Here is a 57,671-nt window from a genome sequence, read left to right as displayed (position 1 = left end):
CGGCACGCTGCTCGCCACGTCGCCGACCATCGAGGTCGTCGACGGCGAGCTGCGGGCCGGCCGCGCGCACATCCCGCTCGAGCTGGTGGGCGACGCGGTCGCCTTCACCGGCGAGCGGGCGTTCGCTCAGCGCGGACCGCGGTTGGACGCCAGGGCGTTCCTCGTCATCCGCGGCTGGGTGCGCGACGTCGTCCGGGTCCCGATCGAGGACCCCGCCGACCCGACGCCGTACTGGCTGCTGTCGAGCAGGCGCCCCAACGACGTCGTCGCCGCGATCCGGGAGGGATCACGGCGACGGGGCGCTGGTCTTTCGGAGCCGGGAGAGGCCTAGGCGGCGCACTCCAGGCAGATCGGGCCGAGCTTCTCCTCGTGGTCGATCTGCGAGCGGTGCTTCACCAGGAAGCAGCTGACGCACGTGAACTCGTCCGCCTGCGGCGGAAGGACCACGACGTCCAGATCGAGGTCGGACAGATCGGCACCGGGCAGTTCGAATCCGCCCGGGTTGTCGGCGTCATCGACGTCGACGACACCGGACATCTTGTCGGGGACTCGCTCCTTCAGGGCCTCGATCGACTCGGAGTCGTCATCGGTCTTGCGGGGGGCGTCGTAGTCCGTAGCCATTCCCATCCACTTCTTAAATTCAGTCGTTCAACAAATCGGCGGGGACAGTGTGCATCAAGAAGTATCGATGCGCAAACCGCTTCGAACGCGTCTTGACAGCCGCTGCCGCGCCCTCCTCCGCACCAACTTTCGACCCGCCCGCGGTATTCCCGGGGAACGGCCCGTCGGCGTGCGATCCTGAGCCGGTTCGCGGCAGGCACGGGCTCGTCCGCGGCCAGAAGGAGGTCCAGCACGATGATGGAACTGAAGGTGATCGGCGTCGAGAGCGGATCGCTCGTCCTCGTCTCGGACGGCGGTGAGCGGTTCTCCGTCCGCATCGACGAGACGCTGCAGAGCCAGCTGCGCCCGCGCGTGCACTCGCTGCCCCCGCGGGAGAAGCGCGTGTCGCCCCGCGAGATCCAGTCGCACATCCGCTCGGGCCTCTCCGCCGAGGAGGTCGCCGAGCTCACCGGCGCCGACCTCGACTACGTCGCGCGCTTCGAGGGCCCGGTCACGGCCGAGCGCGAGCACATCGTCGCCTCCGCCCTGGCGGTCCGCGTCTACACCAGCGCCGACCCCGACCCGCTCGAGGAGGGCACGCCCTTCGGCGACGTCATCCGCGAGCGCCTGGGCGCCCTCGGTGCCGACGGCGAGCAGTGGTCGAGCTGGAAGGAGGAGGAGGGCTGGGTCGTCAAGCTGCTCTTCCGCTCCGACGAGATCGACCACGACGCCCGCTGGCGCTTCGACCCCAAGAAGGCGCTCCTCTCCCCCCTCACCGCCGAGGCGACCACGCTCTCGCAGCAGGGCGAGATCAGGCCGACGCTGATCCCGCGCCTGCGCGCCGTCATCCCCGCCGCGGTCGACGAGCTGGCGACCCGCTTCGACACCGACGCGTTCGCGAAGCCCGCGGAGCCGTCGCGCCCCGAGCGCACGGGCTCCGAGCGCACGGGCTCCGAGCGTGCGGGCTCCGAGCGAGCGGGCTCCGAGCGCCAGGGGCCCTCGCGTCTCCCGCACTCGCGACCCGCCGCCTCCCGGCCCTCCGACACCGAGCCGCAGCCGGCCCTCTCGGACACGCCGCGTCCGGTCTCCACGCTCCCCCGCCCGGTGACCAGCACGACCGAGCAGCGCGAGCGCAACCTCAACGACACGGCCGACCTCCTCGACGCGCTCCGGCGCCGTCGCGGCGAGCGCGACCACGCCTCCTCGGCGCGGGTGCGCGAGGAGCCGCAGCCGGAGGCGCCCGCGGTCGTCGCCCCGAAGGCCCCCGAGCCCGAGCGCCCCGCAGCACCCGCTGCCGAGCACCCCGCCGCGAGCGGACGCACCTCGATGCGCCGCGGCCGTGCCGCCATCCCCAGCTGGGACGAGATCGTCTTCGGGGCCCGCAGCGACGACTGACCGGTCGACGCCTGACCGGTCGACGCCTGAGAGGGCGAGCGCGCTCCCGGGACTCAGATCCCGGAGAGCGCGCCGAAGCCGAGCAGCGGCACCTGGGTCTCCTCGGGGGTGAGCGAGCCGTGCTGGCCGATCATCGACCGGCCGGATGCGTCCTCCGCCGAGTAGTAGGCGATCGCCTTGCGGGCGGCGACGAAGACGTCGCCCATCCGCTCCGCCGCCGGAGCGCCGATCTCGCCGAACCAGCCGCTCGCCGCGACCTCGTCACGGGTCGCGATCCAGGCGCGGGAGCCCTCCGCCTCGCTCCAGCGCGCCGCGACCACCGCGGGATCGATCCCGGCCTCGAGGTGCAGCTGCAGGCAGCGCGGCTCGCCGGCCAGGTGGCGGACACCCTCGAGCATTGCGGGCTCCCGGACGAGCACGTGCGACGAGGCGGGCACGTCCAGCACGCCGTGGTCGGCGGTGACGAGCACGCCCTCGCGCCCGGAGAGTCCGCGGACGAACGCCGCGACCTCGCCGTCGAGCTGCTCCAGTGCCGTCGTCCACTCCGGCGACTCCCAGCCGCGGGCGTGCGCGGTCATGTCGAGCTCGGGGACGTAGAGGTAGACGAGCTGCCGGCCGCCGCGGTCGAGCAGATCGCGCGCCGCGGCGAAGCGCTCGGCGACTCCCCCGGCGACCCGGTACTCGGCGCCGCGCAGGATCGCGCGGGTGAGCCCCGAGTGCGCGTAGCGGGCGGCGCCGATGACGCTCGCCGCGACACCCGCCTCGACGGCGCGCTCGAAGACGGTGGGGTGCGGCTGCCACTGCTCGGGGACCATCCGGTCGTCCCAGCCGGAGAGCTGGTTCACCAGGCGGTCGTGCGCCCGGTCGAGCACGCGGTAGCCGACCATCCCGTGCTCCCCCGGGCGCCGGCCCGTGGTGAGGCTGGCGAGGGCCGCCGCGGTCGTCGTCGGGAAGCCGGAGGCGAGGGTCGTGGCCTTGGTGAGCGCGGGCGCGAGCGTGCGGGCGTGCCCGGCGCGCTGCCGCAGGTTGGCCGCCCCGAGCCCGTCGACGAGGACGACGACGATCCGCTCGACGCGCGGCGAGCCGAAGGTCCCCGGGCGGCCGAGGAGGGCGTCGAGAGCGCCGGGGAGGACGTCGGCGAGGCTCCGCCGCCCGGCGGGGACGGCCGGTAGCATGGGGGTCATCGCGCCCAGTTTCGCACGCTGCGCCCCTCCGCGGAGCGTGCCCCGCCGTGCCCGCGCCCGCTACCGAAGTGAGACATGAACGCTGCACCCCCTCCCTCCGGATCCTCCCTGACCGAGCGCATCGAGGACGTCGACGTCTCGGCCGAGATGGAGGGGTCGTTCCTCGAGTACGCCTACTCGGTGATCTACTCCCGCGCCCTGCCCGACGCCCGCGACGGCTTGAAGCCGGTGCAGCGCCGCATCCTCTACATGATGAGCGAGATGGGCCTGCGCCCCGATCGCGGCCACGTGAAGTCGGCCCGCGTCGTCGGCGAGGTGATGGGCAAGCTGCACCCGCACGGCGACGCCTCGATCTACGACTCGCTCGTGCGTCTCGCGCAGCCGTTCACGCTCCGGGTCCCGCTCGTCGACGGCCACGGCAACTTCGGCTCGCTCGACGACGGCCCCGCCGCCGCCCGCTACACCGAGGCCCGCCTCGCCGCCGCGGCGACGGCGATGACCGAGCACCTCGACGAGGACGTCGTCGACTTCGTCCCCAACTACGACAACTCGCACGACCAGCCCGAGGTGCTCCCCGCGGCGTTCCCGAACCTCCTCGTCAACGGTGCGAGCGGCATCGCGGTCGGCATGGCCACCAACATGGCCCCGCACAACCTGATCGAGGTGATCGGAGCGGCGCGGCACCTGATCGCGCACCCCGACGCCTCGCTTGACGATCTGATGTCGTTCGTCCCCGGCCCGGACTTCCCCAGCGGCGGCACGATCGTCGGGCTCGCCGGCGTCCGCGACGCCTACGCGACCGGCCGCGGCAGCTTCAAGACCCGCGCCCGCGTCTCGGTCGAGAGCATCACCGCCCGGAAGTCCGGCCTGGTCGTCACCGAGCTGCCCTACCTCGTCGGCGCCGAGAAGGTCATCGACAAGATCAAGGACGGCGTCCAGAACAAGAAGCTCAGCGGGATCGCCGACGTCACCGATCTCACCGACCGCGACAACGGCCTCCGCCTCGTGATCGGGATCAAGACCGGCTTCAGCCCGGAGGCGGTGCTCGAGCAGCTGTACCGCTACACCCCGCTCGAGGACGCCTTCTCGATCAACAACGTCGCCCTCGTCGACGGCCAGCCGCGCACGCTCGGCCTCAAGGAGCTGCTGCAGGTCTACGTCGGCCACCGCCTGACCGTGGTGACCCGCCGCTCCCGCTACCGTCTCCGCAAGCGCCAGGAGCGGCTGCACCTGGTCGAGGGACTGCTGATCGCGATCCTCGACATCGACGAGGTCATCCAGCTGATCCGCGCGAGCGACGACACCGCCGCCGCCCGGGCCCGGCTGATCGAGGTCTTCGACCTCAGCACGATCCAGGCCGACTACATCCTCGAGCTGCAGCTGCGCCGCCTGACGAGGTTCTCCCGGATCGAGCTCGAGACCGAGCGCGACACCCTGATCGCCGAGATCGCCGAGCTCGAGGCGCTGCTGGCCAGCCGCAGCCGCCTCGAGGCACTCGTGTCCGACGAGCTCGACGACGTCGCGCAGCGCCTCGGCACGCCGCGCCGGACGCTGCTCACCGAGGCGCGCCCCTCCGTCGCCACGACCGGACGCAAGACCGCCGCCGTCCTCGAGATCGCCGACCTGCCCTGCCGGGTGCTGCTGAGCACCACCGGGCGGATGGTGCGCATCGACCGCGACCCGGAGGCCGCGCCGCACCCCGAGCGCGCGACCCGCCGCAGCAAGCACGACGCGGTGCTCAGCACGATCGACACCACCACGCGCGCCGAGATCGGCGCGGTGACGACCGCCGGCCGCCTGCTGCGCTTCTCCCCCGTCGACGTCCCGTCCGTCCCGTCCTCCTCGGTGCAGCTCGGCGCGGGCGTCCGGATGAGCGACTACCTGACCCACCTGGCGAAGGACGAGCGCGTCCTCGCCCTGGTCGCCCTCGACGACCCCCGCCCGATCGCCCTGGGCACCCTGCAGGGCACGGTCAAGCGCGTCGCCCCGGGCGACCTGCCCAACCGCCCGGACATCGAGCTGATCGCCCTGCGGCCGAAGGACGCGGTCGTCGGCGCCGCGCCGTCGGCCGACGAGGACGAGCTCGTCTTCGTCACCGGCGAGGCCCAGCTGCTGCGCTTCTCCGCCTCGGCGGTGCGTCCGCAGGGCCGGACCGCGGCGGGCATGGCCGGCGTCAAGATCAGCGAGACCGACGAGGTCGTCTCCTTCGCGGTGGTCCCCGAGTCCGAGCGCGACGAGACGGTCGTCGCGACCGTCGCCGTCGACAGCTGGGCCCTCTCCGGCACCGACACCGGCAGCGCCAAGGTGTCGGCGTTCTCGGAGTTCCCGCCCAAGGGCCGCGCGACCGGCGGCGTCCGCGCCCAGCGCTTCCTCAAGGGCGAGACCGCCCTCGGCGTCGCCTGGGTCGGCCCCGGCCCGGCGCACGCGCTCGAGGCCGACGGCAGCGTCGCGGCGCTTCCCGACTCCGGGATGAAGCGCGACGGCTCCGGCGTCGCCCTCGCGGCCCCGGTCGCCAGCATCGGCGCGGCCCCCGAGCAGTTCTAGACCGTCGTCCCGCGCCGCCCCGGCGCGGGACGGGCCTCAGACGTCGATGCGGTCGCGCGAGAGCGTCTCGGAGCCGCGGACGATGAAGTCCTTGCGCGGCGCCACCTCGTTGCCCATCAGCAGCTCGAAGACCCGGCCCGCGTTCTCCGCGTCCGACACCTTGACCCGGCGCAGCGTCCGCCGCGAGCGGTCCATCGTCGTCAGCGCGAGCTGGTCGGCGTCCATCTCGCCGAGGCCCTTGTAGCGCTGGATCGGGTCCTGGTAGCGCCGGTTCGCCTTCGACAGACCGGCGAGGACGCCCTGCAGCTCCTTCTCGGAGTAGGTGTAGATCGTCTCGTTCGGCTTCTTGCCGGAGTTCATCACCACGACGCGGTGCAGCGGCGGCACCGCGGCGAAGACCCGGCCGGCCTCGACCAGCGGCCGCATGTAGCGGAAGAACAGCGTGAGCAGGAGCGTGCGGATGTGCGCGCCGTCGACGTCGGCGTCGCTCATCAGGATGATCTTCCCGTAGCGCGCGGCCGGCAGCTCGAAGGAGCGGCCGGACCCGGCCCCGATCACCTGGATCATCGAGGCGCACTCGGTGTTCGAGAGCATGTCGGCGATGCTCGCCTTCTGCACGTTGAGGATCTTGCCGCGGATCGGCAGCAGCGCCTGGTACTCGCTGTTGCGGGCGAGCTTCGCGGTGCCCAGCGCCGAGTCGCCCTCGACGATGAACAGCTCGCTGTTCTCCACGTCGTTGCTGCGGCAGTCGACGAGCTTGGCCGGCAGCGAGGAGGACTCGAGCGCGTTCTTGCGGCGCTGCGTCTCCTTGTGCGCGCGGGCCGAGATCCGCGACTTCATCTCGGCGACGAGCTTCTCGAGCAGCTGCGACATCTGCGCCTTGTCCTCGCGCTTCGTCGAGGCGAAGACGGCGCCGAGGGTCGAGGTGATCGTCTGCGCGACGATCGCGCGCACCGCCGGCGTGCCGAGGACCTCCTTCGTCTGGCCCTCGAACTGCGGCTCGGGCAGGCGCACGGTCAGCACCGCGGTGAGCCCCGCGAGCGCGTCGTCCTTCTCCAGCTTGTCCGAGCCGGCTTTGAGCTTGCGGGCGTTCGCCTCGACCTGCGCGCGGAGCAGCTTCAGCAGCCCCTGCTCGAAGCCGGTCTGGTGGGTGCCGCCCTTGGGCGTCGAGATGATGTTGACGAAGCTGCGCAGCACCGTCTCGTAGCCGGTGCCCCAGCGCAGCGCGATGTCGACCTCGCAGGTGCGCTCCACCTCGGTGGGAACCATCGCGCCGCCGGGGGTGAGCACCGGCACGGTCTCGGTGAAGGTGCCGCTGCCGGTGAGCCGCAGCACGTCGGTGACGGCCGCGTCCGGAGCGAGGAACTCGACGAACTCCGAGATGCCGCCGTCGTAGCGGAACATCTCGGCGCGGCGCTCCTCCTCGCGGTCGTCGACGATGTCGATCGTGAGCCCCGGCACCAGGAAGGCGGTCTGCCGGGCCCGGGTGACGAGGTCGTCGGTCTGGAAGGCGGCGCCCTTGGTGAAGATCTGCCGGTCCGCCCAGTAGCGGACCCGCGTCCCGGTGACGCCCCTCTTCACCTTGCCGACGATCTCCAGCTCCGAGCCGTTCTCGAACGGCGAGAACGGAGCGTCCGGGGTCGGCTCGCCCGAGTCCGCGAAGCGGCCGGGCTCGCCGCGATGGAAGGACATCCGGTAAGTGCGGCCGTCGCGGTCGACCTCAACGTCCAGCCGCTCCGACAGCGCGTTCACGACCGAGGCGCCCACGCCGTGCAGGCCGCCCGAGGCGGCGTAGGAGCCGGAGCCGAACTTGCCGCCCGCGTGCAGCTTGGTGAAGACGACCTCGACGCCGGTGAGCCCGGTCTTGGGCTCGATGTCGACCGGGATGCCGCGGGCGCGGTCGCGGACCTCGACGCTGCCGTCCTCGTGCAGCACCACGCTGATCTCGGTGCCGTGGCCGGCCAGGGCCTCGTCGACGGAGTTGTCGATGACCTCCCAGAGGCAGTGCATCAGCCCGCGGGAGTCCGTCGACCCGATGTACATGCCGGGACGCTTGCGCACCGCCTCGAGGCCTTCGAGGACGGAGAGGTGCCGTGCGGAGTAGTCGGTGGAGGCCATCCGATCAGTCTAGGTTCGAGGGACGACACCCCGGCCGCGGCGCGGCGGAGCGCGATCACGGTGCTCGCGGGCTGGGAAGTGCGGCGGGGGACCTACGCGCAGAGCGAAATGCCACGGGATCGACTCTGCCGGGAAACATCCGCGTGCTTTGATGGTTGGACCAAGGGAAGGACGGAGCTGAGAGGCCGAGTCCACCGAAGTCGAAGACCCGAGCGCAGGAGGCCACGTCATGTCGACCACAGCAACCCAGAACGGCGTGGACGAGCTCGCTGGATCGCAGCAGCTCTCCGCGGCAGACCGCTGCGACAGCTGCGGAGCCCAGGCCTACATCCGTGTCGTGGTGAACAGCGGCGAGCTGCTGTTCTGCGCGCACCACGGCAAGAAGTACCAGGAGAAGCTCTCCAGCATCGCCCAGAGCTGGCACGACGAGTCGGCGCGCCTCTTCGAGGAGCAGCGCCCCTAGTCAGCCCGCCCTTCGCCGGTGGGGAGCGGGACTCCCTACCGGCCGACTCCGAGCCGCTTCGCGATCACTTCGCGGGCGGCTCGAGCTGTCTCATCCGCCGCACGGATCCGCTCGTCCTGCATCGAGTAGGCCAGACCGTGCCGCCCGGCCACCCGGGTCAGGATCGCGTCCGCGAGGGCGGGGTTCTTCGCGAGCACGGGGCCGTGGAGGTGCGTGCCGAGGAGCCGACCTGCGGCGTAGCCCTCCGCTCCCCCGCCGTCACCGGTGCCGTGCAGCACCCGGCCGAGGACGTGCGCGGGATCGATGCCCTCGAAACGGCGGGCGTGGTTCTCGAAGCCGACGAGGACGCCCGACGCGGACTCGACGACGAGGTCGTCGGTCGTGCGCTCGGAGGTCACGGCACGACCGGGGAGGACCCCGATGCCGGCGATGACGGCCTCGGACGTCGCGAACGACTCGGCGAGGAGCTCCCAGCCCGCGCCGACGGCGACGACCTCGGTCTCGTCGCGCACCCAGCCCTGGACCGTGTCGCCGACGGCGCGGAGGAGGTCGAGCACGGCGGGCAGGTCCTCGTCCGCTCCCGTGCCGGCCACGAGCACGTCGGGCCGCTCGGCGAAGTCGGCCTCCTCGCGCAGCGCCAGGAGGCGGGCGTCGAGACCGGCCCAGCCGGCGCGTGCCGCGAGGACGCGGGCGTTCGCCGCATCGCCGTTGCTGTCCAGGACGTCGGGGGCGAGCACGCCGATCAACAGGGTGGTCACGCGGTCTCCTCGCGGTTGGAGGCGAGCTGGAGGTGGGCGCGGGTGCGCCGCATCGAGTCGGCGGAGAAGACGATCGTCTTCCGCCCGTGGCTCGGAGCGGGCAGCGCGAGGAAGGCGTCGAGCGCACGACCGAGATCGTCGTCGACCGCGTCGATCGCGACCCCGTCGTAGCGCAGCTGCAGCGCGGCCTCGTGCGCCTTCGAGCCGGAGACGACCCGGACCCGCCCGAGGCGGGCGGTGTCGACCGGCCAGAAGTAGGACGGGTCACGGACGTCGGAGCCGACGGCGAGCATGATCTGCTCGGTGCCCTCGGGGATCTCCGCGATGTTGAGGCGGTAGCTCGCCGGGTTCTGCACCAGGACGAACTCGACCTCCTGGCCGCGCACCGTCACGATCTCGCCGCGCCCGAACACGGGGTCGATCGACGAGAGCGCGGAGGCGGTCGTCGCCGGGAGGAAGCGGGTGCCGAGGATCGCGCGGGCCGCGGAGACCGCCGAGGCGGCGTCGACCGCGTAGTGCACGCCGCGAGCGGGCAGGCGGACATCGAGGACGTCGCCGTCGCTCCGGATCGTCGCGGCGGCACCGGCCGTGCTCTCGACGACGGTCGTCGCACGACCCTCCTGGCCCTCGGCGTCGGCCGCGTAGCCGAGCCCCCCGACAGCCGCGTCGCGGACGGCGGACGAGGTGCCGTACCAGCGCAGGCGATCGCTGGGCAGGCTCGTCGCGATGTCGGCGACGTGGCGGTCGTCCGCATTGAGGACGACGGGGCCAGTGGCCCGGGTCGCGATGGTCGCGAGCATCCGGGCGACCATGGCCGGGTCGAAGAAGCGGTCGATCTGGTCGACGACCACGTTGGTGAGCAGCACGACGCGCGGGCTCATCCGCGGCGCGAGCCGGGCGCCGTGTCCCTCGTCCATCTCCAGGACGGCGATGTCCGCGTCGATCCGCCCGCGGAGGTCGGTGCGCTCGAGCAGCGCGGAGGTCAGTCCCTGCGCGATGTTCGCGGTGGAGGGGTTGGTGAAGACCCGCAGCCCGTGGGCACGGAGCACCGCCACGAGCATCTTGGTCGTCGTCGACTTCCCGGCCGAGCCGGTGACGACGACGAGGCCGTCGGTGAAGCCGTCGAGCACGGCCGGGAGGAAGCCCGGCGCGAGGCGGTTCACGACGAGTCCGGGCACGGCGGAGCCTCCGCCGGGCTTGCGGACGCGCGCTGCGAACCGGGCGGCCCTCCCGAGGAGGACCGCCGGCGTGTAGCGGATCACCGGCTTACTCGAGGTAGTCGCGGAGCGACTGCGAGCGGGACGGGTGGCGGAGCTTGGCCATCGTCTTGGACTCGATCTGGCGGATGCGCTCGCGCGTCACGCCGAAGGTGTCGCCGATCTGGTCGAGCGTCTTGGGCATGCCGTCGCCCAGGCCGAAGCGCATGCGGATCACGCCGGCCTCGCGCTCGGAGAGGGAGTCGAGCAGCGACTCGAGCTGCTTCTGCAGCATCGTGAAGCCCACCGCGTCGGCCGGCACGACCGCCTCGGTGTCCTCGATGAGGTCGCCGAACTCGCTGTCGCCGTCCTCACCCAGGGGGGTGTGCAGCGAGATCGGCTCGCGGCCGTACTTCTGCACCTCGATGACCTTCTCGGGGGTCATGTCGAGCTCTCGGGAGAGCTCCTCGGGCGTGGGCTCGCGGCCCAGGTCCTGCAGCATCTGGCGCTGGACGCGGGCGAGCTTGTTGATGACCTCGACCATGTGCACGGGGATGCGGATGGTGCGGGCCTGGTCGGCCATCGCGCGGGTGATCGCCTGGCGGATCCACCACGTCGCGTATGTCGAGAACTTGAAGCCCTTGGTGTAGTCGAACTTCTCCACCGCGCGGATCAGACCGAGGTTGCCCTCCTGGATCAGGTCCAGGAACTGCATGCCGCGGCCGGTGTAGCGCTTGGCGAGGCTGACCACGAGGCGGAGGTTCGCGCCGAGCAGGTGGCTCTTGGCCCGCTGCCCGTCCTTCGCGACCCAGCGCAGCTCGCGGACGAGCTCCGGGCTGAGGTCGCTCGAGTTCGCGAGCTTGTCCTCGGCGAAGAGGCCCGCCTCGATGCGCATCGCGAGCTCGACCTCCTCGGCCGCGTTCAGGAGCGCGACCTTGCCGATCTGCTTCAGGTAGTCCTTGACCGGGTCGGCCGTGGCGCCGGTGATCGCCGTCGAGTAGACGGGGACCTCGTCGTCGTCGCCGCCGAAGGAGAGGACGAGCGCGCCGCTGGGCAGCGGCTCGGCCGGAGCGGCGGCCGCGACGACCGGCGTCTCGGTGTCGTCCTTGGCCTCGGTCTCGGTCTCCTCGACCACGACCGCGGTCTCCTCCTCGGCGTCGGCGTCGCCGTCGACGTCCTCGGGCTCGGTGGGCTCCTCCTCCGCCGCAGCGGGGGCCGCGGCCTTGGTGGTGGCGCGGGCGCGCGTGGTCTTGGCCGCCGGCTTGCGCGCGGCGGGCTTCTTGGTCGTCGTCACGTCGTCGTCGACGGCGTCGAGCGTTGCGGTCTTGGTAGCTCTGGTGGCCATGGCGGCACCTCTCCATCCGTTGCGTCCCGGCTGCGGGCGAGGCCGGGAGGCGTCGTCCGTCGGTGGGCATTACGAGGACCCATGTCAAGTCGAGGGGATCGCACGCCCGACGTGGGCGCCGTGCTCCTCGACCCGAACGGGTCCTATTGACAATTATTGCACGCCTGAGTAGTGCGGCCGTGCGCTCAGGGCTTCGGCACTCCGGGAGGAGTCCGACGCGAGACCATGCGGGGCCTCGCGGAAGGACGGGGAAGGGCGGGTCCGACGGTCAGCGTCCTGCGCGGCCACGACGGAGACGGTCGTTCAATGCAACCCACAGAGGGGCCACCGTTATTCCCTCGTCCTCGGCGAGCCGGCGCCGCGTCCTGCGGCGAGCGGTGACCAGTCCGATCACTCCGAGGCCGACGACGACGTACTGGATGCACCAGGCGAGCCGGAAGTGGTCCATCGAGTAGAGCCGGGCGGAGTCCGCGCCCGGCCCTGCCAGCGAGTCGAGCAGCAGCCCCATCAGGAACATCATCGTGAAGCTCGCGAGGAAGCCGCCGACGTTCACCACGCCGTTCGCGGCGCCGAGGCTCCGGGACGGGTTGAAGGTGCGCGCGAAGTCGAAGCCGATCATCGATCCCGGCCCGCCGGCGCCGATGACGATCAGCAGCAGGACGATCAGCCAGTACGGCGGCACGCCGGGCCAGAGCAGGACGACGGTCCACGCCACCGCCATCGCCGAGACGATGCCGAGCACGAGGTTGCTCCGCCGCATCGGGTGCCGGGCGGTGAGGACGCCGAGGATCGGGCCGACGACGATGCCGGCGACCACGACGATCGTCAGCGTCGGAGCGGCGACGCCCGGCTCGAGGCCGATGGCGTACACGAGGAACGGGTAGCCCCAGAGCAGTGTGAACACGGTGCCGGAGGACTGCGTCACGAAGTGCGACCAGAAGCCGAGCTGTGTGCCCGGCCGGCGCAGGCTCACGCCCAGTTGCGTGATCGTCGCGCGGAGCGTCGGCGGCACCAGGACGATCGGCTCGGTCCGCGGCGGGATGTCGGTGATCAGCAGGAGCACGCCGAGGAACGCGACGGCGCCGATCCCGGCGACGGAGAGGAAGGCGGGAGTCCAGCCCGCCGCGTGCAGGATCGCGGCGAACGGCAGGGCGGAGAGGATCTGGCCGACCTGGCCGATGTTGCCGATCCACTGCGAGAGCTGCGGGACGATCGGTCCGCTGAACCAGGTCACGGTCAGTCTGATCACCGAGGTGAAGATCGCGGCGTCGCCCGCACCCACCAGGATCCGTCCGACGATGGCGACGCCGAGGGACGGCGCGAAGGCCAGGACGATCTGGCCGACCATCATCAGCGCTGTCCCGCTGAGGATCAGCGTCTTCGGGCCGAAGCGGTCGATGAGGATGCCGACCGGGATCTGCATGCCGGCGTAGACGATCAGCTGGACGACGGCGAGCGAGGAGAGCATCGCGGCCGAGATGCCGAACCGCTCCGCCGCGTCGACGCCCGCTACTCCGAGCGTCGTGCGGTCGAGGACGGCGACCAGGTACGCGAAGGCACCGGCACCGAAGACGAACCAGGCTCGACGAGATCGCACTCGGCAGAGACTACCAAGCGCGGGCCGCCTGCTATTGGGCCGTGGGCTCCTCGCCGGGCCGCTTGATGGCCAGGAACTTCTCCAGCTCGGCCGCGAGCGCGTCGGCGGTCGGGACGAAGCCGTCCTCGTCGGTGAGCGGCGAGCGCAGGCTCGTCCCCTCCATGTAGGTGTCGTGCCGGGACTCGAGGGCCGCGACGAGCTTCTGCAGCTCCTCGTTCGAGCCGACCTGCTCGTCGACCTTCGAGAGGAACTCGCGGCCGCTCTCGCGGAGGCTGTCGGTCGGGAAGATCAGCCCCGTCGACGCCGAGATGCTCTCGAGCGCGGCGACGGCCGCCTGGGGGTAGGCGGTGTCGGAGAGGTAGTGCGGGATCAGCAGGGCGAAGCCGACGGCCGGGAGAGCCCGGTCGTAGAGGCGGAGCTCGAGCAGGTGCAGGACGTTCGCGGGCACCTGGGTGACCGGCTTCCAGACCGACATGGCCTCGATCAGGTCCTCGCGGTTGCCGCTGACCGTCACGCCGACCGGCCGGGTGTGCGGGACGGGCATCGGGATCGCGTGCACCCAGGTGGTGCTCGCGACCTCGAGCCGATCGATGAGCTCGAGCACCGCCCGGGTGAAGCGCTCCCACTGGTAGTCCGGCTCGAACCCGGTGAGCAGGAGGAACGGCTGGTGCAGCTCGTCGTGCGCGAGCGAGAGGCGGAGGCTCGCCGGGGTGTAGTCGGTGAGGTGGTCCTGATCGAAGGTGATGATCGGCCGTCGTGCGCGGTAGTCGAGCAGCTGGTCGGGATCGAACTCGACGACGGTCCGGTGCTCGAGCGTCCCGTGCAGGTGCTCGGCGAGCTGGCCGACCGCACCTCCGGCATCGGCGAACCCGGTGAGGCCGGCCACGAGGTGGAGGCCCCGCGGGACGTCGGCGAGGTCGCCCTCGATCGCGAAGAGGTCTGCAGGATCCGGCATGCGATCCAGCCTAGACGGCCCACCGGGGCGGCTCCCCGGCGGCGCTGAGCCCTGAGCGAACAGCCGCGACGGGGCGGCCGAGCGCCGTCCCGGCCGCGCCTAGCATTGCGCTCATGCCCCTCTCCTCTCTCGAGTACACGACCGTTCCCGCCTCCGATCTCGACACCGGCGCTCTCGTCCTCGGCGTCGCGCCCGGACCGGACGGCCCCCGTCTCGTCGGCGTCGACGGCTTCGACGACCTCGTCGCCGCGCTCCCCGCGCTCGGGGTGACCGGCTCCGCGGAGTCGCTGACGCGGGTCCCCTCCTCCGTCCGCGCCGGCGTGGTCGTCCTCGTCGGCCTGGGCTCCGCGGAGCCGAGCGCCACCGTGCTGCGCACCGCCGCCGGACTCGCGGTCCGCAGCCTCGCCGGCACCGCCTCGGTCGCCCTCGCCCTGCCCACCGGAGACGAGGACGCGCTCGCGGCCGTCGCCGAGGGAGCCGCGCTCGGCTCCTACAGCTACACCGCCTTCCGGCACAGCACCCTCGACGCCGCGAAGGCTCCCGTCGAGCGCGTGCTCCTCGTGACCTCCGACGAGTCCGCCGACGCGGCCGTCCTCGAGCGCGCGCAGGTCGTCGGTCGCGCCGTGTCCGCCGTGAAGGACCTGGTCAACGCCCCGCCGTCGCACCTCTACCCGCAGACCCTGGCCGAGGCCGTGCAGGAGGGCGTCGAAGGGCTCCCCCTCGAGGTCACGGTCTGGGACGAGTCGGCGCTCGAGCGCGACGGCTTCGGCGGCATCCTCGGTGTCGGCAGCGGCTCGTCCCGCCCGCCGCGCCTCGTCAAGATCGCCTACACGCCCGAGAAGACGCCGGAGTCGGCGGCGCCGAAGCACCTCGCGCTGGTCGGCAAGGGCATCACCTTCGACAGCGGCGGACTCTCCCTCAAGCCGCCGGCCTCGATGATCGGCATGAAGGACGACATGACCGGCGCGGCGACGGTCTACGCGGTCGTGCGCGCGGTCGCCGAGCTCCGCCTGCCGGTGCGGGTCACCGCTTGGCTCTGCATCGCCGAGAACATGCCCTCCGGCACGGCCATCCGCCCGAACGACGTGCTCACGATCCGCGGCGGGAAGACCGTCGAGGTCCTCAACACGGACGCCGAGGGCCGCCTCGTGCTCGCCGACGGCCTCGTCGCCGCGAGCGAGGAGCAGCCCGACGCGATCGTCGACGTCGCGACGCTGACCGGCGCCGCCGTCGTCGCGCTCGGCAACCGCTACACCGGCGTGTTCGGCGACGACGAGCTGATCGCCTCCGTGCTGGAGTCGGCGCGCAGCACGGGCGAGCTCTTCTGGCACATGCCGCTCCCCGCGGAGCTCCGCCCGCTGCTCAACTCCGAGATCGCCGACATCGCCAACATCAAGCCGGGCAACACCGCCGGCGGCATGCTGATCGCCGCGCACTTCCTCCAGGAGTTCGTCGGCACCCGTGGCGAGGGCCCGGACGCGGCGCGCATCCCCTGGGTGCACCTCGACATCGCCGGCCCGGCGAACAACGGCGGCGGCGGGTACGGCTTCACCGGCACCGGCCCCACCGGGGTCTCGGTCCGCGCCCTCCTCGCCCTGGCCGAGGGCCTGGCGAGCGCGTAGTAGGGTCGACGGGGCGGGATCTCCCGCCTCGTCCCCCCTCCGACCGGCCCGCGCACAGGCGCGGAGATCCGCGGAGGCGAGGGGAACCGCACGTCGCAAGGGAGTCACTGGGTGTCGGAAGAGCGCTACGACCTGGTCGTGCTCGGAGGTGGCAGCGGCGGGTACGCGGCGGCTCTGCGCGCGACCCAGCTCGGGATGAGCGTGGCGATCGTCGAGCGCGACAAGCTCGGCGGCACCTGCCTGCACCGCGGCTGCGTCCCGACCAAAGCCCTCCTGCACGCCGCCGAGCTCGCCGACGGCGCCCGGGACGCGCAGAAGTACGGCGTCCTCGCCGGCTTCCAGGGCATCGACGTCCCCGGCGTCACGCGCTACCGCGAGGGCGTCGTCGCCGGCAAGTACAAGGGCCTGCAGAGCCTCGTCTCCGCCCGCGGCATCACCGTCGTCTCCGGCGAGGGCCGGCTGACCGGGCCGACGACCGTCACGGTCGGCGAGCACGTGCTGCACGGCGGCTCGATCGTCGTCGCGACCGGCTCCGCCTCGCGCACCCTCCCGGGCATCGAGATCGGCGGCCGAGTGATCACCAGCGAACAGGCCCTCGAGCTCGACCACGTCCCCGAGCGGGTCGTCGTGCTCGGCGGCGGTGTCATCGGCGTGGAGTTCGCCAGCGTCTGGCGCTCCTTCGGTGCCGAGGTGTCGATCGTCGAGGCGCTCCCCCACCTCGTGCCGAACGAGGACGAGAGCGTCAGCAAGCAGTTCGAGCGCGCCTTCCGCAAGCGCGGGATCTCCTTCACCCTCGGCTCGCGCGTCACCGGCGTCGTCCAGACCGACGACGGCGTCTCGATCTCGCTCGAGAGCGGGGCGAGCGTCGAGGGCGACCTCCTCCTCGTCGCGGTCGGCCGCGGCCCGGTCACCGCCGGGCTCGGCCTCGAGGAGATCGGCGTCACGCTCGACCGGGGCTACGTGATCACCGACGAGCGCCTGCAGACCTCGGTCCCCGGCGTCTACGCCGTCGGCGACATCGTGCCCGGCCTGCAGCTCGCCCACCGCAGCTTCCAGCAGGGGATCTTCGTCGCCGAGGAGCTCGCCGGCCTGAAGCCGCAGACGGTGGCCGACCTCAACATCCCGAAGGTCACCTACAGCGACCCCGAGGTGGCGTCCGTCGGTCTGACCGAGGCGCGGGCCGTCGCCGAGTACGGCGCCGAGCGTGTCGCGAGCTACGACTACGGTCTCGGCGGCAACGCGAAGAGCACGATCATCGGCACCGCCGGCTCCGTCAAGGTCGTGCGCGTCGTCGACGGGCCCGTCGTCGGCGTGCACATGATCGGCGCCCGCGTCGGCGAGCTGATCGGCGAGGCCCAGCTCATCGTGAACTGGGAGGCGCACCCCGAGGACGTCGCCCCCTTCGTGCACGCGCACCCGACCCAGAACGAGGCGCTCGGCGAGGCGCACCTCGCGCTGGCGGGGAAGCCGCTGCACGCCCTCTAGGACCATCGCGGGACGGCGACCGGCCGTTCCCGCCTCACTAAACTGAAACCACGTACACAAGCGTCTTAAGGAGACAGGCTCATGAGCGAATCCGTCAGCCTCCCGGCACTCGGAGAGAGTGTCACGGAAGGAACGGTCACCCGCTGGCTGAAGAACGTCGGCGACCGCGTCGAGGTCGACGAGCCGCTGCTCGAGGTCTCGACCGACAAGGTCGACACCGAGATCCCTTCGCCCGTCGCCGGTGTCATCGAGGAGATCCTCGTCCAGGAGGACGAGACCGTCGAGGTCGGCGCCGAGCTGGTGCGCATCGGCGACGGCTCCGGAGCCACGTCCGCGCCCGAAGCCCCCGCCGAGGAGCCGGCCGCCGAGGAGTCTCCCGAGGCCGAGGCCGCCGAGACCGAGCCGACCGACGAGGCCACCCCGTCCGTCGATGCGGAGACCGAGGAGGAGGCTCCGGCCCCCGCCGAGCCCGAGCCGGCCCCCGCCGCCGAGAAGCCCGCCGCTCCGGAGGCGTCCGCCCCCGCTCCGTCGGTCCCGGCTCCCGCCGCCGCCGCTCCGGCCCCCGCCGCCGCCGCCCCCGCGCCGGCCGCGACCCCCGAGCCCACCGACTCGAACCCCGGCTACGTCACCCCGCTGGTGCGCAAGCTCGCCGGCGAGAACGGCATCGACCTCTCCACCCTCACCGGCACCGGTGTCGGCGGGCGCATCCGCAAGCAGGACGTGCTCGACGCCGTCGAGGCCGCCAAATCGGCTCCCGCCCCGGTCTCGGCTCCGGCCGCCGCCGCCGCGAAGGCCGCTCGCACGCCGCTCGAGACCTCGCCCCTGCGCGGCACGACGCAGCCGATGACCCGCCTGCGCAAGGTGCTCGCGCAGCGCGCCGTCGAGTCGATGCAGTCGACCGCCCAGCTCACCTCGGTCGTCGAGGTCGACGTCACCGCCGTCGCCCGCTTCCGCGACTCGGTCAAGAAGACCTTCAACGAGAAGACCGGTGCCAAGCTGTCCTTCCTGCCGTTCTTCGCCCTCGCGGCCGCCGAGGCCCTCAAGGCCTACCCGGTGATCAACTCGACGCTCGACGGCGACTCGATCGTCTACCCGGACCACGAGAACATCAGCATCGCGGTCGACACCGAGCGCGGCCTCCTCACGCCGGTCCTGAAGAACGCGTCGGAGCTCACGCTCGCGCAGATCGCCAGCACCATCGGCGACCTCGCGGAGCGCACCCGCAACAACAAGCTCAAGCCCGACGAGCTGGCCGGTGGCACCTTCACGCTGACGAACACCGGCTCGCGCGGCGCGCTGTTCGACACGCCCGTCGTGTTCCTGCCGCAGACCGCGATCCTCGGCACCGGCATCGTCACGAAGAAGCCGGCCGTCGTGCAGGTCGACGGCAGCGACGCGATCGCGATCCGCTCGACCGTGTTCCTCGCCCTCTCCTACGACCACCGCACGGTCGACGGCGCCGACGCGGCCCGCTTCCTGGTGGCCATCAAGGAGCGCCTCGAGGAGGGCTCGTTCGAGAACGACCTCGGCATCTGACGTCGCCACGCTGACGCGCCGCACTAGCGGCCCCCGTCGGTGAAGACGTCGCGGAGAAGCCAGGCGGCCTCCGTCCTGATCATCAGGACGGAGGCCGTCGTCGTTCCCGGATCCGGACCGACGGCGACCACGGCGGAGGCGCCGTTCACGTCCACGCGCACCGCGATGACGGCGGAGGCCGGCGTCCGGAGCGCTGCGAACGCGGAGCCCCCGTCGGCGCGGATCGGCGAGTCGGGGGTGGTCAGCGCCTCCGCGCAGGCGCTCTCCGAGCCACCGCAGTGCCGGGCCGCCGCGAGAAGGGCCGTCGCCGCCTCCTCCGCCCCGAGCTCCGCGCTCGGCGGCCGGACCGTCGGTGGCGCGGCCCTCGGCGGCGCCGGTGCCGGTGGCCGTGTCTGCGTCGCCGTGGCTCTCACCGGCGGTGTCGGTGTCGCTCCCGCGGTCGCTGGCGCGGTCGCCGGTACCGGCCTCGTCGGGGCGACGGGACTCGGTGCCGGCGTCCGCGTCGACGCGGCCGTCTCCGCTCCCGTGCTCCGGTCTGGGCCGAGGCCCGTCATCACCAGCGCGCCGACGAGGACGACGGCCGCGGTCACGAGGGGGCCGCGGCGGCCGACCACCAGCGCGCGCACCCGATCGCGCCAGCCGTCCAGCGGATGCGTGCGGCGGTGTCGCGCAGGCGGGCTCTCGACGACCCCGCTCGACCGCTCCCGGTCGGCCGCCGTCTCTGTCCGGTGAACCGCGCGGAGGGGCAACGGCGCCGCGGAGCGGTAGAGGAGCGCCTCCAGCGCCGCGAGGTCGTCGTCGTCCCGCGGGCTCCCCCGCCAGGCGGGGCAACTCCGACGGCAGCGTCCGAGGAGCCCGATCACCGCGGCCACGACGTCGGCCTCGGTCGATCCCGTCGGCGCCTCGGTGAGCAGCAGCACCGGACGCCCCTCCTCCGTCACTCCGATCGCCTCGGCACCGGGAAGCGGGTGGACTCCCGACGCCGCCGCGTCCCGCAGGGCGCCGACGACCGGCGCGAGGAGGGTGACGACGACCCCCGGCGGCAGCACCGCACCGGACTCGAGCACCTGCTCGAGGGTCGAGACGACGGCCGGGGTGGTGAGGAGGACGGCTCCATCGGCGTGCACCCCGACGTCGACGAGGCGCTGCCGATGCTCGTGCGGCGCGAGCCGCTCGATCCCCGACCCCAGCGCGCCCTCCGCCCGCTCCTGCGAGAGCAGGAGAGCGTTCAGGAACCGGCCGTCGCCGTCGTGGACGACCGGCCCGAGCGCTCCGGAGCCCACCACGGCGTGACCGGCGACCCCCTCGAGCGGCTGTCCGCCGCTCCGTTCGCTCTCATCGCTCGCTGCCATGCTCCGAGGGTGTCGAGCGAGCCGGCTCGCCGGGGCGGCGGAGGCCCGATCGGTGGACGGATCCGGTGTGCCGTCGCTGGGGAGGAGGGGAGGTCCGGCGGATCCGCTCGGATCGGTCTCCCCCACCGGGTCCGCTCGGTATCCTGGAGGAATGGCACGCAGCACGGAACCGTCGACGAAGGCGGTCAAGGAACCAGGACGTCTCAAGCAGATGTGGCAGGTGTTCCAGATGACCCGCCGCTACGACAGCAGCGCGGTCTGGATCATCCTGCTGGCGCTGCTGGTCCCGATCCTGATCGGGATCCTCCTCGGCGACGGCAACGGCTTCGTCATCGCGCTCTGGATCGTCGTCGGCGTGATGGCCGGACTCGTCGCCGGACTCGCGGTCCTCTCCCGCCGCGCCGAGCGCGCCGCCTACGGGCAGATCGCCGGGCAGCCGGGCGCCGTGGGCGCCGTCCTGCGCAGCGGACTCCGCGGCACCTGGACCGGCGGCGAGATGCCGGTCGCCGTCAACGGCAAGACGCAGGACGCGGTCTACCGCGCCGTCGGCCGCGGCGGTGTCGTGCTGATCGCGGAGGGCCCGACCGGCCGCACCAAGCGCATGCTCGAGGACGAGCGCCGCAAGGTGACCCGCATCCTCCCCAACGTCCCCGTCACCTTCGTGAACGTCGGCCCTGACGAGGGCGCCGTCCCGCTGCACAAGGTGCCCCGCGCCCTCGCGAAGACGAAGAAGGTGCTGACCAAGGCGGAGGTGCTGGCCGTCAAGAACCGCCTCGCCTCGCTGAACACCTCGCTGCCGATCCCCAAGGGCGTCGACCCCTTCAAGGTGCGGCCGCAGCGCTCCCGCTGACGCACGGGACGAGCACACGAACGGGCCGGCCGGGATCACTCCCGCCGGCCCGTTCGTCGTTCCCGGGCGACGGCCCGATCAGTAGCGGACGAGCACCGTGCCCGCGACCTTGTCGTGGAAGCCGCGCTGGTCCGAGTCCCAGACGAGGGCGGGGACGAGCACGGCGAGGAGCACCGACCGCACCAGCGGACGCCAGACGCCGACCCAGCCGCCGCCGAGGCGGACGACGCGCAGACCCAGCAGCCGGTGGCCGATGCTCCCGCCGATGGTCGGGATGAACACCGCCTGCAGCACCACGAAGAGGATGATGCTCGCCCAGCGGTCGTAGCCGAAGAAGACGAAGGACAGCAGCGCGACGATCGCGAAGTCGACGGCGAGGGCGGCGAAGCGGCGACCGGGCCGGGCGATCGACATCCGGCCGGTCTCGGGGAGCCCGAGCCGCTCCCCCGGCCGCGTGCTCGGGGCGACGTCGGCGAAGGTCCTGCGCTCGGGTGCTGGCATCCTCCGATGCTACCCGCGCAGCCCGCGCGCCCGCCGGGAGCGGAGGCCGGCCGCGACCCGCCCGGCGGGACCCCGTGTAACACGCCCGAAACACGAGGGACACGGCGGGGTAACCGCCGGTGACTACTGTGGAACGGCTGCGTCTGCAGCCACCCGTTACGCCATTGGAGACCTTTGCATGTTTAAAGATTCTTCCGAGGTGCTCAAGTTCATCAAGGACACGGACGTCAAGTTCCTCGACATCCGGTTCACCGATCTCCCCGGTGTCCAGCAGCACTTCAACATCCCCGCCTCGACGGTCGACGAGGAGTTCTTCTCCGTCGGCCAGCTCTTCGACGGGTCCTCGATCCGCGGATTCGCGAACATCCACGAATCGGACATGCAGCTGATCCCTGACGTGACCACCGCCTACGTGGACCCGTTCCGCGTCGAGCGCACGCTGATCATCGTCTTCGACATCTACAACCCGCGCAACGGCGAGATCTACTCGAAGGACCCGCGCCAGGTCGCCAAGAAGGCCGAGAAGTACCTCGCGTCGACCGGCATCGCCGACACCGCGTTCTTCGCCCCCGAGGCCGAGTTCTACATCTTCGACGACGTGCGCTACGAGGTCACCCAGAACTCCGCGTTCCACTCCGTCGACTCCGTCGAGGGCGCCTGGAACTCGGGCCGCGTCGAAGAGGGCGGCAACCTCGGCAACAAGACCCCCTACAAGGGCGGCTACTTCCCGGTCAGCCCGGTCGACAAGCAGGCCGACCTCCGCGACGACATCTGCCTCAAGCTGATCGACGCCGGCCTCATCCTCGAGCGCTCGCACCACGAGGTGGGCACCGGCGGCCAGGCGGAAATCAACTACCGCTTCGACACGATGGTCCACTCCGCGGACGACATCCTGAAGTTCAAGTACATCGTCAAGAACACGGCCGAGCAGTGGGGCAAGACCGCCACGTTCATGCCGAAGCCCCTCTTCGGCGACAACGGCTCGGGCATGCACACCCACCAGTCGCTCTGGAACGACGGCAAGCCCCTGTTCTACGACGAGAACGGCTACGGCGGACTCTCGGACGTCGCGCGCTGGTACATCGGCGGCCTGCTCAAGCACGCCCCCGCGGTCCTCGCGTTCACGAACCCGACGGTCAACTCGTACCACCGCCTGATCCCGGGCTTCGAGGCGCCGGTCAACCTGGTCTACTCGGCCGGCAACCGCTCCGCGTCGATCCGCATCCCGATCACCGGCACGAACCCGAAGGCCAAGCGCATCGAGTTCCGCGCGCCCGACGCCTCGGGCAACCCGTACCTCGCGTTCGCCGCGCAGCTGATGGCGGGCCTCGACGGCATCAAGAACCGCATCGAGCCGCACGAGCCGGTCGACAAGGACCTGTACGAGCTGCCCCCGGAGGAGGCCAAGCTCATCCCGCAGGTCCCCGCCTCGCTCGAGGAGGCCCTGGCCGCCCTCGAGGCCGACCACGACTTCCTGCTCCAGGGCGGCGTGTTCACCCAGGAGCTCATCGAGACCTGGATCGACTACAAGCGCGAGAAGGAGATCAAGCCCCTCGCGCAGCGCCCGCACCCCTTCGAGTTCGAGCTGTACTACGGCGTCTAGCTAGAAGACGGGCCAGAAGCGGGTATAGTCCGCAGACGGACCGAATGAACACGGAAAGCGCCCCCCGAGCACTGCGCTCGGGGGGCGTTCAACGTCTCCTTGCCGATGCTGCGACGAAGTCGACCGCGCCGCACCGACCGTAAGCACGGACGGCGCAGGGTAGAGGCCGCAAGCGATCACCAGAGACGCGAATCTGTGACGGGGGTGCTGGATGCGAGGGGGATCGGGCTAACACTCGGTACACTGCGACGCGATCCGCAACTACTATCCATTGCGCTCGGCGGAGGCTCACGGCCAAACGGTCGGAATCTGCAAATTAACTCCTGACCTATTCATGTTGCGGTTCCATCAGTCAGCAAGCCAGTCGGAATCGCTGCCGGCGTTCGTAAAATTTGGCCACCGGACCGAGGGCGTCTCGCTATTTCGAAGGAGGTCCACTTGACCGGTGCGCGAGGCGGCAATCGCCGCCTCATGGAGGCCGCCGTCTACCCGACGAAGAGTGACTGGCCCACTCCCCTTCGGCGCCTCGTGTTTGCGCACCGGAGTCGGCGTGATAGCTGCGCCGCAAGCGGATCGATGTTCTTTCGCCCTTCGACGTGCTTCTAAAGAAAAGGGACTCATCGCGGACACGTCACGAAGTGCCGGAGTACAGGCACGTCAGTAGCGCGCTCATCCTTCAGTCGGTCGAGTGCGCAATCCATCGTTACTTGCGCTCCATCGTTGACATCCCTCGGTTCGAACAGTCAATGCATTTATGCGGCCAGGAGTCTCACGTTGCCCCGGACGCGCGTGACGTGGGATCGCGCCCCTCGCGTTGATAAGCGCATTGGGTACCGGCGTATCCACTTCCAGCACCACTACCCAACTTCGGGCGACTGGTCTGAATATTCGATCACCGCGTTCATCCCAAGCGGTCGCAGTGTCCAGCCAACGCTGCTTTAATAATTTAGAGGTCCCCTCAACTGCCCTCAGCCGAATTTTTCCACCTGCTTCTTCGCGTTTGGGTGCGTGAATAAGCGTTCCGGCTCCAGCATTCAACTGCTAATTGTTAGAGTCTCCCGCACTGCAAATCAGCCTCATTGGATCCGCTCGCGAACCCGAACCCTGCCCTAGAGGACAGCGATCTTCGCATTTCGACGAGCCCCCAAACGCAGACGGCTCGTGAGGCGCGCCAGCACATGATTGCGTTCCTCAATTGTATAACAGCTGTCAGCACCTGTAGCCCGGCCAACCGTCCGTCTCGCTCAGACTGAGCAATACCCTGTCCGGCTACGAGGCCAACTTATGACCCATGTTGTGCTGAATGGAAGGCTTTACTTTCTGACCCAAGCCTCCGATGGGGCGTGGGGGCTATCATTCAGTAAACCGCCTTGCACCTCCAAAATCACCTGAATCGCCTTCAGAGCGTTTGGTACGACTCGGCGCAACGCCTACTTTCGCCACTGCCTCAAGTACCTGAAGAGACTGCATGTCTACAACGGTCATTGCCCAGCGCCAAGACCGCTAACCTTGCGCGAGTTAGTTTGGAACGAGGAGATACATGACAAAATGGCGTTTTTTGTGGGCTGCGCTATGTGCTGCCTTCGGTTTCAGTTTTTTTCTTGCTGCTGGCAATGTCAGTGTTCTCATGTTCCCGACTTCGAAGCCTCAAAGTGATCCAATCTTTGTCTTCGTGGTTGCGGTTTGCTTCATCATCTCAGGTGTTGCTTACTCGATGGTTCGATTTAAACAACGAACTTTTGTAAAAAAATCTTCTATTGCTTCGTTGCAGGACTTCACCTTTGACCGCGACGAGCTTGAGCGACTTGTTCCCCGCAATGGCGACGATGTACTGAAACCTGAACAACTCACCTTATTCCTAAACTGTGTCGTCGAGCCCGCAGGGGTCGTTGAGCGCATTTCGGAGCGAGTATCTCCAGCTCATACCTCGATTATGGTGGACACTACATTCAGTCTAAGAGTGCAAGTTGCTACTGAACAGGCGGCAGTCGTAGAGACTTCCTTCTTAGTGCCATTACAATTTCCTAAAAAAGGGCATCATGCGAGTGGTCTGAAAGCCTATGGCATCGACGATAAACGCATCTCGACGGTTTCTCATTCTAACGTTATTGTATTTGAAATCGCCGTGATGCGAAGAATTGCTCGCATGGTTGCACCTGAATTTCTTGATCAATACTGCTCCAGGATTGAGTCGCTGGTGATCGCGGTACTTACTTCCGCATCGCCATCGCCTGAACATCAGGTAACAGAAGTTTTCAGTTTAATAAAATCTGTTTCGGAAGAGATTGACACGGAAGAACCAATTGACGAGACCGCCCTCACGCAACTTCAGAACCTTTTTGACAGACTGAACGGAGTGCTGCCGCTCTGCATTTCTTTCTCGCGCAAGCAATTAAGCGAGCGAGCATGGCCAGACGTGCTTCGTGTCCGCCTAGAGCGCAGAGTTGCTCAACCTGTCACGACAGATGTGCATGGGGTACCCTCTGGACGAGGCGCCGAGCTTCTTGATGGAGTTACTCGAATATGGGAGCACATCCGTCTGGCAGCGGGAGTTCGGCCGTCTCGGCTTTACTTCGAAATTGGTAATCTCCGCCTGACGCGTAGCTACCATCTCGAGATGCAGGGCCCGGAGGGTACCTACTACTCATCCTCCGGGATTTGGGGTCAGCACCACATCGTGGACGGCCTTCCAGGCGACGTGAGTAAGCCGGAGGGGCAACGGCGCATGCACGTGTACTTCAGGGACGCAGCTATTGCGGACTTGATACCCCTTGGTCCCTCGTGGCCCGGATACGTTCGCGCGTTACCCGCCCCAAGGATTTTCATGAGCGCGGACTTCGAGGAACGTTCGCCGGGCTCGCTCGCGTCCCCCATGTTTGCCGCAGCGGCGACAGTCGGCCTCGTCGCGGCGATCGCTGCACGTCACCAAATCACGCCGGTTGGGGTCCCGATCAACGATCTTCCGCTCATCGGCCTCCTGTGCGCCGTTCCGATCGCCGCTGCCGCTCTCGCCGGGTTTGATGCAGGCAAGGACCACCGACGTCCCCAGATGCCTTCCAGGATTGTGCCGATCTTCACGGCCGTCATCGCTGTTCTCGGAGTGGTACTAGCAATCGGTCAGCGAAGTGGCGCTAAAATTGGCACGTTCGACCCGGACCAGGCCTGGCTCATGCTCCTGGCCGCCGCGGTGCTCAATCTAGTGATGGCCGGTGGAAGCTGGCTCGGCCGTGTTCGCGCGGAACATCACCTGACAAAGAAGTCCGGTACAAAGAAAGGTACATGATGGCCGAAACCGATAAAGTCTCGCGTTCGACGAAGCGCTCTCGACTGCGGAAGGTTGGGGTTCGAAAATGGTTCTTTGGGAGCGTCTGGCACGCGGGGACAGTAGTCGAGGATTTTTCAGAGCCTCTTCCCTTGGGCTACAAGCATTTTGACTCGGCGGACTTCCTTCAGAAGGCGTTTGCAACAGACCGATCCGGAACGCAGAGCGCACGAGCTACATGAAGAATGATCTTGCGTGAGCCATTTCGTGTCAGGCGGCCAGGCCCCACCGCATCGGTGCTGATGAATTCTCAGGCCGATGCGGCTCGAGCCGATTCGTTAGCGCAACGCACGCGGCCTGCAGAAGTAGACCACGACTTCCTGCTCCAGGGCGGCGTGTTCACCCAGGAGCTCATCGAGACCTGGATCGACTACAAGCGCGAGAAGGAGATCAAGCCCCTCGCGCAGCGCCCGCACCCCTTCGAGTTCGAGCTGTACTACGGCGTCTGATCCGACGCACCGCAGGGCTCGCGCCCTGCTCGAAGGGCCGTTCCTCTCCGGAGGAGCGGCCCTTCCGCGTTCCCGGACGGACCCGCGGGCGTCAGCGGTAGGTGGGTGCGTCGACCTCGACCGGGCCGTAGAAGCGGCGCTCGAAGACGGCGCGGGCCCGGCGGGTGACGCCGAGGTAGTCGTCCTCGAGCTGCGTCGCCGAATCGGCGGGGTACTCCAGGAGCCGTGCCACGCCGTCCAGCTGGCGGCGGTCGGCCGGCAGCACGTCGGCGGTGCGGTCGGTGAACAGGGTCATCGCCGAGCGCACCCGCGAGGCGAGGAGCCAGGCCGCGCGCAGCCGCTCCGCGTCGGGCGGCGAGATCAGCTCCGCCTCCTGCGCCACGCTCAGCGCGGTCAGCGTCGAGGTCGTCCGCAGCGCGGGGATCGTGCGCGCGTGCTGCAGCTGCAGCAGCTGCACCAGCCACTCGACGTCGCTGAGTGAGCCGCGGCCGAGCTTGAGGTGGCGCTTCGGGTCGGCGCCCTGCGGCAGCCGCTCGCTCTCGACGCGGGCCTTGATCCGCTTCACCTCGCGGATGTCGCGGTCCGAGATCGCGGCCGGGTAGCGGACGCCGTCGGCCAGCTCCTCGAAGTCGGCGATCAGCGCCGCGTCACCGGCCACCCCGCGAGCCCGCAGCAGTGCCTGCGCCTCCCACGTCAGCGACCACCGGGCGTAGTAGGCGCGGTAGGAGTCGAGGGAGCGCACCAGCGGACCGTTCTTGCCCTCGGGCCGCAGATCGGCGTCGAGGTCGAGCGGCAGGCGCGAGTCCTCCGTCAGGCGCACGAGCTCGGCGACCAGGAACTGCGCGTAGAGCTGCGCCTCGTGCGGATCCACCTCGCCCGGTCGCTGCACGTACATCACATCCGCGTCGGAGCCGAAGCCCAGCTCCGCTCCCCCGTAGCGCCCCATGCCGATCACGGCGAACTCCGCGGCAGATCCGCGGCGACCGGTGCTCGAGCGGCGGACGGCAGCGAGCACGCCGCCCAGGAGCGCGGAGATGATGTCGGAGAGGCTGGTCGCGATCTCCTCGATGGTGCTGAGGCCGAGGACGCCGCCCATCGCGGTGCGGAGCACCTCTCGGCGGCGCATGCCCCGCAGCGCCGTGGCGACGGCCTCGGGAGTGTCGTGGCGCGCGAGAACCGCGCGCACCTCCTCCGCCAGCCGGTCGGCACTGCGGGGACGCAGGGCCTCGTCGTCCTCGAGCCACGCCGCCGACTCCGGGATGCGGTCGAGCAGCTCGCCGACGAAGCGCGAGCCGGAGAGGACCGTCGTCAGGCGCTTCGCGGCCCCGGAGGAGTCGCGCAGCATCCGGAGGAACCAGGGCGTGCCACCGAGGGTGTCGCTGAGGCGCCGGAAGGCGAGGAGTCCGTAGTCGGGGTCGGCTCCGTCGGCGAACCACTGCAGCATGACGGGGACGAGGTGGCGCTGGATGCTCGCGCGGCGCGAGACGCCCGACGTCATCGCGGCGATGTGGCCGAGGGCGCCACGGGCGTCCGCGAAGCCGATCGCCGCCAGTCGCGCCTCCGCCTGACCGGTCGACAGCTCGATCCCGCCGTCGGGCAGCGCCGCCACCGCGGAGAGCAGCGGGCGGTAGAACAGCCGCTCGTGCAGCCCGCGCACCCGGTGCTTGATGGAGTTCCAGACGACGAGGAGCTCCTCGGCGCTGCGGGCGAGGCCGCTCGCCCGGGCCAGGGTGCGCAGCTCGTGCTCGTCCCGCGGCATCAGGTGGGTGCGCCGGAGCCTGCGCAGCTGGAGCCGGTGCTCGAGCAGGCGCAGTGCGCGGTAGTCCTGCGCGAACTCCTCCGCCGCCGCGCGGCCGATGTAGCCGCGGTCGGCGAGAGCACCGAGGGCCAGCAGGGTGCCCGGCATGTGGATCTCGTCGTCGGTCTGGCCGTGCACGAGCTGGAGCAGCTGGACCGTGAACTCGATGTCGCGCAGCCCGCCCGGTCCGAGCTTGATCTGGTAGTGGACGTCGTTCTGCGGGATGTTCTCGGTGACGCGCTCGCGCATCCGCTGCACCGACTCGACGAAGTTCTCCCGCGACGCGCTCGACCAGACCTTTGGCGCGACGGCGTCGACGTAGGCGCGGCCGAGCTCGAGGTCGCCCGCGAGCGGGCGGGCCTTCAGCAGGGCCTGGAACTCCCAGCTCTTGGCCCAGCGGTCGTAGTAGGTGATGTGCGATTCCAGGGTCCGCACGAGCGCGCCCTGCTTCCCCTCCGGCCGCAGGTTGGGGTCGACCTCCCAGAGCTCCGGCTCGAGCGCGAGCGCGGAGGTGCCGCGCATCAGCAGGACGGCGAGCCGAGTCGCGATGTCGATCGCGCGGGCGTTCGAGAGGCCGCGCTCGGGGTCGCCCTCGGCCACGAAGATGACGTCGACGTCGCTGACGTAGTTGAGCTCGGAGGCGCCGGCCTTGCCCATCCCGATGACGGCGAAGCGGGTCGCCACGACCTCCTCGCGAGAGAAGCGACCGGGTCCGGAGCCCGCGATCAGGTCGGCGCGCGCCACGGCGAGCGACGCCTCCAGTGCCGCCCCCGCGAGGTCGGCGAGGGTCCGGGCGACGCGATCGATCGCCGCGACGGGATCCGCCTGGCCGAGATCGTGCACGACGACGCGGGTGAGCAGTCGGCGGTAGCGGACCCGCAGGGCCGTCCAGCCGTCCTCCTCGTGCAGCGCCGCGACACCGTCGACGGCGCCGACCGAGTCGAGCAGCTCCTGCTTGAGCTCGCCGCGACCAGGAAGGACCCGGACGGGGTCGAGGAAGCCGGCGAGCTCGTCGGGCCGGCGCTGCAGGAAGTCCGCGAGACCGGAGGACGCCCCCAGGACGAGCAGCAGCCGCGTGATCGCGGCGTCGTCCGCGAGCACCGCATCCATCCGGCCGCGGTGAATGCGCAGCAGATCGAGCAGCGCGCCGAGCGCCGCGTCGGGATCGGCCACCGTCGCGAAGGCCGGCACCACCGACTCAAGCGAGCGGCCCGCGAGCTCCTCCGCCTCGGCGAGCCGCGCCCCGGTCTCGCCGAGTGCGGCGAAACCGAGGCGGGCGACCTCGCTCAGCGTGCGTTCGCGGGGCATGGCGCGAGGGGTCAGAGCATCTCGAGGTTGCTGCGCAGCTCGTACGGGGTGACCTGGGCGCGGTACTCGGCCCAGTCCTTCCGCTTGTTGAGCAGCACGAAGTTGAACACCTGCTCGCCGAGGGTCTCGGCGACGAGCTCCGACTCCTCCATCAGCGAGATCGCGCGGTCGAGGCTCGCCGGCAGCGGGCTGTAGCCCAGGGCACGGCGCTCGGCGTCCGACAGCGTCCAGACGTTGTCCTCGGCCTCGGCGGGGAGCTCGTAGCCCTCCTCGATGCCCTTGAGTCCCGCGGCCAGCAGCAGCGAGTAGGCGAGGTAGGGGTTCGCGGCCGAGTCGAGCGCGCGGTACTCGATGCGCGAGGACTGGCCCTTGTTGGGCTTGTACAGCGGCACGCGGACGAGCGCGGAGCGGTTGTTGTGGCCCCACGACACGTAGCTCGGCGCCTCGTCGCCGCCCCAGAGCCGCTTGTACGAGTTGACGAACTGGTTCGTCACCGCGGTGATCTCGGGCGCGTGCTTGAGCAGCCCGGCGATGAACTGGCGGCCGAGCTTGGACAGCTGGTACTGCGCGCCCTGCTCGTAGAACACGTTCATGTCGCCCTCGAAGAGCGAGAGGTGCGTGTGCATGCCCGAGCCGGGGTGGCCGGAGAGCGGCTTGGGCATGAAGGTCGCGTAGACGCCCTGCTCGATCGCCACCTCCTTGATGACCGTTCGGAAGGTCATGATGTTGTCGGCCGTGGTCAGCGCGTCCGCGTAGCGGAGGTCGATCTCGTTCTGGCCGGGGCCCGCCTCGTGGTGGCTGAACTCGACCGAGATGCCGAGGTCCTCGAGCATCCGGACCGAGCGGCGGCGGAAGTCGTGCGCCGTGCCGCCGGGGACGTTGTCGAAGTAGCCAGCGGAGTCGACGGGCTCGGGCCCCTCCGCGCCGAAGGTCGACGACTTCAGCAGGTAGAACTCGATCTCGGGGTGCGTGTAGAACGTGAAGCCGCGCTCGGCCGCCTTCGCGAGCGTGCGCTTGAGCACGTTCCGCGGGTCGGCGACGGCGGGCTGGCCGTCCGGCGTGGTGATGTCGCAGAACATCCGCGCCGTCGGATCGATCTCGCCGCGCCACGGCAGGATCTGGAAGGTCGACGGATCCGGGTGCGCGAGGACGTCGGCCTCGAACGAGCGGGTGAGTCCCTCGATCGCGGAGCCGTCGAAGCCGAGACCCTCGGCGAACGCCCCCTCGACCTCGGCCGGCGCGATCGCGACCGACTTGAGCGTGCCGACGACGTCCGTGAACCAGAGGCGAACGAATTTGATCCCTCGCTCTTCAATGGTGCGAAGAACGAAGTCCCGTTGCTTGTCCATCAAGGCCCTTCCTGTTTCGCTCCCAGGCTAGTGGCTCCGCCCCTCCCCTGCTGGGCGCCCGGCCGTTCCCCGCGGAGCCCCGACGGGGCGCCGATAGACTCGACCGCATGTCAGCGCAGCCCGTGAAACGCGTGAGAACCCGGCACTTCCAGACCGCGAAGGACTCGGGGGTGCGGATCACCGGGCTCACCAGCTACGACGTGCTCACGGCCCGCATCTTCGACCAGGCGGGCATCGACTTCCTGCTCGTGGGCGACTCCGCCGGCAACACCGTGCTCGGCTACGACACGACCCTGCCGGTCACGGTGGACGAGCTGATCCCGCTGGCCCGGGCCGTCGCGGGCGCCGTCGAGCGCGCGTTCGTCGTCGCCGACCTGCCCTTCGGCTCCTACGAGTCGGGCCCGGACGACGCGCTGCACACCGCCTTCCGCTTCATGAAGGAGACGCACGCGCACGCCGTGAAGCTCGAGGGCGGCGTCCGCTCCGCGGAGCAGATCCGGCGGATCGTCGAGGCCGGCATCCCGGTGATGGCGCACATCGGCTTCACCCCGCAGAGCGAGCACGGCCTCGGCGGGCACATGATCCAGGGCCGCGGCGAGGGGATCGAGCAGCTGCTCGCCGACGCCCGCGCCGTCCAGGACGCCGGCGCGTTCGCCGTCGTGCTCGAGATGGTGCCGAGCGAGGCCGCCCGCCGGGTCACCGAGGAGCTCAGCATCCCGACGATCGGCGTCGGTGCCGGCCCGCACGTGGACGGTCAGCTGCTCGTGTGGACCGACTTCGCCGGGCTGACCACCGGCCGCGTGCCGCGCTTCGTCAAGCAGTACGCCGACCTGCGCGGTGTCCTCACCGGCGCGGTGACCGCGTTCCGCGAGGACGTCGAGGCCGGCGCGTACCCCGGAGCCGAGCACAGCTACGAGTAGCGGGGCGCGACCCGGTTCAGCGCGGGATCAGCGATCCTCCGCGTCCTCCTCGTCCCAGCGGCGGGTGTTCTCGCGCATCTTCTCGAGGGCGTGCGACGCCTCCTCGCGGGACGAGTAGGGGCCCGCGCGGTCGACGGACGGGGACTGGAAGCCCTGCTCCACCGCGCCGGACTTGAGGTTGTACCACCAGGAGTTCGCATCACCGTCAGACATGTCGCGATCCTACGCCGGGGCCGGTCGCCGGTCGCTCCCCCTCGCGCCTCGCTAGCATGGCCGGTATGACTGCTGCTGCGACCGCGATCGGAATCGACATCGGAGGGACCGGCATCAAGGGGGCGTACGTCGACCTCGGCGAGGGCGCCCTCCTGAGCGACCGGATGAAGGTCGCCACCCCCGAGGGCGGCCGCCCGAAGGACATCGTCGCCACGGTGCAGCAGATCCTGGGCATGCTCCCGGACGCACCGGCCGACACCCCGGTGGGGATCTGCTTCCCGGCCGCCGTGGTGCACGGGCGCACCATGTCCGCCGCGAACGTCTCGGACGAGTGGATCGGCCTCGAGGCCGAGAAGCTGTTCGAGGACGCCATCGGCCGCGACATCTTCTTCGTGAACGACGCCGATGCCGCCGGCTACGCCGAGTCGCGCTTCGGCGCGGCGAAGGACAAGAAGGGCCTGGTCCTGATGACCACGCTCGGCACCGGCATCGGCACCGCGCAGATCTACGACGGCGTCCTCATCCCCAACGCCGAGCTCGGCCACCTCGAGATCCACGGCGGCGACTACGAGAAGAAGGCGTCCTTCGCCGCGAAGGAGCGGGACGACCTCGACTACAAGCACTGGGCCAAGCGCCTGCAGCGCTACTACTCCCACCTCGAGGCGCTCCTCTGGCCGGACCTGATCATCGTCGGCGGCGGCATCTCGAAGCACCACGAGGAGTTCCTGCCCCTGCTCGACCTGCGCACCCCGATCGTCCCGGCCGCCCTGCGGAACAACGCGGGCATCCTCGGCGCCGCGGCCCTGGCAGGCGGCGGCGTGCGCCGCTGAGGCGGTACCTCCTTCCGCGGCGGTCACCGCCCGCCGCGGCGGCGTCGGCCCCGACAGGTGGCCGCGTTCCGCAGGGCGTCTCGCCTTCGGCTACGACGAAACGCTGGCACGCGTTTCGCCGGTGAGCCTCGCTGCGCGAGGGCGGTCTGCAGGGTCGGCGCCTCTGAGGCCCGCCCCCTCCATGCTGGTCGAGTAGCCGCGCAGCGGCGTATCGAGACCCACGTCACCGAACGGCAGCCTCACGCCCGCGTCCAGCAGGGCGGGATCTCGATACGCCCTCTCCGAGGGCTACTCGATCAGCATGATAGCGGCGAACCTTTTGCGCGACTGACGTGGCGCCCCTCCTGCCCGGACGGGCCCGCCTCCCTCTTGCTGGTCGAGTAGCCGCGCAGCGGCGTATCGAGACCGACGTCACCGAACGGCGGTCCCAGGCACTCGTCCAGCAGGGCGGGATCTCGATACGCCCTCTCCGAGGGCTACTCGATCAGCATGCACGGGCGGACGGCGCTCTTCAGGAGCATGCGGAAGCAGGGCCGAGGCGAGCCGGAGAAACGCGTGCCAGCGTTTCTCCGGAGCCGGACGCGGGACGCTCTGCGGAACGCGACCCTCCGCTCGAGCCGACCGCGCCGCGGCGGGCGGGGACCGCCGCGGTAACAAGCACCAGCCTGCCCCGAGACACGAAATGCCCCGCGAAGCGGGGCATTTCGGGGCGAAGGGGCAGGCTGATACGCCGGGTTCTGTTCACGCCGCGCCTCTCGGCGGGCGCTGGACGGCCATCTCTCTCGGGGGCACGTCGCCGTGACCCTCCAGCGGTCTACCCGAGGACCCGACGAGCAGCCGCATCGTCCTCTGTCTGACCTTGCTCCGGGCGAGGTTTACCGAGCGGACCGGATCACTCCGGCCCCTGGTGGTCTCTTACACCACCGTTTCACCCTTACCGCGGGCCGGGGCCCGTGGCGGTCTGTTCTCTGTGGCACTGTCTCGCGGGTCGCCCCGGGTGGGTGTTACCCACCGCCCTGCTCTGCGGAGCCCGGACGTTCCTCGGCGCCGGGGCTCTCACCCCGGCGACGCGACCGTCTTGCCGGCCCGTTCGCGGAACCAGTGTACGGGCCGGGTCAGGCGAGCGTCGACTCGTCGCCGCGGACGAGGATGCAGCCGCTGTCGGGGCAGAGCACGACCTGGTCGGGCGCGGTGGTGCGGATCCAGGCGAGGTCGGACTCGGTGAGGGCGACGCCGCTCCCCTCCGACACCTTGCCGCGCAGGAGCGCAGCGCCGACGCCGTAGCGGGCGCGCTGCTTCTCGTAGAGCTCCACCAGGTCGGCCGGGATCTTCTCGACGAGCGAGGCGCGGTCGCGGGCGAGCGCCTCCTGCTTGCCGGCGAGCTTCTCGGCCTGGGCGTCGCGCTCCTCGGCGAGGGTCGCGATGCCGGCGACGACCTCGTCGCGCTCGGCCTGGGCGGCGGCGACCTCGGCCTCGATGCCCTCGATCCGCTCCATCAGCGTCAGCTCGATGTCCTCGAGGTCGCCGCGGCGCTTGACCAGCGAGGTGATCTCGCCCTCGAGCGCGGCGATGTCCTTCGCGGACGACGCGGTCTGGAGCCGGTCGCGGTCGCGGGCGAGGCGCTTGTCGACGACCTCGACGTCGGACTCGATGCGGCCGAGCTCGGTGCGGGCGTCCTCCAGGCGGCCGTTGCGCTCCGCGAGGGTGCGGCGGGTCTCGTTGTCGCGGGTCTGCATCGCCTTGATCGCCGCGATCTGCGGCAGGGTGGCGACGGCGTGACGGAGCTGGTTGCCCCTCGTGTCGAGACTCTGCAGAGTCAGGAGCTCTCGCTGGTCGGCGGGGCTGGCAATCACGTCGCGGTCCTCGTTCCCGGCACGGAGGGTGGGCGTGCCGGCTCCATTCTCGCGCGCTCGCGGAGCGTCAGTGGACGATGGCGAAATCCCAGGGGTCGGTGCGGGTCTCGCTGACGTCGACGACGACCCCCGGCAGCGCGGTGCGCAGGGCCTCGGCGGCGACGTCGAGCCAGAGCCACTCGCTCGCCCAGTGCGAGACGTCGAGGAGCGCCGGTCCGGTGCCGTGGCGGGCCTTCTCGCGCGCCTCCGACGCCGGGTGGTGCCGGAGGTCGGCCGTGATGTAGACGTCGCTCGTGCGGACCGCAGGGCTGTCGAGGAGGGAGTCCCCGGCTCCGCCGCAGAGCGAGACCCGACGGACGGGCGCCTCGTAGTCGCCGGCGGCACGGACTCCCCCGGCGGTCGCGGGCAGCAGCTCGGCCACGGCGCGGGCCAGACGGCCGAGCGTGACCTCCTCGGCGAGGTCGCCGACGCGGCCGAGGCCGACCGACGGGTCCTCGCCGGGGACCAGCGGCGTCGTGCCGGTGAGCCCGAGCCGCGTCGCGATCACGTCGGAGACGCCGTCCGCCACGATGTCCGCGTTGGTGTGCGCGGAGACGAGGGCGCAGCCGTGCCGGATCAGCTCGGCGAGCAGGCGGCCCTTGTAGCCGTCCTCCGCGATCGAGGTGACCCCGCGGAGCAGGAGCGGGTGGTGGGCCAGGAGGAGCTGGTAGCCGCCGTCGGCGGCCTCGGAGACGGTGTCGGCGACGACGTCGACCGCGAGGAGGATCCGCTCGACCTGCGCAGCCGGGTCACCGGTGACGAGACCGGGAGCGTCCCAGTCCTCCGCGGCCCCCTCGGGCCAGAGACGGTCGATGACGGCGTGGACGTCGCGCAGCGTGGGCATGCGTCCAGGGTAGGGCCGCCGCTCCCCCGCCGGAGTGCGCCTCAGTGCGCGTGGTCGGTCTCGACGGCGCGGATGGCGGCGTCGGAGCTGCCGACCTCGTCGTCGAGGTCCGCGGCGAGGAAGTCCTCCGACTCCGGGAGGCGCACGGTGAGCCCGGCGTACTGCTCGACCGCCAGCTCGCCGCTCAGCCCGGACGCTGCGAGGACGTGGCCGCCGACGGAGCCGCTCGAGTCGACGAAGTGGGTGTGCAGCCCGGCGACGCTGATCCCCTGGAACGGCTTGGGGCCGTAGAAGCCGACGATCGTGCCCTCGACATCGCTCAGGTGCACCTCGCGCTGGTCGCGCATCGCGTCCGCCAGGCGGAGGTACGGCTTCACCTGGGCGATCGGCTGCCGCAGCGTCAGGTGCCCGATGCGGCCGCGGAGCCGGACGCCGACGAACACGTTCGGGCTCGGCACCGTCCGCCGCACCGCCGTCAGCAGGGCGTCGAGCGACGGCACCGCCTCGACCGTCTCCGTGCTGTCCGGAGCGAACCGCGCCAGCTCGGCGAACGCGATCGTGTCCTCCGGCTCGAGGACGACGACCGAGCCGTCGCCGCGGAACAGCCGGTGCACGCCGTCGAGCACGACCAGCTCGCCCTCCATGTGGTCGCCGCAGCCCAATCCGAAGTCGCCGGCCTCGTCGGCCTCGGCGCGCGTCACGACCCCGTCGAACAGACCGGCCAGCAGCGCGTCGACGATCGAGAACTGGGTGATGAGGCCGCGCGGCGCGGTCGGAGTCGGCATCCCGCCATTCTGGCGGAGCACTCAGCTCTCCAGCGCCAGCCGATACCGCTCGCGCGCCGTCCGGAGACGAGAGAAGCCCCGCGCTTCCGGAGAAGTGCGGGGCTCTCTGCCTTGCGGTGGATCCGAGGGGATTCGAACCCCTGACCCCCTGCATGCCATGCAGGTGCGCTACCAGCTGCGCCACGGACCCTTGGTGCGCTTCTCGGACTCGAGGTACCGGCCTTGCGGCCCGCTCCTCCGCCCGGCGGAAGCAACTCGAATAAACTACAACACGAAGCGCGTGGAGTGAAATCGAGCGGCGACGCCGGGCGTGTTCCTCAGTTCGAGGAGGCCGCGGAGTCGGCGGGAACGGCGTTCGCCAGCGTGATCGGGACCACGGGGCAGTCCTTCCAGAGGCGCTCCAGCGAGTAGTACATCCGGTCCTCCTCGTGGAAGACGTGGACGACGAGGTCGCCGAAGTCGAGCAGGATCCAGCGTCCCTCGGCGCGGCCCTCGCGGCGCAGGAGCTTGGCTCCGGACTCGTTGAGGCGGTCCTCCACCTCGTTGGCGATGGCGACGACGTTGCGCTCGGAGCGCCCCGTCACCAGGAAGAAGATGTCGACGAGCGGCAGCGGTCCCGAGACGTCGAGTGCGACGAGGTCCTCCCCGCCCTTGGAGTCGGCGGCGGTGGCCGCGAGGTCGAGCAGGGCGCGGGCGGAAGCGGTCGCAGTCATGAAGCCTTCAGTGTCGGTGGTGGATCAGAAGATGTTGAGGACGAAGCCGCCGATGAACAGCGCGATCGAGGCGACCAGCAGCACGGCGGCGGTGATGGCCAGCACGACGGGGACGCTGACGGCGCGGCGCTTCTGCGGGGCGATCATCGCGGTGCCCGCGGCGTGCGTGGAGACGGCGCTCGACGCCCGGACGGGCTCCGAGTCGGAGGCGGGCTGCTCGCGGTCGATGCGGTCGACGTAGCGGTCGACATCGGGCGAGTCGTAGAGGTTGGGGTGCTGACCGGTGGAGCCGAGGCTGCGCGGCAGGTCGAAGGAGCCCGTGACGAGCACCTCCCCCGTGTCCGTGCGGACCGGAGACGCGTCGCCCGCGGTCGGCAGGATCAGGGCGTTCGTCGTGGTGACGGCGCCCGTCGCGGCGACTCCGCTCGCGATGAGGGAGTCGAAGGAGGCGTCGACCTCCTCCTTGGACTTGCTGTCGAGCTCGTCGGTGATGGCCAGGTGCTCGATCGGCGGGTGGAAGCTGCCGGTGATCTCTGTGGCCTTCTCGTCCGCGATGTCGAGCGTGCCGACGGTGGCGAAGAGGGCGGTGTTGAGCTTGGGCTGCTCGGGCTCGTCGTTCGACTGCTCGGACTCGTCGGCCGGCTGCTCGACGTCGGACGCCTCGGGAGCGGACGCCTCGGCGGCGGTCGCCTCCGCGACGGCGTCAGGCTCGGCCTTCGCCGACTCCTGCGCGGCGTCGACGGGCGCGGCCTCAGGGGTCGCAGCGACCTGCTCCGCCTGCTGCTGGGCGAGCAGCGCGCGGAGCTCGCGGCGGGTGAGCGTGCTGCGGTCGACGCCCTCGGGCAGCACGACCTCGATGGCGGAGGTGCTCAGCTCGGGCTCGGCGGCAGGAGTCGGCGCGACGACGGGGACGCGCAGAGCCTGGGTCGCGGTGAGGACGGGCATCTCGCCCGCGGCGGTGACGGACGCGGTCGCGGCGCGGCGGGAGGTCGTCGGTGCGGCGGCGGGCGCGGCGCCGGCCGCGGCTCGCTCGCGCTCGCGGATCTCGCGCCGGGTGAGCGGCGCGCCCTCGTGCTGAACTGTCATGGCGTGCTCCGATACAGGTGGTGCTTCGAGATGTACTGGACGACACCGTCGGGAACCAGATACCAGACCGGATCACCCCGGTTCACGCGGCTCCGACAGTCCGTCGAGGAAATCGCTAGCGCCGGAATTTCCAACAAGGATACGTCCTGAGCCGGCAATCCCGAAACGGACAGCGCGTGACCCGGCCGGCTGACGGCGACGAAGTGCGCCAGCTCCCAGAGCTCGTCGTAGTCCTTCCAGCTCAGGATCTGCTCGACGGCGTCGGCTCCCGTGATGAAGAACAGCTCGGCGTCGGGGTGCGCGAGGTGGATGTCGCGGAGCGTGTCGATCGTGTACGTCGTGCCGATGCGGTCGATGTCGACGCGGCTGACGGTGAAGCGCGGGTTGGACGCGGTCGCGATGACCGTCATCAGATAGCGGTGCTCCGGCGGCGTGACCGTCTTCTTGTGCCACGGCCGGCCGGTCGGCACGAAGACGACCTCGTCGAGGTCGAAGGACTGCGCCACCTCGGAGGCGGCGACGAGGTGCCCGTGGTGGATCGGGTCGAAGGTGCCACCCATCACGCCGATGCGCGGACGCCGCGGGTCTCCGCTCGCGGCGGACGTCACGATCGCAGGGCCGCCGGACTAGTGGCCGTGGCCGTGGGAGTCGTGGGAGCCGGCACCGGTCTTGTGCGAGTGGCGGTTGGCGACGTCGCGGTAGCTCCACGTGACGAAGCCGAGCGCGGTGAAGGCGACGACGGCGATCAGCCCGTAGACGATGGTCGGCATCGGCAGCTCGGTGTGCGCTGCTTCAGCGAGGACGGTCGTCACGAGGGACATGCGGTGCTCCTTGGAATCGGGATCGCCCACTCAGGGCGTCGTCGAGTCTACCCGGACACCGCCGCGAGCCGGGTGCGGCGCTAGGAGCGGACCTGACCGGACCCGCGCAGCAGCCACTTCGTGCTCGTCAGCTCGGGCAGTCCCATCGGGCCGCGGGCGTGCAGCTTCTGCGTCGAGATGCCGACCTCCGCTCCGAAGCCGAACTCGCCGCCGTCGGTGAAGCGGGTGGAGGCGTTCACCATCACCACCGCGGAGTCGACCTCGGCGAGGAAGCGCTCGGCGCTGCGCAGGTCGTTCGTGACGATCGACTCGGTGTGGCGGGTGGAGTAGCGGGCGATGTGGTCCATCGCCGCGTCGAGATCGTCGACGACGGCGACCGCGATGTCGAGCGAGTAGTACTCGGCCGTCCAGTCCTCCTCGCTGGCGGGCACCGCATCGGCGACGATCGCGCGGACCCGCTCGTCGCCGTGCACGGTCACTCCGGCGGCGGCGAGGCGGCCGAGGACGGGCGGCAGGAGCCGCTCGGCGGCGTCCCGGTGCACGAGCAGCGTCTCGAGAGCGTTGCAGGTGCTCGGGCGCTGGGTCTTGGCGTTGTGCACGATGTCGACGGCCCACTGCTCGTCGGCGCTGGCGTCGAGGAAGACGTGCACCACTCCGGCGCCCGTCTCGATCACCGGGACGGTCGACTCGGTCACGACGGACTCGATGAGGCCGGCGCTGCCGCGGGGCACCAGGACGTCGACGTAGCCGCGGGCGCGCATCAGCGCCTTCGCGCCCTCGCGCCCGAAGTCGTCCACCGTCTGGATCAGCTCCGCGGGCAGGCCGACCGAGGCGACCGCCTCCTGCAGCAGCTCGACGAGGACCCGGTTGGTGTTCTCGGCCGCGCTGCCACCGCGCAGGATCACCGCGTTGCCGCTCTTGAGGGCGAGGGCGGCGATGTCGATCGTGACGTTGGGGCGCGCCTCGTAGATGGCGCCGACGACGCCGAAGGGCACGCGCACCTGGGTGAGCGAGGCGCCGTTGGGCAGGTTCGAGCCTCGGACCGTCTGGCCGACCGGGTCGACGAGACCGGCGACCGCGACCACGGCGTCGGCGAGCGAGCCGAGGCGCGCCTCGTCGAGACGGAGACGGTCCTGCAGCCCGGCGCTCATGCCGTTCTCCCGGCCGTTCGCGAGGTCGAGCCCGTTCGCCGGGACGACCCGCTCGACGGATCCGCGGACGGCGTCGGCGATCGCGAGCAGGGCGCGGTTCTTGAGGTCGGTCGTCGCGCTGCGCAGGGACCGCGAGGCCGTGCGGGAGGCGGCGAACCGCTCGGTCAGGACGGAGCTGTCGAGGGTCGTCTGCGGCATCCGGCCAGTGTATTCGCCGACGGCGCCTCGCCGAGGGCGGTGCCGAGGAGTCAGACCTCCTCGGCGTCGCCCACCAGGTCGTCCTCGTCGGAGACGCGCCAGACGCCGCCCTGGCGCTCGCGGTCGAGCTCGGCGCGGGCGGCCGCCTTGGCGTCCATCCGCTCGAGGTAGTTGTCGCGACGCTCGGCGCGGGTCTTGCGGTTGTTCTCCTCGAGGCGGAGGTCGGTGCCGCGCGGGGCGGTGATCAGCTCCGCCGTCGAGGTGAGCGTGGGCTCCCAGTCGAAGACGACGCCGTCGCCCGGGCCGATGACGACGGTGGAGCCGGCGACGGCCCCGGCCGAGAAGAGGCCGTTCTCGACGCCCAGCTTCGCGAGGCGGTCGGCGAGGAAGCCGACGGCCTCGTCGTTGGTGAAGTCGGTCTGCGCGACCCAGCGCTGCGGCTTGGTGCCGAGCACGCGGTAGACGTTGCCGTAGGAGCCGCCCTCGACGCGGATCTCGTAGTCCTTCTCGTCGACGGCGCGCGGGCGGATGGTGATCCGCTCGACCTTGGGCTCGGCCGCGAGGGCGAGACGGTGCTGCTCGACGATCTCGCCGAGGGCGAAGGTCAGCTGGCGCAGTCCCGAGTGGGAAACGGTCGAGATCTCGAAGACGCGGTAGCCGCGGGCCTCGAGGTCGGCGCGCACGAAGTCGGCGAGCTCCTGGGCCTCCGGCACGTCGACCTTGTTCAAAGCGATCAGCTGCGGGCGCTCGAGAAGCGGCACCTGGCCGTCGCCGACCGGGTACGCGGCCAGCTCGCCGAGGATGATGTCGAGGTCGGTCAGCGGGTCGCGGCCCGGCTCGAGCGTGGCGCAGTCGAGCACGTGCACGAGAGCGGTGCAGCGCTCGACGTGGCGGAGGAACTCCAGGCCCAGGCCCTTGCCCTCGCTCGCACCCTCGATCAGGCCGGGGACGTCGGCGACGGTGTAGCGCGACTCCCCCGCCTGGACGACGCCGAGGTTGGGGGCGAGGGTGGTGAACGGGTAGTCGGCGATCTTCGGCTTCGCCGCCGAGATGGCCGCGACGAGGCTGGACTTGCCGGCCGAGGGGAAGCCCACGAGCGCGACGTCGGCGACGGTCTTCAGCTCGAGGACGACGTCGCCCTCCCAGCCGGGAGTGCCGAGCAGCGCGAACCCGGGGGCCTTGCGCTTGGTGGTCGCCAGCGAGGCGTTGCCGAGGCCGCCCTGGCCGCCGGGGGCGATGACGAAGCGGAGCCCCGGCTCGTCCATGTCGAGCAGCTCCTCGCCCGTGGGCGACTTGACGACGGTCCCGACCGGGACCATCAGCTCGAGGAGGTCGCCGTTGCCGCCGGCGCGGTGGTCGCCCATCCCGGGGCCGCCGTTGGCCGAGGAGCGGTGCGGGTGCCGGTGGAAGGCGAGCAGCGTGGTGGTCTGCGCATCGGCGACGAGGACGATGTCGCCGCCGTGACCGCCGTTGCCGCCGTCTGGGCCGGCCAGCGGCTTGAACTTCTCGCGGCGGACGGAGACGCAGCCGTTGCCGCCGTGCCCGGCGCGCAGGTGCAGCGTGACGTTGTCGACGAAGGTGACCATGGTGTGTTCCGTCCGATGGGGAGGTGGGAGCGTCGGAGTGTCCGACGCCGGGTGCCGAGGTGCGCGGCGCTCACGAGCACGGGGCTCGCGGTGAGGATGCCGCAGCAACGCGCAAGGGGCGAGCCGAAGCCCGCCCCTTGCGTCCTGTGCCTGCTCGGCCGAGGAGAGCTGCCTAAGCGGCGGCCACCACGATGTTGACGACCTTGCGGCCGCCCTTCTGGCCGAACTCGACCGCACCGGCCGAGAGGGCGAACAGGGTGTCGTCGCCGCCACGACCGACGTTGACGCCGGGGTGGAAGTGGGTGCCGCGCTGGCGGACGATGATCTCGCCCGCGCTGACGACCTGACCGCCGAAGCGCTTCACGCCGAGACGCTGCGCGTTCGAGTCGCGACCGTTGCGGGTGGAGCTTGCGCCCTTCTTGTGTGCCATTTCTCATCTCCTCGAGACCGGGGGGCCGCAGCCCCGTGCTGATGCTCTGCGGAGCGATGGCTCCCGCCGCAGATCAGCGAAGTGTGGGTGTTACTTGATGCCCGTGACCTTGACGCGCGTGAGGTCCTGACGGTGCCCCTGGCGCTTCTTGTACCCGGTCTTGTTCTTGAACTTCTGGATGATGATCTTCGGACCGCGGAGCTCCTCGAGCACCTCGGCCGTGACCGACACCTTCTCGAGCGCCGCGGCGTCCGAGGTGATGGAGTCCCCGTCGACGAGGAGCACGGCAGCCAGCTGCACGGTGCCGTTCTCGTCGGCCTTGATGCGGTCCATCGTCACGATGGTGCCGACCTCGACCTTCTCCTGCCGGCCACCGGCGCGCACAACTGCGTAAACCACTTCTCGTACCTGTTTTCTCATCTGGACGGCGCGTGAGCGCTGTCCGGGGCTTGTAAGGACGGGGTCGTACCCCGGTCTTCCCGGTCGTACCCGTCTCTCGTACGGGACGAGGGGACCGGCACCGCGGCTCGCATCCCGTGAGGGACCGAGCGGCAACGGAAATCTGCGTGAGCACATGGATCGCGCCACACCAACGGTCAAGAGTACGGGATCCGTGCTCCCCGGTCAAACGCGCACCGCCCCGGAGGGGGTGCCGCTCGACCGACGACCCCGTCACGATAGTGCAGGCCTTGCCGCGGATCGGGCAGGCGCGCCGCCTACGATCGACGGATGGCGATCCTCCTCGACGCGGCGCGCTGGCCCGCCCACGACACGCTCTGGGCCCACCTCGTCAGCGACTCCTCCCTGGAGGAGCTGCACGCCTTCGCGCGCCTCGTCGGGCTGCCCGAGCGCGGCTTCGACCTCGATCACTACGACGTGCCCGCCGCGCGTCGCGAGGAGCTGCTCGCGGCGGGCGCCGTGCCCGTGGGCAGCCGGGAGCTGGTCGAGCGGCTCCGCGACAGCGGCCTGCGCGTGAAGGGCCGGGACCGGGACGCGGAGAGGGCCCGGCGCCGGCTCTCGCCGGGCACCGGGCCCCACTGATCGTCGCTGGTCGCGCTACTGCGCGCGGCGCGGCGTCTGCTCGGGCACGACCGCGATCCCGGTGAGCGCCGCCGTGGTGACGCGACGGCTCTTGGCGCGGCCCTGGCCGGGCTGCTTGGGTGCGGGCAGCGCGTCCAGGACGGAGTCGAGCAGGTGCTCGGCGACGGCGCTGGGCACCCGGCGCTCGGTCACGACCGGAGCGGGCGGGATCGGGATGTCGAGGATCGGGACCACCGGGGCCTGGGCCGCAGGGGCCTCGGCCGCGACGGGCTGAGCCGCGGGCTCCTGCGCCGCGGGCTCCTGGGCCGTCTCGCGGGCGGCGGGAGCGGACTCCTGCTGCTCGCCGGACTCCGGCGTCTCCTGGCGCGGCTCGCGGTCGCGGCCCCGGCGACGGCGCTCGCCCCGGGCGGGACGCTCGCGGCGGCCGGACGACTCGCCCTGACGCTCCGCGGACTGCTCGCCCGACTGCTCGGCGGACGGGTCGGCCTGCTGCTCGGCCGGCTGCGTCTCCGCGGTGGTCGTGGCCTCGTCGACGAGGGCGACGGCCTCCTCCGCGGCGTGCCGGACGGCGGCCGGGTGGATCGTGCTCGCCGCGATCTGCGCGAGCGCGTTCTTGGCGTCGTCGGTGATGGCATGGGTGCTGACCGGCTTGGAGCCGTTCTGCGCGCCGGCGCCGTTCTGGGCGCTGTAGCCGTTCTGACCGGCCGAGCCGTTGCGGCCGTTCGAGGGCTGCTCGCCGGCCGGCTTGCCGCCGCGGCGGCGCTCCTGCTGCGGAGCAGCGGTCGAGCGGTGCTTGACCACCGGGTCGTGCTGGACGATGACGCCGCGGCCCGCGCAGACCTCGCAGTTCTCGCTGAAGGTCTCGAGGAGGCCGAGGCCGAGCTTCTTGCGGGTCATCTGCACGAGGCCGAGCGAGGTGACCTCGGCGACCTGGTGCTTCGTCCGGTCGCGGCTCAGGCACTCGACCAGGCGCCGGAGCACGAGATCGCGGTTGGACTCGAGCACCATGTCGATGAAGTCGACGACGATGATGCCGCCGATGTCGCGCAGCCGGAGCTGGCGGACGATCTCCTCCGCTGCCTCGAGGTTGTTCTTGGTGACCGTCTCCTCGAGATTGCCGCCGGAGCCGACGAACTTGCCGGTGTTCACGTCGACGACCGTCATGGCCTCGGTGCGGTCGATCACGAGCGAGCCGCCGCTGGGCAGCCAGACCTTGCGCTCGAGGGCCTTCTCGATCTGCTCGGTGATGCGGAACTCGTCGAACGCGTCCTGCTCGCCCGAGTAGACCTGCACCCGCTCGAGCAGGTCGGGGGCGACCTGGCTGAGGTAGAGCTCGATGGTCTCGCGGGCGTCGTCGCCGGCGATCACCATCTTCTCGAAGTCCTCGTTGAAGACGTCGCGGACGATCTTGATCAGCAGGTCGGGCTCGCTGTGCAGCAGCGCCGGCGCCTGGCCGGTCGCGGCCTTGGTGCTGAGCGCGGTCCACTGCGCGGTGAGGCGCTCGACGTCGACCGTGAGCTGCTCCTCCGTAGCGCCCTCGGCGGCGGTGCGGACGATGACGCCCACGTTCTCGGGGAGGACCTCCTTGAGGATCTTCTTGAGGCGCGCGCGCTCGGTGTCCGGGAGCTTGCGGGAGATGCCGTTCATCGAGCCGTTGGGCACGTAGACGAGGTAGCGGCCCGGGAGCGAGATCTGGCTGGTGAGGCGGGCGCCCTTGTGGCCGACCGGGTCCTTGGTGACCTGGACGAGCACGCGGTCGCCGGGCTTGAGCGCGAGCTCGATGCGGCGCGGGCCGCCGGCGTTGTTCGCCGCGTCCCAGTCGACCTCACCGGAGTAGAGCACGGCGTTGCGGCCGCGCCCGATGTCGACGAAGGCCGCCTCCATGCTGGGCAGGACGTTCTGCACGCGGCCGAGGTAGACGTTGCCGATCAGCGACGCCTCCTGCGAGCGGGCGACGTAGTGCTCGGCGAGGACGCCGTCCTCGAGCACGCCGATGCGGATGCTGTCCTCCTTCGAGCGGACGACCATGACGCGGTCGACGGCCTCCCGGCGGGCGAGGAACTCGGACTCGGTGACGACCGTGCGGCGGCGGCCGGCGTCGCGGCCGTCGCGGCGGCGCTGCTTCTTGGCCTCGAGGCGGGTCGAGCCCTTGATGCGCTGCGGCTCGGTGATGAGCTCCGGCTCGCGCGCCTCGCGGGGCTCGCGCTGCTCGCGCGGCTGACGGACCCGGACGACGGTGTTCTCGGGGTCGTCGGAGCCTCCGCGGTCGCTCTCGCCGCTGCGGCGGCGCGAGCGGCGGCGGACGGAGCCCTGCTCCTCCTCCGGCTCGTCGCGCTCCTCGCGGACGCCGAGCGGCGCGCCGCGGGGCGGGAGCGGGGTCAGCTGGACGTAGTCCGGCAGGATCGGCGCCTGGAAGAGCAGCGACGTGCTCGGCAGCGGCGGGCGGCGGGGAGCGGACTCCTCCGTCGCGGCCTGCTCGGCGTCGGCCGGCGACTCCGGGCCGGCGGTGAAGAAGGCGGCGCCGGTCGAGGCCGGCCCTTCCGTCTCGCCGGACTCGGCGCTCGCGTCCGGCGCGGTGGTCTGCTCGGTGTCCTGGGCTGCCGTGTCCGGGGCGGCGGTGTCCGACCCGTTCTGCTCGGCGTCGTTCGTGTCGATGATCGTTTCCCCTGTCGCTGATGCGCTCGATCCGGCCCGTCGGTTCGTCCGACGGCCACCGAAGAGGCGACTGATCTTCCTGGCCCCGCTGCGGGGCTCGTCGCGGTCCGGTTCGGATCCGCCCGTGCTGTTGTCTTCCACCATTCCTGGTGCACTCCTCGGCCGGGTCGTGCGCCGCGCCGTCGACCCGGATGCTGTTCTCGAGCGACGGGCCTCGGCCCGCCGCGAATCCTTCCGCTCCCCCGGTCCCGTCGCTCACGTGGCGCAGGACTCCGGTTGCAGCTTCTCCTCGGAACTGACTATCCGACACGTGGAGATGCGTCGCGCTCATTCGCGGAACGCTGTCGATCTCCTGTGGCCCGGTGCTCGCCCGGTAAACCTTCTTCGCGTCGGTGCGGGATCTTCCGGGCCGACGGCTCCGATTATCGCACGCATTCCCAGAGCCGCCGATTCGCCGCGTGCCATAATCCCCCGGTGTCCAGCGATCCCGAGGTGCCGAGCGCCCCCACCCAGCAGCGTCCGGTCCTCTTCGCGGTGCTCCTGATCGTGCTCGGCGTGATCGGCTGGATCGCCGCGTTCACGCTGACCCTCGACAAGTTCACGTCGCTCAGCGGATCGTCGGAGGCCCTCGGCTGCGACTTCAGCCTGCTCGTGCAGTGCAGCGCCAACCTGAAGTCGGCGCAGGGCGCGATCTTCGGCTTCCCGAACCCGCTGATCGGCGTCGCGGCGTGGATCGCGCCGATCGTCGTCGGCGCCGGGCTGCTCGCGGGAGCGCGCTTCGACCGCTGGTTCTGGGCGCTGTTCAACCTCGGCTTCGTCTTCGCGCTCGCCTTCGTCGGCTGGCTGATCGCGACGAGCATCTTCGCCCTCGGGACGCTCTGCCCCTGGTGCATGCTCACCTGGGCCGTCGTCATCCCCGGCTTCTGGCTGGTGACCCTCCGCAACCTCCGCGAGGGCGTGTTCCCGGTCCCCGCCGCGGTCCGCCGCTTCGCCGGCGCCGCCTACGGCTGGGTGCCGTTCATCACCATCGTCTGCTACCTGGCGATCGCCGTGATGGCCCAGGTGCGACTCGACGTGCTGTCCTACCTCTGACGCTGCCGGGTTGACTCCCGACGCCGCCCCCGGGAGGCGGAGGATCTCGATACGCCCGCTCCGCGGGCTACTCGATCAGCATGCACGGGGGCCAGCCCATTGTCGACCGCATGCACGGGGTCCCAGGCCGCGGGGCGCGCCGTTCCTTGCTGGTCGAGTAGCCGCGCAGCGGCGTATCGAGACCCACCGTCGTCAGGACGGAAGCCTGCAGACCAGCCTGCTGACAACGGTGGATCTCGATACGCCCGCTGCGCGGGCTACTCGATCAGCATGTGCGCTCCCGTCCCCACCTCAGAGGACCAGCCCGCTCGGGCAGCTCTCGCCGAAGGACCTGAGCACGCGGGCGACCGCCTCGGAGGCGCATCCGGGAAAGCGCGTGTCAGCGCTTTCCCGTCGCCGAACGCGCGACGCTCTGCGGAACGCGCCATTCACGAAAGCCGACTGCGGCGTCGCGGATTACCGCGGCGCAAGACGGCACAGGGCGGTTCGCCTTTCAGGCGAACCAGAGCGCGAGCTCGCGCTCCGCGGATTCGACACCGTCGGAGCCGTGCACCAGGTTCTGCTGGACCTTGAGGCCCCAGTCGCGGCCGAGGTCGCCGCGGATGGTGCCGGGGGCGGCGGTGGTGGGGTCGGTCGTGCCGGCGAGGGAGCGGAAGCCCTCGATGACGCGGTCACCGGCGATGCGGAGGGCGACGATGGGGCCGCTCTCCATGAACTCGACGAGGGGCTCGTAGAACGGCTTGCCCTCGTGCTCGGCGTAGTGGGCGGCGAGCAGCTCGCGGTCGGCCTCGACGAGCTTGATGTCGACGAGGGAGTAGCCCTTCGCCTCGATGCGGCGGAGGATCTCGCCGGTGAGGTTGCGGGCGACTCCGTCGGGCTTGACGAGGACGAGGGTCTCCTGGATGGCCATGGTTCGGCGGTCTCCTTAGGTCGGGGTGGGGTCGGTGGGCCCGTCCGCCGCGCGGCGGCTCTGGGTGTCGAGCTTGGTGCCGGTGACCATGCAGTACGTCCACAGGGCGACGAACGCCGCGCCGATGACGAACATGATCGGGACCAGGGCACCGGTGGCCACGATAACGAACTGGAGGACCCAGCCGATCCGGAAGCCGGCCGGCCGGTTGAGCAGGCCGAGCGTCGCGACGAGGGCGAGGCAGACCACCGCTCCCCCGACGAGGACGATCACCGGGTCGGCGGCCTTCAGCCCGAAGGCGACGAGTGTCGCGAGGAAGACGATGACGGCCTCGAAGCCGAGGACGATCGAGCCGAGGCTCTCGCGGACGGTCCGGGTGCGGCGCGGCCGGCCGGCCCTCACGCGCCGAGCCAGTTCTCGTCGCGGGCGACGGTCATCGTCCGGCCAACGAGGGTGATCGACCCGGTGACGAGCAGGGCGCCCTTGTCGGTCCGGGCGGCGAGGAGGCGGCCTGCGGTGAGCGCGCCGTCCGGGTCCTCGGCGACGCGGACCGACTCCGCGGGGAACACGGTGCGCGCGAGGGCGGCGAGCTCCTCGGCCGGGACTCCGCGCTCGCTCGGGGCGGTCGTGACGATGAGCTCGTCGACGACCGGCAGGAGCGCGCGCAGGATGCCCTCCGCGTCCTTCTCGGCGAGGACGCCGAGGACCGCGGTGACGCGGTCGAAGTCGAAGTAGCGCTCGATCGCGGAGGCGAGGGAGGCCGCGCCGTGCGGGTTGTGCGCCGCATCGACGACCGTGCGCGGCGACTGGCCGACGATCTGGAGGCGGCCCGGCGAGGTCGCGGCGGCGAAGCCCTCCTCGAGGACGTTCCCGGTCAGCTCCTGCGTGCCGCCGCCGAGGAACGTCTCGACCGCGGCGATCGCGACCGCCGCGTTCTCGGCCTGGTGGTCGCCGAAGAACGGCAGCAGAAGCTGCTCGTAACGGGTGACGAGACCGCGGACGGAGACGAGCTGGCCGCCCACGGCGACCGTGGTCGACTCGACGTCGAAGTCGGCGCCCTCGAACACGATCGTCGACTCGGTCAGCTCGGCCGCCTGCCGCAGCACCGCCTCCGCCTCAGGGGTCTGCTTCGCCGACACCACGGCGGCAGCGGGCTTCACGATGCCGGACTTGGTGCGGGCGATCTCCTCGATCGTCGCTCCGAGCTGACGGGTGTGGTCGAGCGCGATCGGCGTGAAGACCGCGACCTGCGCGTCCGCGACGTTCGTCGAGTCCCACTCGCCGCCCATGCCGACCTCGATCACCGCGACGTCGACCGGAGCGTCCGCGAAGGCCGCGTAAGCCAGCACGGTGAGCGCCTCGAAGAACGAGAGCGTGCTCTCGCCCCGGCCGACGAGCTCGGCGTCGGTCATGGTGAGGTAGGGCTCGACGTCGATCCAGTTCGTGGCGAGGCTCAGGTCGGAGATCGGCGCGCCGTCGATGACGATCCGCTCGTTGAAGCGCTCGAGGTGCGGGCTGGTGAAGAGGCCGACCCGCAGCCCGTGGGCGCGGAGCAGGCTCTCGATCATCCGGCTGGTCGAGGTCTTGCCGTTGGTGCCGGCGACCTGGATGACGGGGTAGGCCTGCTGCGGGTCGCCCATGTAGTCGACGGCCCGCCGCGTCGGTGCGAGCCGCGGGCGGGGGCTCGCCTCGCCGAGCCGCTTCAGCAGGCTCGCGTAGACGGCGTCGGCCGCCTCCCGCGCGAGCCGGGCGTCCTCCTCGGAGTAGCGGTCCTTGTCAGACATCGAAGGCCTCCACCTTCTCGACGCGGATGATGGCGGTGCCGGCGGGCCCGAAGGCGATCGCACCCTCGCCACCCTCCAGCGCAGTGGTGAGCGCGGCGAACCCGAAGCCGGTCGCGAGGGTCTCCTCGGCGATCCAGAGCGCGTGCGGCTCGAGAGCCGCCATGCTCATCTCGTCGAGGACGATCTCGAGCTCGATGCGGTCGCTGACCTCGAAGCCGGCGGCCTTGCGGGCGTCCTGCACGGCGCGGATCAGGTCGCGGGCCAGGCCCTCGGCCTCCAGCTCCGGCGTGGTCGCCGTGTCAAGCAGCACGAAGCCGCCGCGCGGCAGCAGCGCGATCGCGCGGTCGTCGGCTCCCGAGCCGCCGACCTCCAGAGTCAGCTCGTACTCGCCCTCGACCAGCTCGACGCCGCCGACGGTGACGACGCCGTCGGTCTCGCTCCAGTCGCCGGCCTTCGCGGCCTTGATGACGGTCTGCACGCCCTTGCCGAGGCGGGGGCCCGCGGCGCGCGCGTTGACGGAGAGGCGCGAGGTGACGCCGTAGTCGGCCGCGCTGGACTCGACCAGGGGGACCAGCGACACCTCCTTGACGTTCAGCTCGTCGCGCAGGATCGCCTCGAACGGCGCCAGCTCGGCGGCGTCGTCGACGACGACCGTGAGCCGCGCGAGCGGCAGGCGGACCCGGAGGCCGGCCTGCTTGCGGAGCGACAGCGCGGTGGAGGAGATGCCGCGGACGGCGTCCATCGCGTGCACGAGCGACTCGTCGACCGGGAACTCGGCGGCGTCCGGCCAGTCGGCCAGGTGCACGCTCCGGCCGCCGGTCAGGCCCTGCCAGATCTCCTCGGTCATCAGCGGGAGCAGCGGCGCGGCCACCCGGCAGACGGTCTCGAGCACGGTGAAGAGCGTGTCGAACGCCTCCGTGCCGCGGCCCTCGGCGTCGACGCCCTGCCAGAAGCGGTCGCGCGAGCGGCGGACGTACCAGTTGGTCAGCACGTCGGCGAAGTCGCGGAGTGCGGCCGCCGCGAGGGTCGAGTCGAGCGCCTCGAGGTGGCCGGTCACGGTCTCGATCAGGTCGTGCGTCTTGGCCAGCAGGTAGCGGTCGAGCACGTCCTCGGAGTCGGTGCGGCGGCTCGCGCTGTAGCCCTCGCCCGCCGCGTCGACGGAGGCGTTGGCGTAGAGCGAGAAGAAGTACCAGGTGTTCCAGAGCGGCAGCAGCACCTGGCGCACGCCCTCGCGGATCCCCTCCTCGGTGACGACGAGGTTGCCGCCGCGCAGCACCGGGCTCGACATCAGGAACCAGCGCATGGCGTCGGAGCCGTCGCGGTCGAAGACCTCGGCGACGTCCGGGTAGTTGCGCAGCGACTTCGACATCTTCTGCCCGTCGTTGCCGAGCACGATGCCGTGGCTGACCACGTTGCGGAAGGCCGGCCGGTCGAAGAGCGCGGTCGAGAGCACGTGCAGCGTGTAGAACCAGCCGCGGGTCTGCCCGATGTACTCGACGATGAAGTCGGCCGGGTTGTGCGAGTCGAACCAGTCGGAGTTCTCGAACGGGTAGTGCACCTGCGCGAACGGCATCGAGCCGGAGTCGAACCAGACGTCGAGCACGTCGCTGATGCGGCGCATCGTCGAGCGGCCGGTCGGGTCGTCGGGGTTCGGGCGGGTGAGCTCGTCGATGAACGGGCGGTGCAGGTCCTCCGGGCGCACGCCGAAGTCGCGCTCGAGCTCGTCGAGCGAGCCGTAGACGTCGATGCGCGGGTGGTCCGGGTCGTCGCTCTTCCACACCGGGATCGGCGAGCCGAAGTAGCGGTTGCGGCTGATCGACCAGTCGCGCGCGCCGGAGAGCCACTTGCCGAACTGGCCGTCCTTGACGTTCTCGGGGACCCAGGTGATCTCCTGGTTGAGCTCCTCCATCCGGTCGCGGATCGCGGTGACGCGGACGAACCAGCTGGACACGGCCTTGTAGATCAGCGGGTTGCGGCAGCGCCAGCAGTGCGGGTAGCTGTGCTCGTAGCTGGCCTGGCGGAGCAGGCGGTGCTGCGCCTTGAGGAGCTGCGTCAGCGGCTTGTTGGCCTCGAAGACCTGCAGGCCGGCGACCTCGCTGATCTGCGGCAGGAAGCGGCCGCCGTCGTCGACGGAGATGATGACGGGGATGCCCGCCGCCTCGCAGACCTTCTGGTCGTCCTCGCCGTATGCGGGCGCCTGGTGCACGATGCCGGTGCCCTCGCTGGTGGTCACGTAGTCGGCGACGAGGATGCGCCACGCGTTCTGCGTGCCCCACTGCTCGGTGTCGGCGTAGTGGTCCCAGAGGCGGTCGTAGCTGATGCCCTCGAGCTCGCGGCCGCGGTGCGTGCGCGAGACGGCGGCCAGCGCCGACTCGGCGTCCTCGTAGCCGAGGTCCTTCGCGTAGGCGCCGACCTGGTCGATGGCGAGCAGGTACTCGGCCGAGAGCTCGCGCTCCTCCGGCTCGCCCTTGCCGTCGGCGGCGCCGTTCGGGCCGGCCGCCAGCACGGCGTACTCGATGTCGGGGCCGACGGCGAGCGCGGCGTTGGTGGGCAGCGTCCACGGGGTCGTCGTCCAGGCGAGGGCGCGGACGGCGGTGAGGTTGAGCGCCTCGGCGGTCTCGCCGACGAGAGGGAAGGTGACCGTGACCGTCTGGTCCTGGCGCATCTTGTAGACGTCGTCGTCCATCCGCAGCTCGTGGTTCGAGAGCGGCGTCTGGTCGCGCCAGCAGTACGGCAGCACGCGGTGGCCCTCGTAGGCGAGGCCCTTGTCGTAGAGCCGCTTGAAGGCCCAGATCACGGACTCCATGAAGGTGGGGTCGAGGGTCTTGTAGTCGTTGTCGAAGTCGACCCAGCGCGCCTGGCGGGTGACGTAGTCCTGCCACTCCCCCGTGTAGCGCAGCACCGACTCCTTGGCGGCCGCGTTGAAGGCGGCGACGCCCATCTCCTCGATCTGCGACTTGTCGGTGATGCCGAGCTGCCGCTCCGCCTCGAGCTCGGCGGGCAGGCCGTGCGTGTCCCAGCCGAAGCGGCGGTGCACCTGCTTGCCGCGCATCGTCTGGAAGCGGGGGAAGACGTCCTTGGCGTAGCCGGTCAGCAGGTGCCCGTAGTGCGGCAGGCCGTTGGCGAAGGGCGGGCCGTCGTAGAACACCCACTCCTGAGCGCCCTCGCGGGAGCGGATCGACTCCTGGAATGTGTCGTCGGCCTTCCAGTAGGCGAGGACCTTCTCCTCGATCTGCGGGAACCGCGGCGACGCGGGGACGCCGCGGCCGAAGGCGGAGCCGGTGCTCGCGGGGACGCCGGTGCTCGCGTCGTCTCCGGCGCTCTCGGCATCGCGGGGGGTGGGCGGGGTCAGGGGGTAGGTCACGTGCGGTCTCCTGGCAGTGCTGCTGGTCTGCACGAGGACGGCCCGCCCGGATCTCAGACCCCGGGCCGGGTCGCGGTACCACCTCGCTTGAACCGCCCAGGACCGGCCCTCACGGGCTGTCCCTGGTCGCTCCCACTCGATCGGCTGTCACGGGCCGTACCCGTCCGGGTCTACTGGGCCGCGGCCGGGGCCGGGCTGTTCTTCCGGAGACTCACCGGTGATGGCCGGGTCGAAGTCGTCCAGCCGTTATCCTAGCGCGTCGGCGGTCGCCGGACAGGGGCGGAGGCGGTCATGGCGCGGACAGCGGGAGCGGGTCGCGGACGGCCGCGGGCGTCGTCGCGCTCCATGCTCGAGGACGCGGCTCTCGATCTCTTCGTCGAGCAGAGCTACGCGGGCACGACGGTCGAGCAGATCGCCCAGCGCGCCGGCGTCTCGCGCAACACCTTCTTCAACTACTTCGCCTCGAAGAGCGACGTCTTCTGGGTGCTCGTCGACGACCGGCTGGCCGAGCTGCCGGCGGCGCTCGAGACGGCCTCCCCGGACGCGTCGACGATGGACGCTCTGCGCGGCGCGCTGCTCGCGGTCGGCGCGGGCTTCGGTCCGTCGAGCGTGCCGTGGGCGCTGACCCAGACCGAGCTGATCGGGAGCGTGCACGAGCTGCAGGCGTCGGCTCTCTCGCGGCTCGCTCGGCAGGCGGCGATCGTCGCGGCATTCGTGCGCGCACGCGCCGGGCGTCCGCTGCCGGCCCACGTGGCGCACGCCGTCGCCTACGCGAGCGTCGGGGCGGCGGTCGCCGCGGTGCAGGCCTGGGCGGCCGCGGGGCCGACCCGCGGCGAGCTGGTGCCCTACCTCGACGAGGCCCTGACGCCGGTCTGCCGCGGTTTCGCGCCCGTCGTCGGCTGACCGCGCCCGCCCGTCACGGCCTCCCGGCCCCGCGATAGGATCGTCGCGGCCGGTGAGCGTCACGCTCCGAGAGCCCCCACCCAGGCATCATCACCACCGACGCGGTGCCGCCCATATCGAACCGGAGAACCATGACCGTCGCCGACCGCCTCCCCGCCAAGCCCGCCCTCGAGGGCCTCGAGAGCAAGTGGGGCCTCGTCTGGCAGACGGACGGCACCTACCGGTTCGATCGCACCGGCCTCTCCCGCGCGGACGTCTACTCGATCGACACCCCGCCGCCGACCGCCTCGGGCTCGCTGCACATCGGGCACGTCTTCTCCTACACGCACACCGACGTCGTCGCGCGCTTCCAGCGCATGCGCGGCAAGAGCGTCTTCTACCCGATGGGCTGGGACGACAACGGCCTGCCCACCGAGCGCCGCGTGCAGAACTACTACGGCGTCCGCTGCGACCCGACCCTCCCCTACACGCCGGACTTCGTGCCGCCGTTCGAGGGCGGCGACAACAAGAGCAGCAAGGCGGCCGACCAGAAGCCGATCTCGCGCCGCAACTTCATCGAGCTGTGCGAGCGCCTCACCGTCGAGGACGAGAAGCAGTTCGAGGACCTCTGGCGCACCCTCGGCCTCTCGGTCGACTGGACCCAGAGCTATCGCACCATCGGCGAGGAGTCGCAGGCCGCCTCCCAGCGCGCCTTCCTCCGCAATCTGGCGCGCGGCGAGGCCTACCAGGCGCAGGCGCCGACCCTCTGGGACATCACCTTCCGGACCGCGGTCGCGCAGGCCGAGCTGGAGGACAAGGACCAGCCCGGCGCCTACCACCGCATCGGCTTCCACCGCGACGGCGCGGAGGACGTCTTCATCGAGACGACCCGCCCCGAGCTGCTGCCCGCCTGCGTCGCGCTCGTGGCGCACCCGGACGACGAGCGCTACCAGGCGCTCTTCGGCACGACCGTGCGCACCCCGCTCTTCGACGTCGAGGTGCCCGTGCTCGCGCACCACCTCTCGCAGAAGGACAAGGGCTCGGGCATCGCGATGATCTGCACCTTCGGCGACCTGACCGACGTCGTCTGGTGGCGCGAGCTCGACCTGCCCAACCGCGCGGTCATCGGCTTCGACGGCCGCCTGATCTCCGAGGCGCCCGCCGCCATCGAGAGCGAGGCCGGCCGGGCCGCGTACGCGCAGCTCGCCGGCAAGACCGTGTTCTCCGCGAAGCAGACCGTGGTCGCGCTGCTCACCGAGTCGGGCGAGATGGTCGGCGAGCCCCGCCCGATCGTGCACCCGGTGAAGTTCTTCGAGAAGGGCGACAAGCCGCTCGAGATCGTCTCGACCCGGCAGTGGTACATCGTCAACGGCGCCCGCGACGCGGCGCTCAAGGAGCGCCTGCTCGAGCTCGGCCGCGACGTGCGGTTCGTGCCCGAGTTCATGCGCGTCCGCTACGAGAACTGGGTGAACGGCCTCGCCGGCGACTGGCTGATCTCGCGCCAGCGCTTCTTCGGCGTGCCGATCCCGGTCTGGTACCCGCTCGACGGCGACGGCAACCCGGTCTTCGACGCGCCGATCGTCCCCGAGGAGTCGGCACTGCCCGTCGACCCGTCCTCGGACGCCGCCCCCGGCTACTCGGAGGACCAGCGCGGCGTGGCCGGCGGCTTCCAGGGCGAGCTCGACGTGATGGACACCTGGGCGACCTCCTCGCTCACCCCGCAGCTCGCCGGCGGCTGGGAGCGCGACGACGAGCTCTGGCAGCTCGTCGCGCCCTACGACCTGCGCCCCCAGGGACAGGACATCATCCGCACCTGGCTCTTCTCGACCCTGCTGCGCTCGCAGCTCGAGGACGGCCGCGCGCCGTGGAGCACCGCGACGGTCTCCGGCTTCATCGTCGACCCCGACCGCAAGAAGATGTCGAAGTCGAAGGGCAACGTCGTCACTCCGGCCGGGATGCTCGAGCAGCACGGCTCGGACGCGGTGCGCTACTGGGCCGCCTCCTCGCGCCTGGGCACCGATGCGGCGTTCGACCCGCAGAACCCGACGCAGATCAAGATCGGCCGCCGCCTGGCGATCAAGGTGCTGAACGCGGCGAAGTTCATCCACGGCTTCCCGCTGCCGGAGGGCGCGACGGTCAGCGACCCGCTCGACCTGAGCATGCTCGCCGCTCTCGACGGCGTGGTGGCGGACGCCACGACGGCGCTGGAGAACTACGACCACGCCCGTGCGCTCGAGATCACCGAGGCGTTCTTCTGGACGTTCTGCGACGACTACCTGGAGCTGGTGAAGGAGCGCGCGTACGGCGAGGACGGCGCGTCCGCGGCCGCCGCCCTGCACCGTGCGCTGGATGTCCTGCAGCGGCTGTTCGCGCCGTTCATCCCGTTCGCGGTCGAGGAGACCTGGTCCTGGTCGCACGACGGCTCGGTGCACGTGCAGCCGTGGCCGGAGCAGGCCGCTCTCGGCGGCGACCCGGCCGTTCTCAGCGCGGCCAGCACCGTGCTGACCGCGATCCGCCGGGCGAAGACCGATGCGAAGGCCTCGCAGAAGACGCCGGCCCGCTCCGCCGTCGTCACCGCGCCGGCCGAGCTGGTGGCGTCGTTGCGACTCGCCGCGGGCGACCTCGCGGCCGTCGGCCGGATCTCCGCGCTCGACTTCGCCGAGGGCGACGCGCTGGCCGTGCAGATCGAGCTCGAGACCGAGCCGACCGCCTGATCACCCGGGGGGCGGGCCGCGGCCCGGTCCCCCTCTTCTCGAGAGGAACACCCCATGCAGCTCGGAACGCGCTGGCCGGTCGGCGGAGACACGCCGTCCACCCTGCCCGAGATCGTCGTCACCGCCGTCCGCGACGTGGAGGGCGAGCTCGCCTCCGCCGGCACCGACAGCTCCGCCTGGCGCTGGACGCTGACCTGGCTCGAGGGCAAGCCGGTGCTCGAGCTCGACGACGGCACCACCATCACCTACCGCCCGGACGAGGACGCCGCCTACATCACCCAGCCGCAGGGCCGCGTCGAGGGCGAGGACGACGACTGGGGCTGAGCCGCTGACAGGGTGGATCTACTTGGAAAGGGATGGTGACCTTTCACGCGGTTCTGGGGGTGAGGGTGACGTCGTAGCCGAGGGTCGCGAGGGTTCGGAGGGCGTT

At 70.9% G+C, this 57,671-nt stretch carries 46 protein-coding genes, 1 tRNA gene, 1 other RNA gene and 1 pseudogene (1 of these 49 running past the window's edge); 18 read left to right on the top strand and 31 right to left on the bottom strand.

What is annotated here, in order from left to right:
• A protein-coding gene (locus EDF43_RS11675; RefSeq protein WP_123445856.1) for a DUF3093 domain-containing protein crosses the window boundary here: on the top strand, positions 1-331 show its 3' portion. Its footprint begins 146 nt before the window's first position; only the last 331 of its 477 coding nucleotides appear in the window; the start codon falls outside the window, past its left edge; it ends in the stop codon at positions 329-331.
• Here EDF43_RS11675 and EDF43_RS11670 read toward each other — a convergent pair.
• Entirely contained in the window at positions 328-621 is a 294-nt protein-coding gene (locus EDF43_RS11670) for a DUF4193 domain-containing protein (protein WP_055792269.1), read from the bottom strand. The genes EDF43_RS11675 and EDF43_RS11670 overlap by 4 nt on opposite strands.
• 234 nt (positions 622-855) lie before the next feature.
• On the opposite strand from EDF43_RS11670, the gene sepH reads away from it, so the two are divergent.
• Positions 856-1,995, top strand: a complete 1,140-nt coding sequence (gene sepH, locus EDF43_RS11665; protein ID WP_132437056.1) for a septation protein SepH — start codon at positions 856-858, stop codon at positions 1,993-1,995.
• Positions 1,996-2,048: 53 nt separating this feature from the next.
• On the opposite strand, the gene EDF43_RS11660 is transcribed toward sepH, so the two are convergent.
• Complete coding sequence (locus tag EDF43_RS11660) at positions 2,049-3,179, bottom strand: nucleotide pyrophosphatase/phosphodiesterase family protein (RefSeq protein WP_207901715.1); 1,131 nt, start codon at positions 3,177-3,179, stop codon at positions 2,049-2,051.
• 75 nt (positions 3,180-3,254) lie between these two features.
• On the opposite strand from EDF43_RS11660, the gene EDF43_RS11655 reads away from it, so the two are divergent.
• Positions 3,255-5,723: a DNA topoisomerase IV subunit A gene (locus tag EDF43_RS11655; protein ID WP_132437055.1), complete on the top strand. Its 2,469-nt coding sequence runs from the start codon at positions 3,255-3,257 to the stop codon at positions 5,721-5,723.
• Positions 5,724-5,759: 36 nt separating this feature from the next.
• Here EDF43_RS11655 and EDF43_RS11650 read toward each other — a convergent pair whose 3' ends face one another.
• Complete coding sequence (locus EDF43_RS11650) at positions 5,760-7,841, bottom strand: DNA topoisomerase IV subunit B (protein ID WP_123736939.1); 2,082 nt, start codon at positions 7,839-7,841, stop codon at positions 5,760-5,762.
• Positions 7,842-8,070: 229 nt separating this feature from the next.
• On the opposite strand from EDF43_RS11650, the gene EDF43_RS11645 reads away from it, so the two are divergent.
• Entirely contained in the window at positions 8,071-8,304 is a 234-nt protein-coding gene (locus EDF43_RS11645) for a hypothetical protein (RefSeq protein ID WP_123445851.1), read from the top strand.
• A 35-nt stretch (positions 8,305-8,339) separates the two neighbouring features.
• On the opposite strand, the gene EDF43_RS11640 is transcribed toward EDF43_RS11645, so the two are convergent.
• From EDF43_RS11640 to EDF43_RS11620, 5 genes are all read right to left on the bottom strand, one after another.
• Entirely contained in the window at positions 8,340-9,062 is a 723-nt protein-coding gene (locus EDF43_RS11640) for a hypothetical protein (protein WP_132437054.1), read from the bottom strand.
• Positions 9,059-10,240, bottom strand: coding sequence for a Mur ligase family protein (locus tag EDF43_RS11635; protein ID WP_165932475.1), 1,182 nt, complete (start codon positions 10,238-10,240; stop codon positions 9,059-9,061). Before EDF43_RS11635 ends, EDF43_RS11640 begins: the two co-directional genes overlap by 4 nt.
• 88 nt (positions 10,241-10,328) lie before the next feature.
• On the bottom strand, positions 10,329-11,603 hold the full coding sequence (locus EDF43_RS11630) for an RNA polymerase sigma factor (protein ID WP_132437052.1): 1,275 nt from the start codon (positions 11,601-11,603) through the stop codon (positions 10,329-10,331).
• Between the two features lie 268 nt (positions 11,604-11,871).
• On the bottom strand, positions 11,872-13,200 hold the full coding sequence (locus tag EDF43_RS11625; RefSeq protein WP_132437051.1) for an MFS transporter: 1,329 nt from the start codon (positions 13,198-13,200) through the stop codon (positions 11,872-11,874).
• A 31-nt stretch (positions 13,201-13,231) separates the two neighbouring features.
• Positions 13,232-14,155, bottom strand: coding sequence for a PAC2 family protein (locus tag EDF43_RS11620; RefSeq protein WP_123736935.1), 924 nt, complete (start codon positions 14,153-14,155; stop codon positions 13,232-13,234).
• A 113-nt stretch (positions 14,156-14,268) separates the two neighbouring features.
• Here EDF43_RS11620 and EDF43_RS11615 point away from each other — a divergent pair, with 113 nt between their 5' ends.
• The 3 genes from EDF43_RS11615 (at position 14,269) to sucB (ending at position 18,798) form a co-directional block, all read left to right on the top strand.
• Positions 14,269-15,777, top strand: coding sequence for a leucyl aminopeptidase (locus EDF43_RS11615; protein WP_132437050.1), 1,509 nt, complete (start codon positions 14,269-14,271; stop codon positions 15,775-15,777).
• 111 nt (positions 15,778-15,888) lie between these two features.
• Entirely contained in the window at positions 15,889-17,262 is a 1,374-nt protein-coding gene (gene lpdA, locus EDF43_RS11610; protein ID WP_132437049.1) for a dihydrolipoyl dehydrogenase, read from the top strand.
• Between the two features lie 81 nt (positions 17,263-17,343).
• Positions 17,344-18,798, top strand: coding sequence for a 2-oxoglutarate dehydrogenase, E2 component, dihydrolipoamide succinyltransferase (gene sucB / locus EDF43_RS11605; protein WP_123736932.1), 1,455 nt, complete (start codon positions 17,344-17,346; stop codon positions 18,796-18,798).
• Positions 18,799-18,821: 23 nt separating this feature from the next.
• Here the strand turns inward: sucB and EDF43_RS11600 are convergent, their stop codons facing one another.
• Complete coding sequence (locus tag EDF43_RS11600) at positions 18,822-20,150, bottom strand: hypothetical protein (RefSeq protein WP_132437048.1); 1,329 nt, start codon at positions 20,148-20,150, stop codon at positions 18,822-18,824.
• A 151-nt stretch (positions 20,151-20,301) separates the two neighbouring features.
• Here EDF43_RS11600 and EDF43_RS11595 point away from each other — a divergent pair, with 151 nt between their 5' ends.
• Complete coding sequence (locus tag EDF43_RS11595; protein ID WP_132962506.1) at positions 20,302-21,000, top strand: DUF4191 domain-containing protein; 699 nt, start codon at positions 20,302-20,304, stop codon at positions 20,998-21,000.
• A gap of 78 nt (positions 21,001-21,078) precedes the next feature.
• Here the strand turns inward: EDF43_RS11595 and EDF43_RS11590 are convergent, their stop codons facing one another.
• Positions 21,079-21,501, bottom strand: a complete 423-nt coding sequence (locus EDF43_RS11590; protein ID WP_132437047.1) for an RDD family protein — start codon at positions 21,499-21,501, stop codon at positions 21,079-21,081.
• 178 nt (positions 21,502-21,679) lie between these two features.
• On the opposite strand from EDF43_RS11590, the gene glnA reads away from it, so the two are divergent.
• The 3 genes and pseudogenes from glnA to EDF43_RS11575 form a co-directional block, all read left to right on the top strand.
• Positions 21,680-23,104: a type I glutamate--ammonia ligase gene (gene glnA / locus EDF43_RS11585; RefSeq protein ID WP_123445839.1), complete on the top strand. Its 1,425-nt coding sequence runs from the start codon at positions 21,680-21,682 to the stop codon at positions 23,102-23,104.
• A 1,540-nt stretch (positions 23,105-24,644) separates the two neighbouring features.
• Positions 24,645-26,387 carry a hypothetical protein gene (locus EDF43_RS11580; protein ID WP_132437046.1) on the top strand — a complete coding sequence of 581 codons (1,743 nt, stop codon included), beginning with the start codon at positions 24,645-24,647 and terminating at the stop codon, positions 26,385-26,387.
• Positions 26,388-26,728: 341 nt separating this feature from the next.
• Positions 26,729-26,875 (top strand): annotated as a pseudogene (locus tag EDF43_RS11575) (type I glutamate--ammonia ligase); the annotation flags it as partial.
• Positions 26,876-26,966: 91 nt separating this feature from the next.
• Here the strand turns inward: EDF43_RS11575 and EDF43_RS11570 are convergent.
• Both EDF43_RS11570 and EDF43_RS11565 read right to left on the bottom strand, forming a co-directional pair.
• Positions 26,967-29,981 carry a bifunctional [glutamine synthetase] adenylyltransferase/[glutamine synthetase]-adenylyl-L-tyrosine phosphorylase gene (locus EDF43_RS11570; RefSeq protein ID WP_132437045.1) on the bottom strand — a complete coding sequence of 1,005 codons (3,015 nt, stop codon included), beginning with the start codon at positions 29,979-29,981 and terminating at the stop codon, positions 26,967-26,969.
• 11 nt (positions 29,982-29,992) lie between these two features.
• A complete protein-coding gene (locus tag EDF43_RS11565; protein ID WP_123445837.1) occupies positions 29,993-31,330 on the bottom strand; it encodes a glutamine synthetase family protein in 1,338 nt (445 codons plus the stop codon).
• A 107-nt stretch (positions 31,331-31,437) separates the two neighbouring features.
• Here EDF43_RS11565 and panB point away from each other — a divergent pair, with 107 nt between their 5' ends.
• A complete protein-coding gene (panB, locus tag EDF43_RS11560; protein WP_132437044.1) occupies positions 31,438-32,250 on the top strand; it encodes a 3-methyl-2-oxobutanoate hydroxymethyltransferase in 813 nt (270 codons plus the stop codon).
• A gap of 27 nt (positions 32,251-32,277) precedes the next feature.
• Here panB and EDF43_RS11555 read toward each other — a convergent pair whose 3' ends face one another.
• Complete coding sequence (locus tag EDF43_RS11555; protein ID WP_123445835.1) at positions 32,278-32,463, bottom strand: SPOR domain-containing protein; 186 nt, start codon at positions 32,461-32,463, stop codon at positions 32,278-32,280.
• Positions 32,464-32,528: 65 nt separating this feature from the next.
• Between EDF43_RS11555 and ppgK the strand changes: the two genes are divergently transcribed.
• The gene (gene ppgK, locus EDF43_RS11550; protein WP_132437043.1) at positions 32,529-33,293 is read left to right on the top strand and encodes a polyphosphate--glucose phosphotransferase; all 765 of its coding nucleotides are present in this window, start codon (positions 32,529-32,531) and stop codon (positions 33,291-33,293) included.
• 710 nt (positions 33,294-34,003) lie between these two features.
• Here ppgK and rnpB read toward each other — a convergent pair.
• From rnpB to rplU, 13 genes are all read right to left on the bottom strand, one after another.
• An RNA gene (gene rnpB, locus EDF43_RS11545) (RNase P RNA component class A) lies at positions 34,004-34,382 on the bottom strand.
• Positions 34,383-34,408: 26 nt separating this feature from the next.
• Entirely contained in the window at positions 34,409-35,146 is a 738-nt protein-coding gene (locus tag EDF43_RS11540; RefSeq protein WP_123445833.1) for a hypothetical protein, read from the bottom strand.
• Positions 35,147-35,213: 67 nt separating this feature from the next.
• Positions 35,214-36,029, bottom strand: a complete 816-nt coding sequence (locus EDF43_RS11535) for a Nif3-like dinuclear metal center hexameric protein (protein ID WP_132437041.1) — start codon at positions 36,027-36,029, stop codon at positions 35,214-35,216.
• A gap of 41 nt (positions 36,030-36,070) precedes the next feature.
• A complete protein-coding gene (locus tag EDF43_RS11530; protein ID WP_132437039.1) occupies positions 36,071-36,814 on the bottom strand; it encodes an acetolactate decarboxylase in 744 nt (247 codons plus the stop codon).
• Between the two features lie 117 nt (positions 36,815-36,931).
• Positions 36,932-37,004: transfer RNA gene (locus EDF43_RS11525), tRNA-Ala, on the bottom strand.
• A gap of 127 nt (positions 37,005-37,131) precedes the next feature.
• A complete protein-coding gene (rsfS, locus tag EDF43_RS11520) occupies positions 37,132-37,527 on the bottom strand; it encodes a ribosome silencing factor (protein WP_132437037.1) in 396 nt (131 codons plus the stop codon).
• Between the two features lie 24 nt (positions 37,528-37,551).
• Positions 37,552-38,613, bottom strand: coding sequence for a hypothetical protein (locus EDF43_RS11515; protein ID WP_132437035.1), 1,062 nt, complete (start codon positions 38,611-38,613; stop codon positions 37,552-37,554).
• The gene (nadD, locus tag EDF43_RS11510) at positions 38,610-39,221 is read right to left on the bottom strand and encodes a nicotinate-nucleotide adenylyltransferase (RefSeq protein ID WP_123732279.1); all 612 of its coding nucleotides are present in this window, start codon (positions 39,219-39,221) and stop codon (positions 38,610-38,612) included. Before nadD ends, EDF43_RS11515 begins: the two co-directional genes overlap by 4 nt.
• 18 nt (positions 39,222-39,239) lie before the next feature.
• Positions 39,240-39,434: a hypothetical protein gene (locus tag EDF43_RS11505; protein ID WP_123445826.1), complete on the bottom strand. Its 195-nt coding sequence runs from the start codon at positions 39,432-39,434 to the stop codon at positions 39,240-39,242.
• A gap of 80 nt (positions 39,435-39,514) precedes the next feature.
• A complete protein-coding gene (locus EDF43_RS11500) occupies positions 39,515-40,783 on the bottom strand; it encodes a glutamate-5-semialdehyde dehydrogenase (RefSeq protein ID WP_132437033.1) in 1,269 nt (422 codons plus the stop codon).
• Positions 40,784-40,833: 50 nt separating this feature from the next.
• Positions 40,834-42,369, bottom strand: coding sequence for a GTPase ObgE (gene obgE / locus EDF43_RS11495; RefSeq protein ID WP_123703517.1), 1,536 nt, complete (start codon positions 42,367-42,369; stop codon positions 40,834-40,836).
• 172 nt (positions 42,370-42,541) lie between these two features.
• Positions 42,542-42,799, bottom strand: a complete 258-nt coding sequence (rpmA, locus tag EDF43_RS11490; RefSeq protein WP_123445823.1) for a 50S ribosomal protein L27 — start codon at positions 42,797-42,799, stop codon at positions 42,542-42,544.
• 90 nt (positions 42,800-42,889) lie between these two features.
• A complete protein-coding gene (gene rplU, locus EDF43_RS11485; RefSeq protein WP_123445822.1) occupies positions 42,890-43,198 on the bottom strand; it encodes a 50S ribosomal protein L21 in 309 nt (102 codons plus the stop codon).
• Between the two features lie 330 nt (positions 43,199-43,528).
• Between rplU and EDF43_RS11480 the strand changes: the two genes are divergently transcribed.
• Positions 43,529-43,840 carry a DUF4031 domain-containing protein gene (locus tag EDF43_RS11480; RefSeq protein ID WP_123732276.1) on the top strand — a complete coding sequence of 104 codons (312 nt, stop codon included), beginning with the start codon at positions 43,529-43,531 and terminating at the stop codon, positions 43,838-43,840.
• A gap of 15 nt (positions 43,841-43,855) precedes the next feature.
• Here EDF43_RS11480 and EDF43_RS11475 read toward each other — a convergent pair whose 3' ends face one another.
• Complete coding sequence (locus EDF43_RS11475; RefSeq protein WP_132437031.1) at positions 43,856-46,639, bottom strand: Rne/Rng family ribonuclease; 2,784 nt, start codon at positions 46,637-46,639, stop codon at positions 43,856-43,858.
• Between the two features lie 330 nt (positions 46,640-46,969).
• Here EDF43_RS11475 and EDF43_RS11470 point away from each other — a divergent pair, with 330 nt between their 5' ends.
• Positions 46,970-47,587 carry a vitamin K epoxide reductase family protein gene (locus tag EDF43_RS11470; protein WP_243624527.1) on the top strand — a complete coding sequence of 206 codons (618 nt, stop codon included), beginning with the start codon at positions 46,970-46,972 and terminating at the stop codon, positions 47,585-47,587.
• Between the two features lie 493 nt (positions 47,588-48,080).
• Here the strand turns inward: EDF43_RS11470 and ndk are convergent, their stop codons facing one another.
• Genes ndk through ileS form a run of 4 tightly spaced genes read right to left on the bottom strand, consistent with a single transcriptional unit; the run spans position 48,081 to position 53,633 of the window.
• On the bottom strand, positions 48,081-48,497 hold the full coding sequence (ndk, locus tag EDF43_RS11465) for a nucleoside-diphosphate kinase (protein WP_123736920.1): 417 nt from the start codon (positions 48,495-48,497) through the stop codon (positions 48,081-48,083).
• 15 nt (positions 48,498-48,512) lie between these two features.
• Positions 48,513-48,899: a DUF4233 domain-containing protein gene (locus EDF43_RS11460; protein ID WP_243599174.1), complete on the bottom strand. Its 387-nt coding sequence runs from the start codon at positions 48,897-48,899 to the stop codon at positions 48,513-48,515.
• On the bottom strand, positions 48,896-50,281 hold the full coding sequence (locus tag EDF43_RS11455) for a folylpolyglutamate synthase/dihydrofolate synthase family protein (protein WP_132437027.1): 1,386 nt from the start codon (positions 50,279-50,281) through the stop codon (positions 48,896-48,898). Before EDF43_RS11455 ends, EDF43_RS11460 begins: the two co-directional genes overlap by 4 nt.
• On the bottom strand, positions 50,274-53,633 hold the full coding sequence (gene ileS, locus EDF43_RS11450; RefSeq protein ID WP_132437249.1) for an isoleucine--tRNA ligase: 3,360 nt from the start codon (positions 53,631-53,633) through the stop codon (positions 50,274-50,276). Before ileS ends, EDF43_RS11455 begins: the two co-directional genes overlap by 8 nt.
• A gap of 357 nt (positions 53,634-53,990) precedes the next feature.
• Between ileS and EDF43_RS11445 the strand changes: the two genes are divergently transcribed.
• The 3 genes from EDF43_RS11445 (at position 53,991) to EDF43_RS11435 (ending at position 57,565) form a co-directional block, all read left to right on the top strand.
• Positions 53,991-54,548, top strand: a complete 558-nt coding sequence (locus EDF43_RS11445) for a TetR/AcrR family transcriptional regulator (RefSeq protein WP_243646290.1) — start codon at positions 53,991-53,993, stop codon at positions 54,546-54,548.
• 131 nt (positions 54,549-54,679) lie between these two features.
• The gene (gene valS / locus EDF43_RS11440; RefSeq protein WP_132437023.1) at positions 54,680-57,241 is read left to right on the top strand and encodes a valine--tRNA ligase; all 2,562 of its coding nucleotides are present in this window, start codon (positions 54,680-54,682) and stop codon (positions 57,239-57,241) included.
• 54 nt (positions 57,242-57,295) lie between these two features.
• Positions 57,296-57,565 (top strand): hypothetical protein, encoded by a 270-nt coding sequence (locus tag EDF43_RS11435; RefSeq protein ID WP_123703503.1) that lies wholly within the window; start codon positions 57,296-57,298, stop codon positions 57,563-57,565.
• Positions 57,566-57,671 lie beyond the last annotated feature (106 nt).

The organism is Rathayibacter sp. PhB179, assembly GCF_004345345.1.
GTDB classification, from domain to species: domain Bacteria; phylum Actinomycetota; class Actinomycetes; order Actinomycetales; family Microbacteriaceae; genus Rathayibacter; species Rathayibacter festucae.
This window is presented reverse-complemented; position numbering and strand designations above follow the sequence as displayed.

Coding starts and splice junctions, on each gene's coding strand:
- EDF43_RS11670 (WP_055792269.1), bottom strand. CDS start 621: ATGGCTACGGACTACGACGCCCCCCGCAAGACCGATGACGACTCCGAG.
- sepH (WP_132437056.1), top strand. CDS start 856: ATGATGGAACTGAAGGTGATCGGCGTCGAGAGCGGATCGCTCGTCCTC.
- EDF43_RS11660 (WP_207901715.1), bottom strand. CDS start 3,179: ATGACCCCCATGCTACCGGCCGTCCCCGCCGGGCGGCGGAGCCTCGCC.
- EDF43_RS11655 (WP_132437055.1), top strand. CDS start 3,255: ATGAACGCTGCACCCCCTCCCTCCGGATCCTCCCTGACCGAGCGCATC.
- EDF43_RS11650 (WP_123736939.1), bottom strand. CDS start 7,841: ATGGCCTCCACCGACTACTCCGCACGGCACCTCTCCGTCCTCGAAGGC.
- EDF43_RS11645 (WP_123445851.1), top strand. CDS start 8,071: ATGTCGACCACAGCAACCCAGAACGGCGTGGACGAGCTCGCTGGATCG.
- EDF43_RS11630 (WP_132437052.1), bottom strand. CDS start 11,603: ATGGCCACCAGAGCTACCAAGACCGCAACGCTCGACGCCGTCGACGAC.
- EDF43_RS11620 (WP_123736935.1), bottom strand. CDS start 14,155: ATGCCGGATCCTGCAGACCTCTTCGCGATCGAGGGCGACCTCGCCGAC.
- EDF43_RS11615 (WP_132437050.1), top strand. CDS start 14,269: ATGCCCCTCTCCTCTCTCGAGTACACGACCGTTCCCGCCTCCGATCTC.
- sucB (WP_123736932.1), top strand. CDS start 17,344: ATGAGCGAATCCGTCAGCCTCCCGGCACTCGGAGAGAGTGTCACGGAA.
- EDF43_RS11600 (WP_132437048.1), bottom strand. CDS start 20,150: ATGGCAGCGAGCGATGAGAGCGAACGGAGCGGCGGACAGCCGCTCGAG.
- EDF43_RS11595 (WP_132962506.1), top strand. CDS start 20,302: ATGGCACGCAGCACGGAACCGTCGACGAAGGCGGTCAAGGAACCAGGA.
- EDF43_RS11590 (WP_132437047.1), bottom strand. CDS start 21,501: ATGCCAGCACCCGAGCGCAGGACCTTCGCCGACGTCGCCCCGAGCACG.
- glnA (WP_123445839.1), top strand. CDS start 21,680: ATGTTTAAAGATTCTTCCGAGGTGCTCAAGTTCATCAAGGACACGGAC.
- EDF43_RS11580 (WP_132437046.1), top strand. CDS start 24,645: ATGACAAAATGGCGTTTTTTGTGGGCTGCGCTATGTGCTGCCTTCGGT.
- EDF43_RS11570 (WP_132437045.1), bottom strand. CDS start 29,981: ATGCCCCGCGAACGCACGCTGAGCGAGGTCGCCCGCCTCGGTTTCGCC.
- EDF43_RS11565 (WP_123445837.1), bottom strand. CDS start 31,330: ATGGACAAGCAACGGGACTTCGTTCTTCGCACCATTGAAGAGCGAGGG.
- panB (WP_132437044.1), top strand. CDS start 31,438: ATGTCAGCGCAGCCCGTGAAACGCGTGAGAACCCGGCACTTCCAGACC.
- EDF43_RS11555 (WP_123445835.1), bottom strand. CDS start 32,463: ATGTCTGACGGTGATGCGAACTCCTGGTGGTACAACCTCAAGTCCGGC.
- ppgK (WP_132437043.1), top strand. CDS start 32,529: ATGACTGCTGCTGCGACCGCGATCGGAATCGACATCGGAGGGACCGGC.
- EDF43_RS11535 (WP_132437041.1), bottom strand. CDS start 36,029: ATGCCCACGCTGCGCGACGTCCACGCCGTCATCGACCGTCTCTGGCCC.
- EDF43_RS11530 (WP_132437039.1), bottom strand. CDS start 36,814: ATGCCGACTCCGACCGCGCCGCGCGGCCTCATCACCCAGTTCTCGATC.
- rsfS (WP_132437037.1), bottom strand. CDS start 37,527: ATGACTGCGACCGCTTCCGCCCGCGCCCTGCTCGACCTCGCGGCCACC.
- EDF43_RS11515 (WP_132437035.1), bottom strand. CDS start 38,613: ATGACAGTTCAGCACGAGGGCGCGCCGCTCACCCGGCGCGAGATCCGC.
- EDF43_RS11505 (WP_123445826.1), bottom strand. CDS start 39,434: ATGTCCCTCGTGACGACCGTCCTCGCTGAAGCAGCGCACACCGAGCTG.
- EDF43_RS11500 (WP_132437033.1), bottom strand. CDS start 40,783: ATGCCGCAGACGACCCTCGACAGCTCCGTCCTGACCGAGCGGTTCGCC.
- obgE (WP_123703517.1), bottom strand. CDS start 42,369: ATGGTCACCTTCGTCGACAACGTCACGCTGCACCTGCGCGCCGGGCAC.
- rpmA (WP_123445823.1), bottom strand. CDS start 42,799: ATGGCACACAAGAAGGGCGCAAGCTCCACCCGCAACGGTCGCGACTCG.
- EDF43_RS11480 (WP_123732276.1), top strand. CDS start 43,529: ATGGCGATCCTCCTCGACGCGGCGCGCTGGCCCGCCCACGACACGCTC.
- EDF43_RS11475 (WP_132437031.1), bottom strand. CDS start 46,639: ATGGTGGAAGACAACAGCACGGGCGGATCCGAACCGGACCGCGACGAG.
- ndk (WP_123736920.1), bottom strand. CDS start 48,497: ATGGCCATCCAGGAGACCCTCGTCCTCGTCAAGCCCGACGGAGTCGCC.
- EDF43_RS11455 (WP_132437027.1), bottom strand. CDS start 50,281: ATGTCTGACAAGGACCGCTACTCCGAGGAGGACGCCCGGCTCGCGCGG.
- EDF43_RS11445 (WP_243646290.1), top strand. CDS start 53,991: ATGCTCGAGGACGCGGCTCTCGATCTCTTCGTCGAGCAGAGCTACGCG.
- valS (WP_132437023.1), top strand. CDS start 54,680: ATGACCGTCGCCGACCGCCTCCCCGCCAAGCCCGCCCTCGAGGGCCTC.
- EDF43_RS11435 (WP_123703503.1), top strand. CDS start 57,296: ATGCAGCTCGGAACGCGCTGGCCGGTCGGCGGAGACACGCCGTCCACC.